General features: G+C 71.5%; 48 protein-coding genes (1 of these 48 cut by a window edge). 14 read left to right on the top strand and 34 right to left on the bottom strand.

Annotated elements, in window-relative coordinates; translation table 11 throughout:
• Positions 1 to 521 precede the first annotated feature (521 nt).
• On the top strand, positions 522 to 731 hold the full coding sequence (locus JNO44_RS43795) for a hypothetical protein (RefSeq protein ID WP_240167714.1): 210 nt from the start codon (positions 522 to 524) through the stop codon (positions 729 to 731).
• A 74-nt stretch (positions 732 to 805) separates the two neighbouring features.
• Positions 806 to 1822 (top strand): WXG100-like domain-containing protein, encoded by a 1017-nt coding sequence (locus JNO44_RS30330; RefSeq protein WP_205366890.1) that lies wholly within the window; start codon positions 806 to 808, stop codon positions 1820 to 1822.
• A 115-nt stretch (positions 1823 to 1937) separates the two neighbouring features.
• Here JNO44_RS30330 and JNO44_RS30325 read toward each other — a convergent pair whose 3' ends face one another.
• Positions 1938 to 2381: an ATP-binding protein gene (locus JNO44_RS30325; protein WP_338058580.1), complete on the bottom strand. Its 444-nt coding sequence runs from the start codon at positions 2379 to 2381 to the stop codon at positions 1938 to 1940.
• A 196-nt stretch (positions 2382 to 2577) separates the two neighbouring features.
• Here JNO44_RS30325 and JNO44_RS30320 point away from each other — a divergent pair, with 196 nt between their 5' ends.
• Together JNO44_RS30320 and JNO44_RS30315 are read left to right on the top strand one after the other, a co-directional pair.
• On the top strand, positions 2578 to 3429 hold the full coding sequence (locus JNO44_RS30320; RefSeq protein ID WP_205366888.1) for a helix-turn-helix domain-containing protein: 852 nt from the start codon (positions 2578 to 2580) through the stop codon (positions 3427 to 3429).
• A complete protein-coding gene (locus JNO44_RS30315) occupies positions 3426 to 3638 on the top strand; it encodes a DUF397 domain-containing protein (protein ID WP_205366887.1) in 213 nt (70 codons plus the stop codon). The genes JNO44_RS30320 and JNO44_RS30315 overlap by 4 nt, the downstream gene beginning before the upstream one ends.
• A 169-nt stretch (positions 3639 to 3807) precedes the next feature.
• On the opposite strand, the gene JNO44_RS30310 is transcribed toward JNO44_RS30315, so the two are convergent.
• The 7 genes from JNO44_RS30310 to JNO44_RS30280 form a co-directional block, all read right to left on the bottom strand.
• Positions 3808 to 5157, bottom strand: a complete 1350-nt coding sequence (locus JNO44_RS30310) for a S8 family peptidase (protein ID WP_205366886.1) — start codon at positions 5155 to 5157, stop codon at positions 3808 to 3810.
• A gap of 87 nt (positions 5158 to 5244) precedes the next feature.
• Positions 5245 to 6735 carry a hypothetical protein gene (locus JNO44_RS44555; protein WP_205366885.1) on the bottom strand — a complete coding sequence of 497 codons (1491 nt, stop codon included), beginning with the start codon at positions 6733 to 6735 and terminating at the stop codon, positions 5245 to 5247.
• Positions 6736 to 6824: 89 nt separating this feature from the next.
• Entirely contained in the window at positions 6825 to 7136 is a 312-nt protein-coding gene (locus tag JNO44_RS30300; RefSeq protein WP_205366884.1) for a hypothetical protein, read from the bottom strand.
• Positions 7129 to 8406 carry a type VII secretion-associated serine protease mycosin gene (gene mycP, locus JNO44_RS30295; protein WP_205366883.1) on the bottom strand — a complete coding sequence of 426 codons (1278 nt, stop codon included), beginning with the start codon at positions 8404 to 8406 and terminating at the stop codon, positions 7129 to 7131. The genes JNO44_RS30300 and mycP overlap by 8 nt, the downstream gene beginning before the upstream one ends.
• Before the next feature lie 291 nt (positions 8407 to 8697).
• Entirely contained in the window at positions 8698 to 8991 is a 294-nt protein-coding gene (locus tag JNO44_RS30290) for a WXG100 family type VII secretion target (RefSeq protein WP_039632272.1), read from the bottom strand.
• A gap of 125 nt (positions 8992 to 9116) precedes the next feature.
• Positions 9117 to 9437, bottom strand: coding sequence for a WXG100 family type VII secretion target (locus tag JNO44_RS30285; RefSeq protein ID WP_039632274.1), 321 nt, complete (start codon positions 9435 to 9437; stop codon positions 9117 to 9119).
• Between the two features lie 473 nt (positions 9438 to 9910).
• On the bottom strand, positions 9911 to 11578 hold the full coding sequence (locus JNO44_RS30280; RefSeq protein ID WP_205366882.1) for a type VII secretion protein EccB: 1668 nt from the start codon (positions 11576 to 11578) through the stop codon (positions 9911 to 9913).
• A gap of 333 nt (positions 11579 to 11911) precedes the next feature.
• On the opposite strand from JNO44_RS30280, the gene eccE reads away from it, so the two are divergent.
• The 3 genes from eccE to JNO44_RS30265 all read left to right on the top strand — a co-directional run bounded on the left by eccE (position 11912) and on the right by JNO44_RS30265 (position 16996).
• Complete coding sequence (gene eccE / locus JNO44_RS30275) at positions 11912 to 13138, top strand: type VII secretion protein EccE (protein ID WP_205366881.1); 1227 nt, start codon at positions 11912 to 11914, stop codon at positions 13136 to 13138.
• Positions 13138 to 13986, top strand: a complete 849-nt coding sequence (locus JNO44_RS30270) for a hypothetical protein (RefSeq protein WP_205366880.1) — start codon at positions 13138 to 13140, stop codon at positions 13984 to 13986. Before eccE ends, JNO44_RS30270 begins: the two co-directional genes overlap by 1 nt.
• Before the next feature lie 346 nt (positions 13987 to 14332).
• The gene (locus tag JNO44_RS30265; RefSeq protein ID WP_205366879.1) at positions 14333 to 16996 is read left to right on the top strand and encodes an SCO5717 family growth-regulating ATPase; all 2664 of its coding nucleotides are present in this window, start codon (positions 14333 to 14335) and stop codon (positions 16994 to 16996) included.
• Between the two features lie 83 nt (positions 16997 to 17079).
• On the opposite strand, the gene JNO44_RS30260 is transcribed toward JNO44_RS30265, so the two are convergent.
• The 9 genes from JNO44_RS30260 to rimP all read right to left on the bottom strand — a co-directional run bounded on the left by JNO44_RS30260 (position 17080) and on the right by rimP (position 26658).
• A complete protein-coding gene (locus JNO44_RS30260) occupies positions 17080 to 18033 on the bottom strand; it encodes a bifunctional riboflavin kinase/FAD synthetase (RefSeq protein WP_205366878.1) in 954 nt (317 codons plus the stop codon).
• A 61-nt stretch (positions 18034 to 18094) separates the two neighbouring features.
• A complete protein-coding gene (locus tag JNO44_RS45210) occupies positions 18095 to 19207 on the bottom strand; it encodes a hypothetical protein (RefSeq protein ID WP_205366877.1) in 1113 nt (370 codons plus the stop codon).
• Between the two features lie 299 nt (positions 19208 to 19506).
• Positions 19507 to 20433, bottom strand: a complete 927-nt coding sequence (truB, locus tag JNO44_RS30250; protein WP_205366876.1) for a tRNA pseudouridine(55) synthase TruB — start codon at positions 20431 to 20433, stop codon at positions 19507 to 19509.
• On the bottom strand, positions 20430 to 20885 hold the full coding sequence (rbfA, locus tag JNO44_RS30245; protein ID WP_205366875.1) for a 30S ribosome-binding factor RbfA: 456 nt from the start codon (positions 20883 to 20885) through the stop codon (positions 20430 to 20432). Before rbfA ends, truB begins: the two co-directional genes overlap by 4 nt.
• A gap of 67 nt (positions 20886 to 20952) precedes the next feature.
• Positions 20953 to 21246, bottom strand: a complete 294-nt coding sequence (locus JNO44_RS30240) for a DUF503 domain-containing protein (RefSeq protein WP_205366874.1) — start codon at positions 21244 to 21246, stop codon at positions 20953 to 20955.
• A gap of 192 nt (positions 21247 to 21438) precedes the next feature.
• Positions 21439 to 24531 (bottom strand): translation initiation factor IF-2, encoded by a 3093-nt coding sequence (infB, locus tag JNO44_RS30235; RefSeq protein WP_205366873.1) that lies wholly within the window; start codon positions 24529 to 24531, stop codon positions 21439 to 21441.
• Between the two features lie 178 nt (positions 24532 to 24709).
• Entirely contained in the window at positions 24710 to 24988 is a 279-nt protein-coding gene (locus tag JNO44_RS30230; RefSeq protein ID WP_205366872.1) for a YlxR family protein, read from the bottom strand.
• A 129-nt stretch (positions 24989 to 25117) separates the two neighbouring features.
• On the bottom strand, positions 25118 to 26110 hold the full coding sequence (nusA, locus tag JNO44_RS30225; protein WP_205366871.1) for a transcription termination factor NusA: 993 nt from the start codon (positions 26108 to 26110) through the stop codon (positions 25118 to 25120).
• 2 nt (positions 26111 to 26112) lie between these two features.
• Positions 26113 to 26658: a ribosome maturation factor RimP gene (rimP, locus tag JNO44_RS30220; RefSeq protein ID WP_205366870.1), complete on the bottom strand. Its 546-nt coding sequence runs from the start codon at positions 26656 to 26658 to the stop codon at positions 26113 to 26115.
• 160 nt (positions 26659 to 26818) lie between these two features.
• Here rimP and JNO44_RS30215 point away from each other — a divergent pair, with 160 nt between their 5' ends.
• From JNO44_RS30215 to JNO44_RS30205, 3 genes are all read left to right on the top strand, one after another.
• Positions 26819 to 27328, top strand: coding sequence for a hypothetical protein (locus JNO44_RS30215; protein WP_205366869.1), 510 nt, complete (start codon positions 26819 to 26821; stop codon positions 27326 to 27328).
• A 152-nt stretch (positions 27329 to 27480) separates the two neighbouring features.
• The gene (locus JNO44_RS30210; protein WP_205366868.1) at positions 27481 to 27984 is read left to right on the top strand and encodes a ferritin-like domain-containing protein; all 504 of its coding nucleotides are present in this window, start codon (positions 27481 to 27483) and stop codon (positions 27982 to 27984) included.
• A 50-nt stretch (positions 27985 to 28034) separates the two neighbouring features.
• Positions 28035 to 28943: an aminoglycoside phosphotransferase family protein gene (locus JNO44_RS30205; protein ID WP_205366867.1), complete on the top strand. Its 909-nt coding sequence runs from the start codon at positions 28035 to 28037 to the stop codon at positions 28941 to 28943.
• Positions 28944 to 29019: 76 nt separating this feature from the next.
• Here JNO44_RS30205 and JNO44_RS30200 read toward each other — a convergent pair whose 3' ends face one another.
• The 10 genes from JNO44_RS30200 to JNO44_RS30155 all read right to left on the bottom strand — a co-directional run bounded on the left by JNO44_RS30200 (position 29020) and on the right by JNO44_RS30155 (position 44868).
• Positions 29020 to 30723: a proline--tRNA ligase gene (locus JNO44_RS30200; protein ID WP_205366866.1), complete on the bottom strand. Its 1704-nt coding sequence runs from the start codon at positions 30721 to 30723 to the stop codon at positions 29020 to 29022.
• A 126-nt stretch (positions 30724 to 30849) separates the two neighbouring features.
• Entirely contained in the window at positions 30850 to 31386 is a 537-nt protein-coding gene (locus JNO44_RS30195) for a GNAT family N-acetyltransferase (protein WP_205366865.1), read from the bottom strand.
• Positions 31387 to 31410: 24 nt separating this feature from the next.
• Complete coding sequence (locus tag JNO44_RS30190; protein ID WP_205366864.1) at positions 31411 to 32256, bottom strand: GNAT family N-acetyltransferase; 846 nt, start codon at positions 32254 to 32256, stop codon at positions 31411 to 31413.
• 168 nt (positions 32257 to 32424) lie between these two features.
• Positions 32425 to 33582, bottom strand: a complete 1158-nt coding sequence (ispG, locus tag JNO44_RS30185; protein WP_039632309.1) for a flavodoxin-dependent (E)-4-hydroxy-3-methylbut-2-enyl-diphosphate synthase — start codon at positions 33580 to 33582, stop codon at positions 32425 to 32427.
• A gap of 177 nt (positions 33583 to 33759) precedes the next feature.
• On the bottom strand, positions 33760 to 35061 hold the full coding sequence (locus tag JNO44_RS30180; RefSeq protein ID WP_205366863.1) for a M50 family metallopeptidase: 1302 nt from the start codon (positions 35059 to 35061) through the stop codon (positions 33760 to 33762).
• The gene (dxr, locus tag JNO44_RS30175) at positions 35058 to 36398 is read right to left on the bottom strand and encodes a 1-deoxy-D-xylulose-5-phosphate reductoisomerase (RefSeq protein ID WP_205366862.1); all 1341 of its coding nucleotides are present in this window, start codon (positions 36396 to 36398) and stop codon (positions 35058 to 35060) included. Before dxr ends, JNO44_RS30180 begins: the two co-directional genes overlap by 4 nt.
• Positions 36399 to 36497: 99 nt before the next feature.
• A complete protein-coding gene (locus JNO44_RS30170) occupies positions 36498 to 38417 on the bottom strand; it encodes an acyl-CoA dehydrogenase family protein (RefSeq protein ID WP_205366861.1) in 1920 nt (639 codons plus the stop codon).
• Positions 38418 to 38968: 551 nt separating this feature from the next.
• Positions 38969 to 40426, bottom strand: a complete 1458-nt coding sequence (locus JNO44_RS30165; RefSeq protein ID WP_102925954.1) for an aldehyde dehydrogenase family protein — start codon at positions 40424 to 40426, stop codon at positions 38969 to 38971.
• Positions 40427 to 40679: 253 nt separating this feature from the next.
• On the bottom strand, positions 40680 to 42368 hold the full coding sequence (locus JNO44_RS30160; RefSeq protein ID WP_205366860.1) for a PucR family transcriptional regulator: 1689 nt from the start codon (positions 42366 to 42368) through the stop codon (positions 40680 to 40682).
• Positions 42369 to 42690: 322 nt separating this feature from the next.
• Positions 42691 to 44868: a type IV secretory system conjugative DNA transfer family protein gene (locus tag JNO44_RS30155; protein WP_205366859.1), complete on the bottom strand. Its 2178-nt coding sequence runs from the start codon at positions 44866 to 44868 to the stop codon at positions 42691 to 42693.
• Between the two features lie 255 nt (positions 44869 to 45123).
• On the opposite strand from JNO44_RS30155, the gene gabT reads away from it, so the two are divergent.
• Both gabT and JNO44_RS30145 read left to right on the top strand, forming a co-directional pair.
• Positions 45124 to 46473 (top strand): 4-aminobutyrate--2-oxoglutarate transaminase, encoded by a 1350-nt coding sequence (gene gabT / locus JNO44_RS30150; RefSeq protein WP_205366858.1) that lies wholly within the window; start codon positions 45124 to 45126, stop codon positions 46471 to 46473.
• A gap of 514 nt (positions 46474 to 46987) precedes the next feature.
• Entirely contained in the window at positions 46988 to 47833 is an 846-nt protein-coding gene (locus JNO44_RS30145) for a phosphatase PAP2 family protein (RefSeq protein ID WP_205366857.1), read from the top strand.
• Positions 47834 to 47980: 147 nt separating this feature from the next.
• Here the strand turns inward: JNO44_RS30145 and JNO44_RS30140 are convergent, their stop codons facing one another.
• From JNO44_RS30140 to JNO44_RS30110, 7 genes are all read right to left on the bottom strand, one after another.
• Complete coding sequence (locus JNO44_RS30140) at positions 47981 to 48706, bottom strand: DUF4232 domain-containing protein (RefSeq protein WP_205366856.1); 726 nt, start codon at positions 48704 to 48706, stop codon at positions 47981 to 47983.
• A gap of 181 nt (positions 48707 to 48887) precedes the next feature.
• Entirely contained in the window at positions 48888 to 50315 is a 1428-nt protein-coding gene (locus tag JNO44_RS30135) for an NAD(P)/FAD-dependent oxidoreductase (RefSeq protein WP_240167713.1), read from the bottom strand.
• Positions 50316 to 50329: 14 nt separating this feature from the next.
• The gene (locus JNO44_RS30130) at positions 50330 to 51208 is read right to left on the bottom strand and encodes an ABC transporter permease (RefSeq protein WP_240167712.1); all 879 of its coding nucleotides are present in this window, start codon (positions 51206 to 51208) and stop codon (positions 50330 to 50332) included.
• Positions 51208 to 52146, bottom strand: coding sequence for an ABC transporter permease (locus JNO44_RS30125; protein WP_205366855.1), 939 nt, complete (start codon positions 52144 to 52146; stop codon positions 51208 to 51210). Before JNO44_RS30125 ends, JNO44_RS30130 begins: the two co-directional genes overlap by 1 nt.
• On the bottom strand, positions 52143 to 53324 hold the full coding sequence (locus tag JNO44_RS30120; RefSeq protein ID WP_039632332.1) for an ABC transporter ATP-binding protein: 1182 nt from the start codon (positions 53322 to 53324) through the stop codon (positions 52143 to 52145). The genes JNO44_RS30125 and JNO44_RS30120 overlap by 4 nt, the downstream gene beginning before the upstream one ends.
• A 79-nt stretch (positions 53325 to 53403) precedes the next feature.
• Positions 53404 to 54678 carry an ABC transporter substrate-binding protein gene (locus JNO44_RS30115; protein WP_205366854.1) on the bottom strand — a complete coding sequence of 425 codons (1275 nt, stop codon included), beginning with the start codon at positions 54676 to 54678 and terminating at the stop codon, positions 53404 to 53406.
• A 111-nt stretch (positions 54679 to 54789) separates the two neighbouring features.
• On the bottom strand, positions 54790 to 56307 hold the full coding sequence (locus JNO44_RS30110; protein WP_205366853.1) for a gamma-aminobutyraldehyde dehydrogenase: 1518 nt from the start codon (positions 56305 to 56307) through the stop codon (positions 54790 to 54792).
• Between the two features lie 201 nt (positions 56308 to 56508).
• Between JNO44_RS30110 and JNO44_RS30105 the strand changes: the two genes are divergently transcribed.
• Together JNO44_RS30105 and JNO44_RS30100 are read left to right on the top strand one after the other, a co-directional pair.
• Positions 56509 to 57129: an NADAR family protein gene (locus tag JNO44_RS30105; RefSeq protein WP_205366852.1), complete on the top strand. Its 621-nt coding sequence runs from the start codon at positions 56509 to 56511 to the stop codon at positions 57127 to 57129.
• 148 nt (positions 57130 to 57277) lie between these two features.
• A protein-coding gene (locus tag JNO44_RS30100; RefSeq protein ID WP_205366851.1) for an adenosine deaminase crosses the window boundary here: on the top strand, positions 57278 to 57552 show its 5' end (the start). It continues 748 nt past the right edge of the window; 275 of the gene's 1023 nt are visible here — the first part of the coding sequence; the start codon lies at positions 57278 to 57280; its stop codon lies beyond the right edge, outside the window.

Here is a 57552-nt window from a genome sequence, read left to right as displayed (position 1 = left end):
GCCGATCCGGCTGATCGCTCCCGGTCACGTCGGGTATGTCCATGGGCGGAATGCCGGGACGGCACACAGCCCTTGTCGCGACTCTGACGCCGAACTCTGTTGACGCCACCACCGCCCATCCCGGACCGTATAACCGGACGCTGGCACACACCCCGTCCACCCCGCCTTCACGCATCAACCACGCCGCGCCACCTCCATCACCCCAAAACGCGCCAATTCCACGAGCTTTCACCAAAGCCCTAGACAGGCCAATTCGCCAAAATCCCAGCGCCAGCGCCCCTCGCCCCACGCGGCGGCGGCCAGTTCGCTCGCCTTGACATGCCCGCACACGGATCGCCTAATGTGAGACCGTTAGGCGTGACGAACAAGGTGCGGAGCGCACCTGAAAGACGGGGGCGATGATGGCCGGCCAGGAATTTGACGTAGACCCGGACGTCCTTCGGACGCAGGGAAACACCTTTGTCCACATCGGCAACGATTTCTCCAAGGCGTCGAAGAAGCTTCAGGACGACCTCAAGTCCATGGACAGCCCTTGGAAGGACTGCGACTTCGGCGATCTCTTCGACACGATCTACGTCCCCGTCCGGGACGGCATGTTCAAGTCGATGGACTCCCTCGGTGAGCGCCTCGAAGGCATCGGTCACAAGCTTGAGACCATGGCCCGTTCGTACAGCGAGTCCGACCAGCAGGGCATCCACACCATCAGCGCGGTCGGCCGCCCGCAGATCTGACACACCCCCGCTTCCTTCTCTTCCGCTCTCTCCATCACCAGCAATCGACTACCACCGCGCGGGGGACGATCACCGTGTCATTGACACTGCCAAGCGAGGTCAGCTGGGTGCTGAACCTCCTCGGCTACAACTGGCCGGGCGCCGACGAGGACAAACTCCACGAATGCGCCCAGATCTGGCGCAATTTCGCCGAATCGGTGAACCAGGCCCAAGAGCAGGGTTCTCTGGCGGCCAATCAGGTCGTCTCCGCCAACAACGGTGACGCCATCGAAGGCTTCACCAAGGAGTGGGGCGCTTACGGTGGCGGCGGCGCCGGCGGCAGCACCGGGGACCACTATCTCCGCGACGCCGCGATGGCCGCCGAGATCATCGCCGACGCTTTTGACGCGGCAGCCATCGCCGTACTCGCCGGCAAGATCGCGGTCATCGTCCAGCTCGTCATGCTGGCCGCCGAAATCATCGCGGCGCAGGCTGCGGCCCCCTTCACCTTCGGCACGTCCGAACTCGCCGCGGCCGGCGCCACTCAGGCGACCCGTCTGATCGTCCGTCAGATCCTTGACAAGATCAAGCACGAGGTCATGCAGGCGGCGACCAAGGCCATGGAACACGCCACCATGGACGCCATCAAGAAGTTGGCGAAGAAGGCGGTCTCCCAGGAGGCCCGCAAGGTCGTCACGGACTACGCCAAGAAGCAGATCAAGGAAACGGTCAAGGAGACCGTCAAGGAAAAGGTCGTCGACGCGGCCAAGGAGAAGGCCAAAGAAGCCGGCAAGGAGATGGCTCAGAACGTCGCCGAGCAAGGCATCGAGACCCACTTCGGCGAACGCGACGGCATCAAGCTGGACGAAACCGCCAACATCGGCAAGGAGAAGGCCGGTGAATACGTCAAGGGCATCAAGGAAGGCGCGGAGTCACTCACCGATCCCAAGACGTACATCGATCACGCCCGGAAGGACCTCACCGACCGCGGCCTGAACCAAGCCCAGAAGCAGGCCGACGCCCACACCGGCGGCGCCGCCACCCGCCACCAGGGAGCCACCGACGCCGTCAAGGAAAAGGTCAAGGGCAGCATCGAGGACGTCTTCGGCTGAGCCTCTGCCTCTCCCCCAGAGCCGCTGCATTACGACCGCCCAGGCCGATAGCGCAGCGGCTCTGTCGCCTTTCCGCCCAACTCCAGCCGGAGGCTGCCGACTTCCGCCGTCCTCCTCAGTCCCTCGCCGCGTCTCTCCCGACGACATACTCCGCCCACACGGTCTTCCCCGGGCCACCCGGCCGCGGAACCACGCCCCATCCGGCCGCGAGACAGCCGACGATCAGTAGCCCGCGACCGCTCTCCACGAGCCCACCGCCCTGCTCCACCCCCGCCCCGGTTGCTGCGCCCGAGGCGACCGTGGGCCGGCTCTCGCCACGGGTGTCGGACACCTCGACGCGGAAGCGCAGAGTGCCGCCCGTCCTGGACACCGTCAGACGCAGTGCGAAATCCCGTCCCGGGACGTGGCCGTGCCGTACGGCGTTGGCGGCGAGTTCGCCGACGATGGCGGTAACGGACTCGTTGATCTCGGTGTCGTAGGGATACCCCCACTCGTCGAGACGGTTCGACGTCAGCCGGCGGGCCAGCCGGGCACCGCGCCGCGTGGAAGTGAAACGCATGGCGAACTCACCGATTCCGGCGTGGGTTTCGCGGATTCGGGAAGATACCCCGGAAGAGCGGACTGTGCTGTTCATGGGCCCAACCCTCCCGTCACCGACATACCTTTGACGAGGAGTGATGCGCTGACCACGGTGCGTTGTACGTACCGGGAAGCGCCGGTACGCGACGGGTATCAGCCCCGGGAAGGCAACGGACATGGACGACGAAGGCCAGACGGCGGACGACAACGAGCACGGGGAGCACGAGCCCGAGTCGGGCATCCTGAAGGTGTTCGGACGCCAGCTCAAGCGCCTGCGGGAATGGGCCGGCATGGAACGCACCGAATTCGGCGCGAGGACGGGCTACTCCCCCTCCACCATCGCCTCGTACGAGCAGGGGCGGCGCATCCCGCCACCCGAGTTCATCGACCAGGCGGACGAGGTCCTGGGAGCGCACGGCGTCCTCATCGAGATGAAGGAGGAGGTGGCGCGGGCTCGCTACCCGGCATTCTTCCGGGATGCGGCGCGGCTGGAGGCCAAGGCGGTTGGGCTCCATGTTTACGGGACGAAGGCAGTGCCGGGGTTGTTGCAGACCGAGGAGTACGCGAGGGCGGTATTCAACATGTGGCGGCCTCTGCTGGATGAAGAGACCGTCGAACAGCGAATCAGGGGACGACTCGACCGCCAGAACATCTTCGCGTGTAGCCCACCACTGCCCACGATCAGCTTCGTCATCGAGGAGACGGTGCTCCGTCGCCCTCTAGGCGGCAAGGCAGTCATGCGTGGGCAGTTGGAACAGGTCCTGTTGCACAGCCAGCGCCGCAATGTCGAGATCCAGGTGATGCCGATCGAGCGCGAGGAGCACGCTGGACTGGAAGGCCCCTTCACCTTGATCGAAACGCGCGAAGGGCGGAGGATCGCCTACGTCGAGGGGTACAAGGACAGCCGCCTGCACACGGACCGGAAGATGGTCCGGGAACTTGAGGAACAGTACGGGATCCTCAGGGCGCAGGCGCTCACGCCCCGCGATTCGCTGGCTTTTGTCGAGAAGTTGCTGGGAGAAGCATGAACATCGAAGAGACTACGCGGGCCGTGCCCGAGTCGGCCTGGTTCAAGAGCAGCTACAGCACCGGTTCCGGCGGCGAATGCATCGAGGTAGCGTCTCGTGCCACCGCCGTGCACATCCGCGACTCGAAAGACCTCACACGGTGCGCGCTGAGTGCGTCCCCTGCCGCCTGGACTGCATTCGTCAGCTCCGCCATAGTTCAGGCAACCTGAGGGAGACGGCGGGTACTTTGCCCCCTCCGACACGAGGGCAGAGCACCGCCCCACCCAAGTCACAGCGTTCCGAACGCGCCTTTCTCTCAAATGGATTGGGGTCCGCAGCCCGTAGGCCGCGGACCCCAATCCATATCCGCTGTTTCTCCGCTTGCTCTACGCCAGAGCCTTACCGGCCGGGCGGCTGCGTGGGCGGCCCCTGCGGGTAGGAGCCGGGTGCACCGGGCTGCTGCTGATACGGCGGCTGCTGGTTCGGCATAAAGCCGCCAGGACCGCCGGGCCCACCCGGCCCGCCGAAACCACCCGGACCACCGGGGGGCGGACCATTACGCCCCTTCTTCTTGGCCACCATCACCACAATCAGGACGATGACCAGGAGGACGAGCACGACGACGGCAATGAGAATGATGAAGGGAGTGCTCAGGCCCTTGTGGCTCTGGATCTTCAGGTTGCCGTTATCGTCACCGGCAGCGTTGCTGGGGTCGGAAGACGGGCCGGACGAACCACCCCCCACCGCGGGGAACGGGCCGTCCTTGGAGCCAGCAGGAATGTCCTTGGTCAGGGCGCTGAGAGGGTTGAGCGAGCCGTAGCCGTAGTGCTGGTCCGGCAGCGTCGTGCCCTGCTGGTCCGCCGGGAGGCTGGCCGTCTTGATCAGACGGTTCGCGATCTGACCGGCAGAAAGGTCCGGGAACTTGGCCCGGAGAAGGGCGGCGGCAGCGGAGACGTAGGCGGTGGAGTCGGACGTTCCGTCGGCCAGGCGGTACTTGCCGTGGATATCCACAACGGGGGTTGCCGACCTGATGTTCACGCCTGGGGCAATTAGCTTGAGGTGAGGTCCGAAGTTCGACTTCTTCCACACATCTCCGTGGTTGTCCACTGCTCCCACTGCAAGAACGCCTGGAGCCGACGCTGGAATTTGGGGAGTAGCGACGCCCTCGTTGCCTGCACCAGCGACTAGAAGCACATCATGCTTACGGGCGTACTCAATTGCTTGTTGTTCTTCCGGAGAAGCGCTCGTTTCGCCAGTGACAAACGACATGTTCACCACCTTGGCGCCTTGATCGACGGCATACCTCAGCTGCAGGGCGAACCCAGCCGGGCCCTGACCTCCGTCAGGAACAGCAACGGGCAAGATTTTTGCATCTGGGGCAAGCCCCTTAACGCCGTCAGCTCCACCTGCACCGTGCCCGTGAGCAGCGATTAGCGCTGCCATCGCCGTGCCATGGTCTGCATCTGCACCAGTCCCCTGGTTCGCAGGACCGCTACCGGTGATGAAGTTCTTGCCTGGGAGGACGTTGCCTGCAAGGTCCGGGTGGCTCCCATCCACCGGGCTGTCAAGAACAGCGACAGTGACGCCCTTACCCGTTGAAATCTTCCAGATCGACTCAGCGTCGAACTTTTGCAACGGCCACTGTTCGTTTCTGATCTGGTCTGCCGAAGCAACCGGCGCGGTGCCCAAGAGCAGCGCTCCCGCCACTACCGCGCCGCCCACCGCACGCAGCGTCCGCGTGAAGCTCATGCCATTACACCTTCCTCACAGAGTGGGGCCCGCAGCCCGAGAGCTGCGGGCCCCAAGCGTGTCTGCCGATTGCTTGTCCGGCCGGTCCTACTCGATGACCCGGGGAGCCACATTACGCTCCGGCGTCCAGGTCTCCTCGTCCTCCACAAGGTAGTCGGGACGGCTTCCGTCCTGCCCCTTGCCCTCGCCCTTGCCGCCGTGGGCGCCATGGGCGCCGCCCATCATGCCTGCCGGGCGACGTCCGCCGGAGTTGGCGCCGGCCGCGGTTCCCCCGCGGCTGCGGTGCAGACCGGAGCCACCCTGAGCTCCGCCGCTGGCTTTACCACCGGTCTTCCCGATGATTCCGCCCTTCTGCCGGGCTTGGGGGCCACCGGCGCCGCCGGCGCCCTTGGCGCCCGCACCCTTGCCCGCGCCACCGGCATGGGCACCGCCCATACCCGGCATACCGGGACGGCCGGTGCGAGATCCGGCACCAGCAGCACCCGCGCCACCGGCTCCGCCCTTGATGCCTCCCGCTCCGCCCTTCAGGCCGCCGGCTCCACGGCCGGCACCTGCTCCACCGACCATGCCGCCGCCAGGCAGACCGCCACCGATACCGCCTACACCACCGCCGCTAGGCGCGTGGAGGCCACCGCCACCACCGCCACCGGGAAGGCCGCCTGCGCCGCCGCCAGGCATCTTGACCCCGGGACCGCCGGAGCCACCACCGTGGAGACCGTCCAGGTTGGTCGTCACGTCAGGCATCTTGGGCTTCACCGAGCCCACCGAGCCCATTCCGCCACTGATGCCCGGCGTGTTCGGCGTTTTGGGCATCTCGGGCATCTTGGGAGGCGCGGACTTCATGCCACGCGTGGGGATCTTGAGGCCACCTCCGCCCCCGCCGCCGCCTCCCAGTCCGCCGCCGGTGGGCATGGGCATGGGGATGCCGCCCAGATCCTTCTGGTCGGGGTGCTCGGATCGCCTGTCATCGACATGCGAATTCCCCGGCCCCGTCCCCGGCTTCGCCAACCCCGACGCCCGCGTCCGGTAAGCCGTGCCGAGGGTCTCCATGGCCACCGCAGCCTCAAGCCGCTTCGTCTGATGGCTCGACAGGTTGTCCTTGTTCGCCTCAAGGACTCCGCTGGTGCTGACACCCTTCTTCAGCATGTCGTTCAGATCGTCATCGTCGATCTGGTCCGACCAGGGCATCTCGCCCCAGACATCATCGCTCCAGTTCCAGTCGTCGTGGACCGGAGTGACCTTGTCCATGGCCTTCTGGAGATCGTCGGCCGTCGCGGCCATCATCTTCGCCGTGTGAACGGCGAAAGGCGCTCCGTTCTGGAAGTTCTGGACGATTTCCTGAGCCTTCTTCTGGAAGCGGTTGGCCGCTTCACCGTGCCAGGATTCCATCACCTTGTTCACGGAGTCGGTGAACCGCTTCTGAAGACCGCCTTGGCCGTCCTCGCCGACCAACTCGTCATGCAGGAGCTGCCAGTGACGTGCAACCTCCCGGACTGTCTCATGGCTGGCGCCGTCCAGCATCTTCTTCAGTCCGTCGAGATCGTTCAGATTGAACTTGGTGTAGAACCTGGTGTCCACGTACCGATCCGTGGGCCCACCGCCCGCGTTTTCGCTCACCCTCGTCCCCCTTCTCCTTCACCTAACCGTCAACGTCGTCAGAGCCGCTGTCAATGATGCGTCGTGTTGCGCTGCTCGGCGTCGTCGTAGGCTTCCTTCGTCTTCTTGGACTTCTGACCGAACTCGTCGATCAGATCCGTGATCTTCTTGACGATGTTGTTCTGGATGTAGTGCTGCATCTCGGTATGAGCGTTGTGCATGTCCTTCTGCTCACCGAATGAGTTCCCCAGGGCCTTGTCCGGCAGATACGTCTGATTCTTGGCCCTGTCGTTCGGACCGCCCATGTCCTTCAGGATCTGGTTGAGCTCCTTGACCAGTTGGTCGAGAGCGTCCAGATTTACGCCGTATTCCTCATTAGCCATGCTTGGCCTCCCCGTGTGATGTCAATCCAGTCTTGCGGCGCCAGTCGCGCAGGGCGATCGAGGAGCCCACGACCGCGCCGACGGCCAGCAGGCCGCCGCCGACGATGAAGATGGAGATGCGGGCGCGTCGTTCCTCGGTGGTTTCGCCGAGGGTGGCGACGGCCGGCAGGATCTGGGAGCCGTTGGCCACATCGGACGGTTTGTCCGGCGTGGGTGCGGCGGTCGGTCGGGTGTCGTCCTTGAGGGCGGCGACCGGGTCGATGACGCCCCAACCGATGTAGTCGTCGTGGCCCCGGCGGACGCGCTCGGCGGTCTGCTCAAGGTGCCAGATGATCTCGCGCGGCCCCCACTTGTCCTTGTCGTCCTTGTGCTTGGCGATCAGGAGGGCGGCCGCTCCGGCGGCGTACGGGGCGGCGAAGCTGGTGCCCTGGTCGACGCAGTTGCCGCCGAGCGGGACGGTGGAGACCATGTCGACGCCGGGTGCGGCGATGCTGACGAAGGAACCGGGCTGGGAGAACACGGCGCGCTCGTTGTTGCGGTCCGAGGCGGCGACGGCGAGCACGTTGTCGTAGTACTTGCTGTACGCGGCCGGGTAGATGTTCTTCTCCTCGCCGCTGGCGCCGCTGTTGCCGGCCGCGGCGACGATCAGGATGCCGGCCTGCTGGGCCCTCTTCACCGCCTGCTCCAGCAACCCCAGTTGGCCCCTGCTGGCGTCGGCGCCCTGCGAGATGTTGATGACGTCGACCTTGGCAGCGATCGCGTCGTCAATGGCCTTGGCGAGGGTGTCGGCGGTGCCGGCCTTCTCGTCGCTGGTCTGCTGGAGCGGGATGATCGTGGCCTTGGGGGCGAGGCCGAAGAAACCGGAGGTCGCGCTGGGGCGGGCCGCGATGATGCCGGCGACCTTGGTGCCGTGGCCGACCTTGTCCTGCGTGGGCTTGCCGCCGACGTACGTCTTACCGGGGCCCTCGATGGCGGGCTGGACCTGCTTGTTGCCCGCGTCCACGCCGGTATCGATGACGGCGACCTTGATGCCCTCGCCCTTGCCGCTCGCCCACATCTGGTTGGTGAGCAGACGCTGGAGGGACCAGGGGGTCTCCTTGATGTCGTCGGTGCCGAACTTGCACTCACCGCTCTGCAGCGGCGTGTTCGTATCCGCTACCGCCGGTGCGGCGGCGGCACTCGACAGGCCGACGATGCACGCCGCCGTGACCAGGGCGCCCGTCGCGCGGCGGCGATGCCCGGTTCGTAGACCAATGGCGCGAGATCCCACGGGTTTTCTGCTCTCCATAGCGGTTGGATGGGCCGAGACGAGGGGTTGCAGGAAGACAGGAGATGAGGAGGTGGTCGGATCGAGGAACGGCGGGTGAGGAATCGGTGACGGCGGGAGGAAAGGTCGTGAAGGCGTCATCCGAGACATCCCGGGACATCCCCGAGGCATCATCGGACGGCAGAAGGGCGAGCGCACTGGTGCAGCGCGCTCGCCCTCATAGACACTGTGCGAGCCGTCGGGGGCTGCTCAGCCGTGTGCCGTCTGTGCCATGCGGCCTCGCGGGATGCGAGGTCAGCCGTTCCAGATGCTGGCGTTCTTGCTTTCGGTGCTCTGGTAGTTCTGAGCGGCCGTGTCCAGCGCCTTGGCGATGGCTTCGAGCGTCTGCTGCAGGTGCTGGGCACGCTGGTCCCACTCACGCTGGCGAGCCTGGTAGCCCTCCTGCGCGGCACCTTCCCAGCTGGAGGCGATCCGCTTGACGCCGGCCTCGAGGTCATCGAGCTGCTGGCGAACATTGTTGGCGGTCTGACGAACGTCGGAACTCGCCTGGCTGATCGTCTGGAAATTGACCAGAATCTGGCCGGACATGGGGTCTCCTCAGGAGTTGAAGCTGTCTAGTCGATTCACATGCCGTGGCGGCGGACCGGAATCGGAACCGATCTGCCGGGCCCCGGCGGGGTGGGCACGTGCGCCAGGTCAGTGGCGCGGCCCCATCATCCGAACGGGGAAGCCTGGGCGGTAACGTGCGAGATCGACTGAGCCTGCTCCTCTTCGGAGGAGGTGTAGTTGCCCGTGGTCTGGTCGATCGCTTCCTTGATCTCAGCCAGCAGCTGGTTGATCCGGTTGGCGTCCTCGTTCACCTGCGACTGCAGGTTGTGGTACGAGGAGGCCGCCTGGCCCTTCCAGCCGGAAGTGATGGAGTCGACGACCGTCTGCAGGCGCTGGATCTCCCCCCGGATCGACTGGTTGACCGAGTCGATCTTGCCGCTGAACGCGACCATCTCCTCGTGCGTGGTTGTGAACTGACCAGCCATGGTCAACGTCCCCCATGAGACTTGTACGTCGGCCGCGCGGCGCCGCGAGGCAGTGCGCGGTTGGCATCTCCTGCTGACGCCTCCTGCCACATTACCTACTCCACACGCCTGTTCCCAACAGGGGGACGGCTGTTGTGACGGGATCACAACAATGTCAACTGGGCGGCAGGAAACCGCCGTTCGGCGGAAACGGTCAGATGGGGTGGTTTCGGTCAGGCGGTAGTGAAGGTTCCGGGGAGATGCCGGCGGCTCCGGGTGGGTGTGACGGCGCCCGGGAGCGGTCGCGCGGTGGCGTCGGCGGCCACCGGGGGCGCGTCGCGGGGCCTGCGTGCCGGCACAGTGAACAGGCCGCCCCGGGGGGCGCAGGGCGGCACACGGGGTCGACGGCGAAGAGGCCGCGCCCGGCGCCCCCGTGAAGGGTGCCCGGCGCGGCCTCGTGCGGTCCGAGAGTGGCCGACAGCGGCTCCCCGGCCCTAGGACGCCTGCGGCTTGCTCGCGCTCGCGACGTCCAGCTGCGGCCCCGCGGAGAGCAGCTTGGACCACGCCTCCAGCATGAGCGGCGGGTGTGCGTCGCCGTAGCCGAGGTGGATCTGCGCCTGGTCCTGCTCCTGCTTGTCGTTGCCGGCCTTGGAGGCGGAGTCGTTGTTCCGCGGGATCGAGTAGCGCAGGCCGGTGTCGGTGACCAGGAAGAGGCTGCCGGAGTTCGCCTTGGGGTTGGCGACCTGCTCGTACAGCAGGCCGCTGCCGGGGGTGACGTAGGTCGAGGCACCCGGGGCGATCTTGGCCGGGTAGTCCTTGCCGACCCAGGTGCCCATGCTCGGGAGCCCGTTGGGGTAGCCGAGCTGTTCGACGCCCGGGTACTTGTTGTTCGTGCCCTTGTAGACGCTGCAGGAGACACCGTTCGACGTGGGCGCGCCCAGGCCACCGGTCTGGGAGCCGTGCGTGAAGTCGTTGGCCGCGGTGACGGTCTCCTTGGGCCACGGGTTGTCCAGGTCCGTGCCCGGAATCTTGCCGGCGAAGACGAACGGGCGGTTGTCGGTGCCCAGCCTGGGGTGGGTGATGCTTCCGGTGGCGACGTTGATCGGTTGCAGCGCCTTGCCGCTGTTGCCGTTCACGGCCGCCGCGTTGGGGCCCTGCTCCAGGAGGTTGGCCACGAAGTTGCTGACCTGTGAGACGCCGGTGACCTGGACCACGTACTTCTGACCGTTGCCGTCCTGGAGGATCGAGCCGACCTTGCGCGCCGCGACCGGGACGTCGTCGAAGGGGTACGGCTTACCCGCGTTGTCCATGGTCGGCATGCCGATCGGGAACGGGCTCTTGATCAGCGTGTTCATGAACTCGGCGGAGACCTTCTGTGGTTCCGCCTGGGAGCCGAAGACGATCCGCCGCAGGGTCCGGTCCGCCTCGACGTCGGCGTGCTTCAGGCCGACCTTCGCCTCCCTCAGCCCCTGGGCCACGTCGGCGATCATCTGGAAGGCGAAGCCGTTGCTGTCCACCAGCCACGGCACCCCGTCGGGGTCCTCGACGTACAGGGCCTGGTGGAAGTCGAGCTTGCCCTTCTTGGTGTTGTCGATGTCCAGCTTGTCCTTGCCGTCGAGGACGAAGACGGCCTGCTGGCTCTTGCTGTTCTCGCCGCTGCCGGGGCGGTCGCACACGGCCCAGGTCTTCGGCTGGTCGACCGACTTCGCGGTGGGCAGGCGGTCCGGGGCGTACGGGATGCCGACGGCCGGGCCGTGCGCCAGCTTTCCGTCCAGCTCCGATTCCTTGACCTTGACGACCTGGAACTTCTTCGGGTCGAGAAGAAGTTTGGCCGAGGCGAGATTCAGGACGGGGTGCAGCAGATTCTGCTTTTGGCCGTTTGCATCCTTGCTCGGCAGAACGACATAGCGTGTGGTGGATTCATCACCGACGAGGACATTTGCCCCCACCTTGTCCCACCCGGGCGGGGCAACCGGCTTGAGGATGCCGCAGGCCCCGAATCCCACGAGCATCACGACCCCCATCACCACGCTGGGCAACACCGCCTTCAGCGGCTTGGGTGCGCTTTCGATCGAGCCGTTCGGCAGCGGCTTCAGAAATGCCGCATTCGTGCGCTTTCGAGCGAACGAATACGCATTCAGCTCGTCCCGACGTGATGCCATTGTTGCTTTCTCTCCCCGCCTGTTGGATCCACATCGACCGCCCCCGGCACTCACGCCGTAGCGCCCTCTACTATGCCGTGTATCGATCGAGCCGTACGGTACGGGTGCCACCTTCCAACGCACCAGTCCGAGAAGCGGCAGCCGATTCGCCTAAGGCACACCACCAGTAGAGGAGCAGGCCGGGGGATGTCCAGCGCCACCAGGGCTCGACGCCGCAATGGGCGGCAACAGCAGCAACAGCCTTCCGCTGCACCGCAAAACGCGGGAAATGGGGGCCAAAACGGTACAGCTCCGGGCAATGGAGGAAGTGGCGGTCGGGCCGCGGCCGGGCCGGTGTCGCCCCGGCTTCGTCAGCAGGCCGGGACCATCGGCGGTGTCCGGGTCCAGCAGCTGGCCATCATCGAACTCGCCGCGGCGCTGGTGCTGGTGGGCCTGTCGATGCACAACGCGGTGGCGCTGACCGTTGCCGGTGTGCTGGCGGCCGTCCTCGTCGTCTTCGCACTGGGCCGACGCAGGAAGATCCCGCTGCCCGAGTGGATCACCACCGTGCGCGCGATGAATCGCCGCAGCAAGGACGCCACCGACAACCTCGCCGCCACCCAGGGCGTCGACCCCGCCTTCGCCCCGCTGGTGGAGTGCGAACCGGCGCTGCGCACCCACGAGTACACCGACAACGAGCAGCGGAACATCGGCTTCGTCGGCGACGGCACGTTCCTCACCGCGATCGTCCAGGTGGACGCCCGCGACGAACCGCTGCGCCCGCAGCGCGGCAGCCACATGGTCCCGCTGGAGGTGCTGCACACCGCACTGGACGTCGAGGACATCCACCTGGAGTCGGTGCAGTTCGTCCAGTACACCCAGCCCGCCCCGGCGCCGCACCTGCCCGAGCAGGCGGTCGCGGCCCGCTCCTACGCGCCGCTGCAGGCCCAGTCGCAGACCCCGGCGGTCCAGCTGACCTGGATCGCGCTGAAGCTGGACCCGGAGCTGTGCGCAGAGGCGATCGAGGCCCGCGGCGGCGGCATGGACGGCGCCCAGCGCTCCCTGCTGCGCGCCGCCGACCAGCTCGTCAGCCGCCTCACCTCGCTCGGCGTGCGCGCCAAGGTGCTCGACGAGCGCGAGGTGGTGGCCGCGGTCGGCACCGCGGTGTGCGTCAGCCCGCGGGCCGCGAACGGCGCGATGGGCCGGGACGGCCGGGCCGCCCGCCGCACCCAGGAGACCACCCGCGCGATGCGCTGCGACGACCGCTGGCACACCACGTACTGGATCGGCCGGTGGCCCCAACTCGGCCGGGGCGGCGCGCCGTTGGCCGCCATCACCCAGCTGCTGACCAGCACCCGGGCGATGGCCAGCACCTTCGCGCTGACCGCGACGCACGGCGGCGGCCGACTGCCGGCCATCACCGGCTACATCCGGCTGTCGACCCGCAGTGACAACGAACTCTCCGCCGCGCAGGACGAGTTGGAGCGCCGTTCCGGCTCGGTCAAGGTCGGGCTGGTCCGCCTCGACCGCGAGCAGCTCCCCGGCCTGCTGGCCACGCTTCCCCTCGGAGGTACCCGCTGATGGGCACTCCCACGTATCAGCCCCGTGTCAACGTCAGCGGCAGCGGCTGGCGCAACCCTCCGACCGGCGCTCCCGCCGACGGCGCGCGGCGGCCCTCGCACCAGCCGCGCCCGGACGAGGACCAGTCCGGGCCGACCGGGCCGAAGCCGCGGCCGGGCTACGGTCTGCGCGGCCCGCGGCGCAACCCGCACGTGCTGACCGCCGAGTCGCTCGCGGCACTGACCCTGCCGGTCGGCGACGACGGCGTCATCATCGGCATCGACCCGCAGAACCAGCCCGCCGTGCTGAGCCTGCTGCGTCCCGCGCCGATGGAGATCGTGCTGGTCGGCAGCATGTGGATGGCGCAGGTGCTGGCACTGCGCACGGTCGCCACCGGCGCCCGGGTCGCGGTGGAGACCGCCCGGCCGCCGGCCTGGGGCCAGATGGCGCAGGCCGCCGGCGGCGGTCAGCAGTGCGTCTCGGTCTTCGACGTGCGCCAGATCGCACCGCAGGGACCGTCGGTTTCCAGCCCCGTTCTGGTCGTCCGCGACATGGGCGCGCGCCCGCCGCGCAACCAGCTCGCGCCGAGCCCCTGGCAGACCGTGCTGACGGTGCTGCCGTTCCTCGGCCCCCGCTCGCCGCAGATGCTCGGCCGGGCGGACCTGGTCGGTCTGCAGCGGCTGTCGCCCGAAGAGGCGGAGGTTGTGACGCGGATCATGCGGCTGCCGGAGAACGTCGGCGCGGTGCTGCCGACGCTGAGCGACAATGCCATGCTGTGGTGCCGTCGGGACGGCGACCACCAGTTCGTCATGACCCAGCCGACCGAGGCGGAGACCAACCTGCTGGGCGGCCCACGCCGCATGGACTGACCGCCCTCACCGGCCGGTTGTCCGCGGGCGCCGCGTGCGCCCGTTGCACCACCGGCCGCCGGGCACGAGCTACGGGCGCACCCACGGGTGCGCCCGTAGGCGTGCCGACCGGGCTTGAAGACGACATGGCATCGACTGCCGTTATGGGCCGACTGTTGATTAGGCTGTGGGGAGAGCCGCAGAAGCACATCACATCGGCAGTGCACGACGGCAGTCGATACGGGGATGGAGACTTAGCAGTGGTGGCGCAACCCCGGGTGGCGTGCTCCGACTTCCGATACAACCGATCGATCCGCCTGTATCCGGTCCTGCCGTTCAGGTGCGTTGCAGTAGACCAGGAGGCACAGTGAGAGACCAGGAGGCTTTCCGCCCGGACGGGAACGATCCTGACGACGACCAGTCCGAGTTCGACTTGACCGGCGAGTTCAAGATCGATTTCGCGGCTCCGGCCTGGTACGGCAGCAACGACACCAGTGGTGGTGCGGGCATCGCGGTCTCCCCCGCGACTCCGCCCGCGGGGGCTCAGAGCACGACCCCGCCGCCGACCGGCCAGCCGCTGTCCGGGCCGCCCGCCCAGGGCGCCCCGGTCCCCGGCGTGCCGCAGCAGTCCGCACCCGATCCGACCGCGCCTCCCGGCTTCCCGACGCTGCGTCCGCAGGACGCGGGCGCCGACGCCCCGGCGGCCGCGTCCGACGGTCCGTCGGCTCCCGTGGCCGCCGGTGCCGCCGGCCCCGCCGTGGCCGACGACGACGCCAACGTCCGTTCCGGCACCGGGCCGGACCCCTCGGCCTCCCTCTGGGACGACGACGAGGACGACGCGCCGGCGGCGCCCGAGACACAGGCCGCCGCGGCACCGCAGCCGCAGCCGGAGGCCGCGCCGGCCGCCCCCGTGGACGCCGCCCCGGCGCCCGAGGGACAGCCCGCACCGGCTCCCGGGCCGGATGCCTCCGCCGCGACCGCGGCAGCCGCCGCATCGGCCGCCCAGCCGGTTGCACAGCCCATCCAGGGACAGCCGCCGGCCCAGCCGCAGCCTCCGCAGCAGCAGGCCCCCGTCGCGGGTGTGCCGCAGCAGGGCGTCGCCCCGCAGGCCGCACAGGCGCCGCAGGCCCCGCAGGCCATGCCGCCGCAGCAGGGGGCGCCACACGGCGTTCCCGCGCAGGGCGCGCCGTGGGCCGGTGCGGACGGGCAGCAGCCGGGCCTGCCCGGTCAGGGCGCCCCGGCGCAGGGCGGACTGCCGCCGCTGCCGCCGGAGTTCCAGCCCGCCGACCCGCGCATGGCGCAGGCGCAGGCCGGTCAGCAGCCGCCGGCCGCGCCCCAGCAGGCGCATCCCCAGCCGCCGCAGCAGCCACAGCCGCAGGTCCAGCCTCAGCAGGCCCAGCCGCAGCCGCCGCAGCAGCAGGGCTACCCGCAGCAGCCGCAGCAGGCCGGCTATCCGCAGCAGCAGAGCGGCTATGGCTACCCGCAGCCCGCGTACGGCTACCCCCAGCAGGCCCAGCAGCAGCCCCAGCCGCAGCAGCAGGCCCAGCCGCAGCCCAACGCCCAGCCGCAGCAGCCCGCTTACGGCTATCCGCAGCAGGGCTACCCGCAGCAGCCCCAGCAGGCCCAGCAGCAGCCGCCACAGCAGCAGGCCCAGCCCGGCTACCCCCAGCAGGGTCAGCCGGTGCAACAGGGTCACCAGGGGCAGCCGGGCCAGCAACAGCAGCCCCCCGGCCAGCAGTTCGGCGACCCCAACGCGGCGGCCAACTACGCCCAGTACTCCCAGCCGGGCCAGCAGCAGCCGCAGCGGGCCACCCCGGGTGCGCCGCTGGGCTACAGCGCCGCGGTCGAGCTGACCTCCGACCGCCTGCTGCGCAACCAGCCCAAGAAGCGCAAGCCGGGTGCCAACGCCCAGCCGTCCAAGTTCAAGTTGGGCGCGAAGAAGGAGTTGGAGGAGCGCCAGCGCAAGCTGGAGCTGATCCGTACGCCGGTGCTCTCCTGCTACCGGATCGCGGTGATCAGCCTCAAGGGCGGCGTCGGCAAGACCACGACGACCACCGCGCTGGGCGCCACCCTGGCCTCCGAGCGGCAGGACAAGATCCTGGCGATCGACGCCAACCCGGACGCCGGCACGCTCGGCCGACGGGTCCGCCGCGAGACCGGGGCGACCATCCGCGACCTGGTGCAGGCCATCCCGCACCTGCACAGCTACATGGACATCCGCCGGTTCACCTCGCAGGCCCCCTCGGGCCTGGAGATCCTCGCCAACGACGTCGACCCGGCCGTCTCCACGACGTTCAACGACGAGGACTACCGGCGCGCGATCGACATCCTGGGCAAGCAGTACCCGGTCATCCTCACCGACTCGGGCACCGGTCTGCTCTACAGCGCGATGCGCGGCGTCCTCGACCTCGCCGACCAGTTGATCATCATCTCGACCCCGTCCGTGGACGGTGCGAGCAGCGCCAGCACCACCCTGGACTGGCTCTCCGCGCACGGCTACGCCGACCTGGTCCAGCGCGGCATCACGGTCATCTCCGGGGTCCGCGAGACCGGCAAGATGATCAAGATCGAGGACATCGTGTCGCACTTCGAGACCCGCTGCCGCGGCGTCGTCGTGGTGCCCTTCGACGAGCACCTCGCCGCCGGCGCCGAGGTGGACCTCGACATGATGCGGCCGAAGACCCGCGAGGCGTACTTCAACCTCTCCGCCCTGGTCGCCGAGGACTTCGCGCGCCAGCAACAGGCGCAGGGGATGTACGCCCAGGCGCAGATGGGCCAGCAGCAGATGGGCGGCGACCCGTACGCCCAACAGGCCCAGCAGCAGGACCCGTACGCCCAGCAGCAGTACGCCCAGCAGGCGCAGCAGCAGGTCCCGCAGCAGGGCCAGCCGCCGGCCGGCTACCCGCCGCAGCAGGGCGGCTGGCAGCAGCAGCCCCCCGCGCAGCCGCCGGCTGGCTGGCAGCAACAGCCCGCCCCGGACGCGCCGTTGCCGGAGCAGGGCGGCTGGACACAGCAGCCGCCGCCGCAGTGAGCGCGGCATGAACGAAGGGGCGGGGCCCGGCAGTCAGCTGCCGGGCCCCGCCCCTTTGTGCGCCGCGTGCGGGCGCCGGTGCGTCAGACCAGTCCGGAATCGGCGATCAGCCCGCGGGCCTGCTTCACGTCGATCGCCATCCGCTGCAGCAGCGCATCGAGGGTGTCGAACTTCTCCTGGCCCCGGATGTAGGAGAGGAAGTCCACGGCGACGTGCAGCCCGTACAGGTCGAGCCCGACCCGGTCGATGGCGTACGCCTCCACCGTGCGCACCTTGCCGTCGAACTGCGGGTTGGTGCCGACCGAGACGGCCGCCGGCATCGCCTCGCCCTCGACGTGCAGCAGTCCCGCGTAGACCCCGTCGGCCGGGATGGCGGTGTGCGGCAGGGTCTCCACATTGGCGGTGGGGAAGCCCAGTTCGCGGCCGCGCTGCGCCCCGCGGACGACCACGCCCTCGACCCGGTGCGGCCGGCCCAGGACCTCGCGTGCGCCCGCCACGTCGCCCTCGGCGACCAGCCGGCGGACCAGGGTCGACGAGAACGGCTCGCCGTCGCCCGCGGTGCCGCGCTCGAAGAGGTCGATGACCTCCACCGTGTAGTCGTAGGTCCGGCCCAGCTCGGCGAGGGTCTCGACGGTGCCCTTGGCCTTGTGGCCGAAGCGGAAGTTCGGGCCCTCGACGACGACCTGCGCGTGCAACTTGTCGACCAGCACCTTCACCACGAAGTCGGCGGGCGCCAGCTGGGAGAACTCCTTGGTGAACGGGAGCACCAGCACCGCGTCCACGCCCAGGTCGGCCATCAGCTCGGCCCGCCGGTGGTGCGGCGCCAGCAGCGGCGGATGGGTGCCGGGGCGGACCACCTCGCTCGGGTGCGGGTCGAAGGTGACGACCACGGCGGGGATCCCCAGCTCACGGGCACGGGCCACCGCCCGCCCGATGATCAATTGGTGGCCGCGGTGCACTCCGTCGTACGAGCCGATGGTGACGACGCTGCGTCCCCAACCCTCGGGGATGTCCTCCAAGCCACGCCAGCGCTGCACTGTGCCCGCTCCTCGCCCGAACTCTTGTCCGTCCACTGCGCCATTTCGGCATGGCGCAGGTCTAAGACTGCCATGCCGGCAGCGCGGGTTCGCGCGAAGGGTGGCCTGGCCGCTGTTGCATCGGCCACGCCGCGGGGCCGTCCGGCCATCGGCCGGTTTCCGCCGCGGTGCCCTGCGGGCCCGGCATCGCCCCCCGAGCACCGCTCCCCCGGCCCGCCGCGGCCCGCCGCAGCGCCGCCGGCTCGTCCTCGGCGAGCGCGTCCAGCAGCTCCGCGGCCCGGGGGTGGGCGACCCGGGCGAGGGTCTCGACGAGGGCGTCCAGCGCCCGGGCGCGATGGGTGTGCAGCAGGGCCTGCGCGGCGTCCGCGACGGTGATCACATGAGGCGCGGCGGGTGCCGTCCGGAGCGGGCGGGTGTCGTCGAACCAGCCGCACAGCAGCGGCTGGATCCGCTCGGGGTCGGCCTTGAGCAGCTCCGCCACCAGGTCCAGGAACCGCCCGGGACGGAGCTCCGCGGCGCCCGGGCGGAACGCTTCTGCGCCCCCTTCGGGCGGCCCCGCGGGATCGCCGTCGGCCCCCGGCCGGGCGTCCACCCATCTGTCGTCCGCGCGCCCGTCCGCCCCCGCGTCGGCGGCGTGCACCCTGACCCGCGGCGGCCGGGCGAAGGACCGCGACGGCCGCCCGCCGCGCGCGGCCGGACGCGGCCCGTCGGCCGGCAGCAGTCGGCGCAGCAGTTCCAGCCGGTCCGCCGCGGCCAGCGCCAGGCACCGCCAGAACACCGGCCCGAAGACCTCCAGCCCGGTGCCCGCGAAGCCGCCCGCCGCTGCCGCCCGCTCGGTGATCCGGTCGGCGAGCAGCCGCAGCACGCCCAGATACGGCGTGGCGTCCGGCACCCCCAGCAGGACCCCGCTCAGCCGGCCGGCCGCCGAGCCACCGGCCGCCGCCCCGGTCGCGGTCGCGGCCGCGACCAACTCCCGCCACTCGACGGGCAGTTGCCCCTCCGCGCGGTCACCGCCGGCCGCACCGGCCACACCGTGCGCACCTGCGCGGGGCCACCCGCCCGCGCTTCCGTACGCGCCCTCGTCGAGCCCTCCGTACACGTCCCCGTACGCCTCTGTGTCGGCGTCCAGCACCACCATCCGCGAACCTCCCCACCCGTTACCGTGCGTGCTCATGGGCGACGACGGTAGACAGACAGTGATCTTCGCGACAGGGCGCACGGCGAACGCGCCCCCTTCCGCGCCGTGATTCACTCCGAGCGCCTGCTCTGTGGGGTGAATCATGAGAACGCGCTGGACAGAGTCTCAGCGAGGGGGATGGTGGAGCGCGGGTCGAACGCTCCGCGCCCATCCGCACGGCCCGCGTTCCACCACTCCCCCGAAGCACGCGGAGGCCGGGCCGGGCCGGCGCGGTCCGCCCGGGTCCGGCGCCCGTCCCGCCCGCCGAACGGCAGACGGGACTGTGCGAACACGCCCTAGGCGAAGACCGCCAGGCTCTTGGCCCGCCCGCCCTGGTTCTCCACCAGCGCCAGGAATGTCCCGTCCGGCCCGAAGGCCGCCACCGGGCCGTCGCCCTCGAAGAGCGGCATCGGGACCCGCGCACCGTTCAACAGCAGCCGGGACTGCGCCTCGGAGACGTCCCAGCGGGTGAACGCGGCGGCCGCGGCGTCCCCGAGGGGCATGACCGGCAGACCGTCGCCCTCGGGATCGTCCACCGCCGCCTGGAGCTGCTCCAGCGTCCGCGCCCGGTCGAGCTTGTACGGGCCGACCCGGGTGCGGCGAAGCGCCGTCAGATGGCCACCCACGCCGAGCCCGGCGCCCAGGTCACGGGCGAGGGCGCGGATGTAGGTGCCGGAGGAGCAGACGACGGAGATCAGCACGTCGGTCACCGGGGTGCCGTCGGCGGCCTCGGACTCGTGCACGGAGTGCACCACGAACGAGGAGATGGTGACCGGACGGGCCGGGATCTCCACGTCCTCGCCGTCCCGGACCCGCTTGTAGGAGCGCTTGCCGTCGATCTTGATGGCGCTGACCTTGGACGGCACCTGCATGATCGCGCCGGTGAGCTCGGCGACCCCGGCGTCGATGTCCTCGCGGGCCAGGCCGTGCGCCGCCTTGGACGCGGTGATCTCGCCCTCGGCGTCGTCGGTGATCGCGGTCTGACCCAGCCGGATCGTCCCGACGTATTCCTTCTCCGTCAGTGCGAGGTGCCCCAGCAGCTTGGTGGCCCGCTCCAGGCCGAGGACCAGGACACCGGTCGCCATCGGGTCGAGGGTGCCGGCGTGCCCGACCCGTCGGGTACGGGCCATCCCGCGCATCTTCGCCACGACGTCGTGCGAAGTGAAGCCGGACGGCTTGTCGACGATGACAAGACCGCCCGGCTTGGTGCTCTGCCGCTTCATTCTGCCGCTGCGTCCTCGTCGTCCTCGTCGCTGCCCGGCTTGCGGTACGGGTCCGCCTCGCCGGCGTACGCGGCGCCCGAGGAGGCCGCGCGCACCTTGGCGTCCGAGGCCCGGGCCCGGTCGAGCAGGTCCTCGATCGTCTGGGCGTTCTCCGGCAGGGCGTCCGCGACGAACGTCAGCGTCGGCGTGAACTTGGTGCCGGCCGCCGCACCGACCGCGGAGCGGAGCACGCCCTTGGCGCTCTCCAGCCCGGCGGCGGCACTGGCCCGGTCCTCGTCGTCTCCGTAGACCGTGTAGAAGACCGTCGCCTCCCGCAGGTCACCGGTGACCCGGGTGTCGGTGATGGTCACGTGCGTGCCGAGCCGCGGGTCCTTGACGCCGCGCTGCAACTTCTGGGCGACCACCTCCCGGATGAGGTCCGCCAGCTTCTTCGCCCGCGCATTGTCGGCCACTGGTCCGTCTCCTTCTTGTTTTCCACAATTGTGCTTCCACCGGCGACGACCCGCCCGGTCGCCCGGTTCAGTCGTCGTCGCCGTGCAGCCGCCGGCGTACGGACAGCAGCTCCACTTCGGGCCGTGCGGCGACCAGGCGCTCGCAGCGGTCCATGACGTCCGTCAGGTGTCCGGCGTCCCCGGACACCACCGCCAGGCCGATACGGGCCCTGCGGTACAGGTCCTGGTCTCCCACCTCCGCGGCGCTCACCGCGTACTTGCGGTGCAGCTCGGCGACGATCGGGCGGACGACGGAGCGCTTCTCCTTCAGCGACCGTACGTCGCCGAGAAGCAGGTCGAAGGACAACGTCCCTACGTACATGCAAGACGGGTCAAGCCACCCGTGGGGCCTTCGGGGTGCCTCCCGGCGTCGGCCGGAGGCGTGCGTGTCATTTCGAACCGTACACGGAACGACCGGGGCCGATCGACGGAAATTCCCGCCGACCGGCCCCGGCCCGCCCGCCGCCCGGCCACCGTTCCTGGTGGACCGCACACCGGGCGGACTACTGCAAGATCAGCCGCGCGGCTTCTCCCGCATCTCGTACGTCGCGATGACGTCGTCGACCTTGATGTCGTTGAAGTTGCCGAGGTTGATACCGCCCTCGAAGCCTTCGCGGATCTCGGTGACGTCGTCCTTGAAGCGGCGCAGACCGTCGATGTTGAGGTTCTCCGCGACCACCTTGCCGTCGCGGATGAGGCGCGCCTTGGTGTTCCGCTTGACCTCGCCGGAGCGGATGAGCACACCCGCGATGTTGCCCAGCTTGGACGACTTGAAGACCTCGCGGATCTCCGCCGTACCGAGCTCGACCTCTTCGTACTCCGGCTTGAGCATGCCCTTGAGGGCCGCCTCGATCTCCTCGATCGCCTGGTAGATGACCGAGTAGTACCGGACGTCGACGCCCTCGCGCTCGGCCATCTGCGTGGCGCGGCCCTCGGCCCGCACGTTGAAGCCGATGACGATCGCGTCGGAGCCGGACGCCAGGTTGATGTCGGACTCCGTGACCGCACCGACGCCGCGGTGCAGCACCCGGATGTCGACCTCTTCGCCGACGTCGAGCTGGAGCAGCGAGGACTCCAGGGCCTCGACCGAACCGGACGCGTCGCCCTTGATGATGAGGTTGAGCTGCTGGACCTCGCCCGCCTTGAGCACCTTGTCGAGGTCCTCAAGGGACACCCGGCGGGTGCGCTTGGCGAACGCCGCGTTGCGCTCGCGCGCCGCACGCTTCTCGGCGATCTGGCGCGCCGTACGGTCCTCGTCGACGACCAGGAAGTTGTCGCCGGCGCCCGGGACGTTGGTCAGACCCAGGACCAGGACGGGGGTCGACGGACCCGCTTCCTCGACGTGGTTGCCCTTGTCGTCGAGCATCGCGCGTACCCGGCCGTAGGCGTCGCCCACGACCATCGTCTCGCCGACGCGGAGGGTACCGCGCTGGACCAGGACGGTCGCCACGGCGCCGCGGCCGCGGTCGAGGTGGGCCTCGATCGCGATGCCCTGGGCGTCCTGGTCGGGGTTGGCCCGCAGGTCGAGAGCGGCGTCCGCGGTGAGGACGACGGCCTCGAGCAGCTGCTCGATGTTGGTGCCCTGACGGGCGGAGATGTCGACGAACATGGTGTCGCCGCCGTACTCCTCGGCCACCAGGCCGAACTCGGTCAGCTGACCGCGCACCTTGGTCGGGTCGGCGCCCTCGACGTCGATCTTGTTGACCGCGACCACGATCGGCACGTCGGCCGCCTTGGCGTGGTTCAGGGCCTCGATCGTCTGCGGCATGACACCGTCGTTGGCCGCCACCACGAGGATCGCGATGTCGGTCGACTTCGCACCGCGGGCACGCATGGCGGTGAACGCCTCGTGACCCGGGGTGTCGATGAAGGTGATGCGACGCTCTTCGTCGTTGACCTCGGTCGTGACCTGGTAGGCACCGATGTGCTGGGTGATGCCACCGGCCTCGCCCGCGACCACGTTGGTCTTGCGGATCGCGTCCAGCAGGCGCGTCTTACCGTGGTCGACGTGACCCATGACGGTCACCACCGGCGGACGCGAGGCCAGCATCTCCTCGCCGCCCTCGTTCTCGCCGAACTCGATGTCGAAGGACTCGAGCAGCTCGCGGTCCTCCTCCTCCGGGCTGACGATCTCGACGTTGTAGTTCATCTCGCCGGCGAGGAGCTGCAGCGTCTCGTCGGAGACGGACTGGGTCGCGGTGACCATCTCGCCCAGGTTCAGCATGACCTGGACCAGCGACGCCGGGTTGGCGTTGATCTTCTCCGCGAAGTCCGTCAGCGAGGCACCGCGCGAGAGGCGAACCGTCGCGCCGTTGCCGCGCGGCAGCATGATGCCGCCGACCGACGGGGCCTGCATGGCCTCGTACTCCTGGCGGCGCTGCCGCTTCGACTTGCGACCGCGACGCGCCGGACCGCCGGGACGGCCGAACGCACCCTGCGTGCCACCACGGCCACCGGGACCACCCGGACGACCGCCGAAGCCGGGACGACCGCCGAAGCCGCCGCCACCACCGGCACCACCGGGACCGCCGCCACCGGGACGACCGGCGAAGCCGCCGCCACCACCCGGACGACCGCCACCGCCGCCACCGGGACGGCCCGCGAAGCCGCCGCCGCCACCGGGACGACCGCCGCCGCCACCGGGACGACCGGCACCGCCGGGACCGCGACCGCCGCCACCGCCGCCGGGGCCCGGACGCGGGCCGGCAGCCGGACGCTGCGGCATCATGCCCGGGTTCGGGCGGTTACCGCCGCCGGGACGCGGGGCACCACCGGGCGCCGCACCCTGCGGACGCGGCATGGCACCGGGGGTCGGACGCGCGCCGCCCTGGCCGCCACCCTGCGGACGCGGACCACCCTGGCCGCCGCCCTGCGGACGGGGACCGGGCTGGCCGGGACGCGGGGCGCCACCGGGCCGCGGGGCCTGCGGACGGGCCATGCCCGTGGAGCCACCGGAGGTGAAGGGGTTGTTGCCCGGGCGCGGACCGGCCGGACGGGGCCCACCGGGACGCGCCGACTGGCCACCGGAACGCGGGGCATTGCCGCGCGACTGGCCCTGGCCGGGCGCGGGACGGCCGCCGGGACGCGAGCCCGGAGCAGCACCCGGGCGGGGGCCCTGGGCTGCGGGGGCCGGCGACGGCGGGGCCTGGAACTCCGGCTGCGCGGGCGCGGCCGGGCCGGGCTTGGGCGCCGCCGGACGGGCCGGGGCAGGCCGCGGACCCGGGGTGGGGCCGGCGGCAGGCTTGGGAGCCACAGGGGTCACCGGGGCCTCAGGGGCTGCCGGAGCAGCCGGGGCCTCCGGGGCAGCCGGGGCCGCGGGGCCCGGCTTGGGGGCGCCCGGCTTCGGGGCAGCCGGACGCGCCGCCTGCGCCGGAGTGGGCGCGGACGGCTTCGCGGGGGCCGACTTGCGCGGCGCCGCGGGCTTGCCGGCGGAACGGCCGCCGCCGCTGCCCGCCTGGAAAGCGTCGGTCAACTTGCGAACAACCGGCGCCTCGATCGTCGAGGACGCCGAACGGACGAATTCACCAAGTTCTTGGAGCTTGGCCATGACGACCTTGCTCTCAACACCGAACTCCTTGGCGAGTTCGTAAACCCGGACCTTAGCCACTTCGCTCCTTCTAGGTCCGGGTGTCCACCGGACCGTCGCTACTTCATGGGCGTACTCATCGCGTACTCATCGAGTGCTCATCGCAATCTCGACCTACTTCCGACTCGCGAGGTACCTGACCGCACGGTTTTCCGTGCGCTGTGCGTTTCTTGCTGTGCGCTATTGCCATGGCGGCTGCTCAACCCGCGCCCCCTTCGATGAACCGGCGCAACTCCGCCGTCTCGAACGGGCCGCGGCCCCGGTAGGCCCGGGGGAACGCCCGGCGGCGAACCGCCAGGTCGAGGCAGACCAGTGTCCGGTGCACATAAGCACCCCGGCCGGGCAGCGTACCGCGAGGATCGGGGACACACTCACCCTCGATCTCCACGATGCGCAGCAAATCGCCCTTGGCCGCTCGCTCCCGGCACCCCAGACACGTGCGCTCAGGGCATGCGCGGGCATGCGTCCGGCCAGACACTGCTTAAGTCTACCTCCCCGCGGCCGCTCCACCCCGATGGGGTAAAGCCCGATCCGCTGCTCAAGAATTCCGCGCGGGCCGCCGCGGCACCACTTCTTTTCGTCCGCCGCGACCCGTCGTGCCGGTGGCTCAGCCCTGCACCGGCGCGTGCTCGGTGTCCGGACGGATGTCGATCCGCCAGCCCGTGAGCCGCGCCGCGAGCCGGGCGTTCTGCCCTTCCTTGCCGATGGCCAGCGACAACTGGTAGTCGGGGACCGTCACCCGCGCGGAACGGGCCGCCATGTCCACGACCTCGACCTTGCTGACCCGGGCCGGCGACAGCGCGTTGGCCACCAGCTCGGCCGGGTCGTCCGACCAGTCGACGATGTCGATCTTCTCGCCGTTGAGCTCGGCCATCACGGCCCGCACCCGGCCGCCCATCGGGCCGATGCACGCGCCCTTGGCGTTCAGCCCGGAGCGCGTCGAACGCACCGCGATCTTCGTCCGGTGGCCGGCCTCCCGCGCGATGGCGGAGATCTCCACCGACCCGTCGGCGATCTCCGGCACCTCCATGGCGAACAGCTTCTTCACCAGATTGGGGTGGGTGCGCGACAGGGTGACCGAGGGGCCGCGGACGCCCTTGACGACGCGCACGACGTACGACCGCAGCCGCGTGCCGTGCGTGTACTCCTCGCCCGGGACCTGCTCCTGCACCGGCAGGATGGCCTCCAGCTTGCCGATGTCGACCAGGACGTTCTTGGGATCCTTGCCCTGCTGGACGACGCCGGTGACGACATCGCCCTCCCGCCCGGCGTACTCGCCGAACGTGATCTCCTCCTCGGCGTCCCGCAGCCGCTGCAGGATGACCTGCTTGGCGGTGGTCGCCGCGATCCGCCCGAAGCCGGACGGGGTGTCGTCGAACTCGCGCGGCTCGGCACCCTCCTCCAGGTCCTCCGGGTCCTCCTTCGCCCACACCGTCACGTGGCCGGTGTTGCGGTTCAGCTCCACCCGCGCCCGGCGGCGGCTGCCCTCGGTGCGGTGGTACGCGATGAGGAGGGCCGACTCGATCGCCTCGACCAGCAGGTCGAACGAGATCTCCTTCTCCCGCACCAGACCCCGCAGGGCACTCATGTCGATGTCCACGGCTACGCCTCCTCCTTGTTCTTGTCGTTCTTGTCGTTCTTGTCGATCTGCTCGTGCTGGGCAGGCCGCTCGGGCCTGGGGTTGAACTCCAGCTCGACGCGCGCCTTGGCGATCTCCGCGAACTCGACCCGGCGGGCGGTCGGCTTGCGGCCCTTGACGCCCGGCACCTCGAGGTCCAGTCCGCTGTCGTCCATGGCGATGATCCGTGCGACCAGGTCGCCGCCCTCGTGGAGGCGGGCCTTGATCAGGCGGCCGACGGCGCGGCGGTAGTGCCGCGGCGAGGTCAGCGGCCGGTCGGCGCCCGGCGAGGTCACCTCAAGGGTGTACGGGGAGCCGCCCATCGCGTCGGTGTCGTCCAGGACCTTGGACGCCTCGCGGCTCAGCTCGGCGCATTCGTCCAGCTGGACGCCCTCGTCGGAATCGACCACGATCCTCAGCACTCGGCTCTTGCCGGCCGGTGTCACCTCGATCTCTTCCAGATCCAGGTCTCGCGCGGCGACGAGCGGTTCAAGCAGTCCGCGCAGCCTCTCGCTCTGGGTGGTGCTCATCCGGGTGACTCCTCGGCCGCGTGTGCTGTTGTGGTTAGGTCGCGTGTCGGGTCAAAGCCTATCGGTTCCGGCGGGGTACTGACGATTCGGTGGGTGGTCACGGATACCCTCGCCTGCGGTGATCACTACGGAAGACCCCGGGAAGTGCAACGTGCCGAAAGTGGCGCTCACACGCAGAACGACCCTGCTGGCCGGCGCCGCCCTGGGAGGTGCGGCGCTGCTCTCCGGGTGCGCCGACGAGGCCCGGCCCGCCCCGGGGGCGGCCGAGCGTTCGGCCGCCGCGGAGCGGGTGCGGACGCACGCGGCCCGGGACAGCAGGGCACTGCTCGCACGGTACGACGCGACGCTCGCGGCGCATCCCGGACTGGGGGCGCGGCTGCGGGTCCTCCGGGACGAAGTCGCCCACCACATCGAGGCGTTCACCTCCGGTGCGCCGTCCACGGCCCCCTCGGCGTCCGCCACGTCCACCGCGGCCGCCACCTCCGACAGCGCGCCCGGCGTGCCGGCCGACGAGCGGAGCGCCCGCACGGCGCTGGCCGACGCGGAACGCACGCTCGCGGATTCCCGCGCCGCGGCGCTGGTGTCCGCGCCGCCCGAACTCGCCCGGCTGCTCGCCTCGGTCGCGGCCGCCGGGGCGGCCCATGCGTACCTCCTGACCGAGGCGGAGTGAGGCGGGAGCCGCCGGGACCGGCGCCGGGCCGGAGGCACACCCTCCTGGGCCGTTCGGGCCACCCGACCACCGCCGCGCGGCCGCAGCAGCCCGCAACGTAGGGCGCGGAGCCGACCGCGACGCACCCCCGCACCAGAGAGAAAGAACGGGCCATGACGAGGACACGCACGCAGCGCGACGGGGATCGCGACCGGGACGAACTGGCCGCGACGCAGGCCGCGCTGGCGGCCGAGCACGCCGCGGTGTACGGGTACGGCGTGGTCGGTGGGCGGATCGGGGCCGGGCGCCGTACGGAGGCCCAGGGCGCGTACGACGCGCATCGGGCCCGGCGGGACGCGCTGCGCCGCACCGTACGGGACCTCGGCGGCGCGCCGCAGGCCGCGGCCGCCGCCTACGAGCTGCCGTTCCCGGTGCCGGACGCACCCGCCGCGGCGCGGCTGGCCGCGGAGCTGGAGGACCGGGTGGCGGCCGTCTACGCGGACCTGGTCCGGGCCGCCGGCGGGGCGCACCGCAAGGAGGCGGCGGCGGCGCTGCGCGAGGCGGCGGTGCGCGCGGTGCGCTGGCGGGGCAGCGGCGTAGCCTTCCCTGGGCTCGTGGAGCGGGCCGCGGCGCCCACCCCGTCGGGCGCCGCGGGCCCCGACGCGAGCGAGCTCTGAACGACCGGCCGCGACCGCGGCAACTCCCCCACGATAAGGACAGCTCAGGCATGGCAACGGCACCCATCGAACCGCCGCAACGCTTGGTGAGCGCGCTCGGCGGCGATCCGGAGGGCCCCGTCCGGGCCTGGCTGGCGGCGCTGCCGGAACTGGTCCAACAGCGGTTGGATTCCTGGGAGTTGATGCTGGATCGGGTGCACGCACCGGGTGGCAGCAGCAGCCTGGTGGCGTTCGTGCGGCAGCAGGACGGCACGCCGGCGGCCCTGAAGTTCCCGGTGCCGGGGCGGGCCGCCGCGCAGGAGGCGGCGGCGCTGCGGGTGTGGGACGGCTGGGGCGCGGTGCGACTGCTGCGGTCCGACGAGACCAGTGGCGCGCTGCTGTTGGAGCGGTTGCAGGGGTCGGTGTCGCTGCGGTCGCTGCCGGAGGCCAAGGCGCTGCTGGAGGCGGCCGGCACGGTGCGCCGGCTGTGGGTGGCGCCGCCGGCGGGGCATCCGTTCGCGACGGTGGCGGAGCGGGTCGCGGCGGACGCCGAGCGGCTCCGGGCCGCCGGGGACTCGGCGGGTGCCGGGCCGCTGGTGGACGAGGCCCTGGAGCTGGGGCGGTCGCTGCCGGCCGGGGCGGCGGAGGAGTTCGTGCTGCACGGCGCGTTCCGGCAGGGGAAGGTGCTGGCCGGGGAGCGGGCGCCGTGGCTGGCGGTCGGGCCGGCGCCGCTGGTGGGCGAGCGGGCGTACGACCTGGCGCGGTTGGTGCTGGACCGGTTCGAGGATCTGCTGGCCGGGTCGGGGGCGGCCGCGGTGGCCCGTCGGCGGGTGGCCAAACTGGCCGACTCGCTGGACGTGGACCGGGAGCGGCTGCGCGACTGGACGCTGTACCGGGCGGTGCGCGCCGGGGTGCGGGAGTCGGTGTCGGGTGACCGGCGGCGCGGCGAGTCGCTGCTGGAGTTCGCGGCCTACGTGTAGCCGCCGACCGGGCACGCCGGACAGCGGAACGGGCCGGCGGGGCGGGTGCCCCGGCCGGCCCGTTGCCGTTGCGCGGTCAGGCGCTGAGGCGGGCGACGGCCTCGGCGACCGTCAGCTCCTCGCGCTCGCCGGTGCGGCGGTCCTTGACCTCCACGACGCCCTCGCCGGCGCGGCGGCCGGCGACCACGATGGTCGGCACGCCGATCAGCTCCGCGTCGGTGAACTTGACGCCGGGCGAGACGCCGGGCCGGTCGTCGACCAGGACGCGCAGGCCGGCGGCGCCGAGCTGGTCGGCGACGTCCAGGGCGAGTTCGGTCTGCTTGGCCTTGCCCGCGGCGACGACGTGGACGTCGGCGGGGGCCACCTCGCGGGGCCAGCACAGGCCCTTGTCGTCGGCGTGCTGCTCGGCCAGCGCGGCGACGGCGCGCGAGACGCCGATGCCGTACGAGCCCATGGTCACCCGGACCGGCTTGCCGTTCTGGCCGAGCACGTCGAGCTGGAAGGCGTCGGCGTACTTGCGGCCCAGCTGGAAGATGTGGCCGATCTCGATGGCGCGGTCCAGCTTGAGGCCGGTGCCGCAGTTCGGGCAGGGGTCGCCCTCCTGCACCACGACGACGTCGACGTACGCGTCGACCTCGAAGTCGCGCCCGGCGACGACGTTCTTGGCGTGCAGGCCCTCCTTGTTGGCGCCCGTGATCCAGGCGGTGCCGGGCGCGACGCGCGGGTCGGCCAGGTACGTCACCTTCTCCAGGCCCTGCGGGCCGACGTAGCCGCGCACGAGGTCGTCGCGACCCACGAAGTCCTCGGCGGAGACCAGCTCCACGACGGCCGGGGCGAAGTGCGCCTCGACCTTGCCCATGTCGACCTCGCGGTCGCCGGGCACGCCCACGGCGACGATCTCTCCGTCGACCTTCACGAGGAGGTTCTTCAGGGTGGCGGAGGCCGGCACGTCGAGGTGCGCGGCGAGCGTCTCGATGGTGGGGGTGTCCGGGGTGGGGATCTCTTCGAGCACGGGGGCGCCGGCGGCGTCCACCGGCTTGAGCTCGTAGGTGATCGCCTCGGTGTTGGCCGCGAAGTCGCAGCTCGGGCAGTCGGCGAAGACGTCCTCGCCGGCCGCGGCCGGGGCCAGGAACTCCTCGGACTTGGAGCCGCCCATGGCACCGGCGATGGCGGCGCAGATGCGGTAGTCCAGGCCGAGCCGCTCGAAGATCCTCTGGTACGCGGCGCGGTGCAGCGCGTAGGACTCGGCCAGGCCCTCGTCGGCCGTGTCGAAGGAGTACGAGTCCTTCATCTGGAACTCGCGGCCGCGCAGGATGCCGGCGCGCGGGCGGGCCTCGTCGCGGTACTTGGTCTGGATCTGGTAGAGGATCACCGGCAGGTCCTTGTAGGACGTGCACTGGTCCTTCACCAGCTGGGTGAAGATCTCCTCGTGGGTCGGGCCGAGGAGGTAGTCGCCGCCCCTGCGGTCCTTGAGGCGGAACAGCTCGGCGCCGTACTCCTCCCAGCGGCCGGTCGCCTCGTAGGGCTCCCTCGGCAGCAGGGCGGGCAGCAGGACCTCCTGGCCGCCGATGGCGTCCATCTCCTCGCGCACGATCCGCTCGATGTTGGCGAGGACCTTCTTGCCGAGCGGCAGCCAGGACCAGACACCGGCGGCGGTGCGGCGCACGAAGCCGGCGCGCACCAGGAGCTTGTGGCTGAGCACCTCGGCGTCGGCCGGGTCGTCGCGCAATGTCTTGAACATCAAGCGGGACATGCGCTGGACCTGTGCGGCGTGGGCCATGGGAGTTTCTCCTGCGTAAGAAAGGTGACTCCCTGGAGGTTAGCCGGAGGGGTGTGGCCCAAGGAAATACGTATCCGCTGCGCTGGGCCTGCTTGCCGCGTTGCCGGCTCTCCCGCCGTGGTCCGATCAGGGGCGTTGCAGGGGGAGGGGGGCGCCCATCACGGCGTAGGGGGTGGGGGCGCTGGGGAAGAGGACCCGGCGGGCGATGTCCTGGTAGCCGAGTGAGCGGTAGAGGCCGCGGGCGGGGCTCTCGGTGTCGATGGCGGAGAGGATGCTGCGGGGTTCGGCGGCGTCGTCGGTGATGGCGGTGATCAGGGTGCGGCCGATGCCGTGGTTCTGGTAGGCGGGGTGGACGTGCAGCTCGGTGATGACGAAGGAGTCGTCGAGCCAGTGGTCCAGGCCCTGGCTGCGCAGGTAGGGCTCGACGACGGTGGACCACCAGTAGGCGCGGTCGTTGGGCATGCCGTAGACGAAGCCGATGAGCCGGCCGGTGGGGGTGGTGGCGCCGAGGGCGCGGGCGCCGCGGCAGCCGAGGTGGCGCAGCACGATGTGGCGGCGGACGGCGATCTCGTCGTCGCTGAGCCCGAATGCGAGGGCCTGCACGGCCAACGCGTCGTCCACGCGAGCGGCGAGATCGAGGGGGCCGACCGCGACGTCATCCATGCTCGGAGCGTACAAGGCCGGGCCTCAGAAAAGTACGCTCATGAACGCGCCGACTTCCTCGAAGCCCACTCGGCGGTAGGCGGCGCGGGCCGCGGTGTTGTAGTCGTTGACGTAGAGGCTGACGAGCGGGGCGACGTCGTGGAGGGCGTAGCGGAGCACGGCGGCCATCCCTGGTTCGGACAGGCGCCGGCCGCGGTAGGCGGGATCGACCCAGACGCCCTGGATCTGGCAGGCGAGCGGCGTGGCGGCGCCGACCTCGGCCTTGAAGATCACCTTGCCGTCCTCGATGCGGGCGAACGAGCGGCCGGCGCCGACGAGTTCGGCGACCCGGGCCTGGTAGAGCAGCCCGCCGTCGCCGGCGAGCGGGGAGATGCCGACCTCCTCGGTGAACATCGCCACGCACGCGGGCATGATCACGTCGAGTTCGTCCTTGCGGATCCGCCGGACGTAGGGGTCGGGCGCGACCTCGGTGGACGGGGCGCGGGTGACCATCAGCGGCTGGTGGGCGCGGATCTCGCGGGCCGGGCCCCAGTGGGGCTCCAGCAGTGACCAGAGTGCGGCGGTGGGGCCGGCGGGGCCGACGATGGAGGAGCAGCGGCGGCCCTGGCGGCGGGCGCGATCGGCGAAGCCGCGGATGGCTTCGGGGGTGGCGCAGACGGGGACGAGGTTGGCGCCGGCGTAGCAGAGGGACTCCAGCCGGCCGCCGACGTACCAGCCCCACATCTCGCCGCCGAGCCGCCAGGGGTCGAGGCCCGCGACCTGGACGCGGGCGGCGACGAAGGCGTTGGCCACCGGCTCGCGGTCCAGGACCGCGAGGGCCGCTTCGAGCTCTCCCGGTTCGAGGACCTTGAGGGCGGTGGTCGTCAGCACGTGTCGGAAAGCCTCACCGTTGCGGGGCCTGGGAGGCCAGGCGGGAGCAGGTCCTGGCACTGTACCTCCACCGACGCGGGGGCACCCGGGCTCCCCTGGGGCGGACGGGCGCGAGCCCCGCGGCCCGGGGTGGGCGGCGGGGCTCGTGTGCGGCGCGTGCGGCGGCGGTCAGCCGGCGGCGGTGACGACCGGCTCGCCGGAGGCGACGCCGTCGGCCTCCATCTGCGCGGCGATCTTCATGGCCTCTTCGATCAGGGTCTCGACGATCTTGGACTCGGGGACGGTCTTGATGACCTCGCCCTTGACGAAGATCTGGCCCTTGCCGTTGCCGGAGGCGACGCCGAGGTCGGCCTCGCGGGCCTCGCCGGGGCCGTTGACGACGCAGCCCATGACGGCGACCCGGAGCGGGACCTCCATGCCCTCCAGGCCCGCGGTGACCTCGTCGGCGAGCTTGTAGACGTCGACCTGGGCGCGACCGCAGGACGGGCAGGAGACGATCTCCAGGCGGCGGGGGCGGAGGTTGAGGGACTCCAGGATCTGGATGCCGACCTTGACCTCTTCGACGGGCGGCGCGGAGAGCGAGACCCGGATGGTGTCGCCGATGCCCTCGCTGAGCAGGGCGCCGAAGGCGACCGCCGACTTGATGGTGCCCTGGAAGGCCGGGCCGGCCTCGGTGACGCCGAGGTGGAGGGGGTAGTCGCACTGGGCGGCGAGCTGGCGGTAGGCGTTGACCATCACGACCGGGTCGTTGTGCTTGACCGAGATCTTGATGTCGCGGAAGCCGTGCTCCTCGAAGAGGGACGCCTCCCACAGGGCGGACTCGACCAGGGCCTCGGGGGTGGCCTTGCCGTACTTCTTGAGCAGCCGCTGGTCGAGGGAGCCGGCGTTGACACCGATCCGGATCGGGGTGCCGGCGTCGGAGGCCGCCTTGGCGATCTCCTTGACCTTGTCGTCGAACTGCTTGATGTTGCCGGGGTTGACCCGGACCGCGGCGCAGCCGGCGTCGATCGCGGCGAAGACGTACTTGGGCTGGAAGTGGATGTCCGCGATCACCGGGATCTGCGACTTCTTCGCGATCACCGAGAGTGCGTCGGCGTCGTCCTGGGTGGGGCAGGCGACCCGGACGATCTGGCAGCCGGAGGCCGTCAGCTCGGCGATCTGCTGGAGCGTGGCGCCGATGTCGGAGGTCCGGGTGGTCGTCATCGACTGCACCGAGACCGGTGCGTCTCCGCCCACGGCGACCGTACCGACCTGGATCTTGCGGCTGACCCGGCGGTCGGCAAGCTTGGTCGGTACGTCCGGCATTCCCAGTGCGATGGCAGTCATCTGGCGAGCAACCCCAAGGTATGGATCAAGGCCCGGATTCGGCGGGCTCCGGTCATCGAGCCTACGGCACCCGGGTTGCCGGAGGCACATCGAACCCTGACGCCCCTCGAAAGGGGGCGGCCGGGCACGCCCATACGGTGGCGGCGTGCCCGGCCGGACGATTCCCGGACGACGGGGCTATGTCAGCTTCACCGGGTTCACCACGTCGGCGACCAGCACCAGCAGGGTGAAGCAGATGAAGATCCCGGCGACGACGTAGGCGATCGGCATCAGCTTGGCGACGTCGAAGGGGCCGGGGTCGGGGCGCCGGACGACCTTGGCGAAGGCCCGCCGCAGCGACTCCCACAGGGCGCCGGCGATGTGGCCGCCGTCCAGCGGCAGCAGCGGCAGCATGTTGAACAGGAACAGCGAGAGGTTGAAGCCGGCGACCAGGAAGAGCATGGTCGCCACCCGCTGCTCCGGCGGGATGTGCAGGGAGAAGACCTCGCCGCCGACCCGGGCCGCGCCGACCACGCCCATCGGGGAGTCCTGCTTGCGCTCGGCGCCGTTGAAGGCCGCGTTCCACAGGTCGGGGATCTTGCCGGGGACCTGCGCCAGCGACTGCACGCCCTGCGTGACCATGTTGCCCATCCGGTCCACGGACTGGCCGAAGGTCTGCTGGACGATGCCGCTGGCCGGGGTGAAGCCGAGGAAGCCGGCGGTGACGTACTCGCCGGGGACGTAGCCGCCGTGGCCGTCGGTCCTGGCGACCTTGTTCTCGATGAGGTCGGCCTGCAGGGTCACCTTGGCGCCGTGCCGCTCGACGACGAGGGTCGCCGGTCCGGTGGTCCTGCGGATCTGCTCCTGGAGGGTGCCCCAGTCCGGGACAGCCCGGCCGTTGAAGGTGACGATCTTGTCGCCGGCGCGCAGCCCGGCCGCCTTGGCCGGGGAGTCCTTGGCGCCGGCCGGGCACTTGTCGGTCTTGGCGGAGGCCGAGATGACGCAGTCGGAGACCGAGCCGACCTGGGTGGTCTGGGTGTTGATGCCGAAGCCCATCAGCACGCTCATGAAGATCACCACGGCCAGGACCAGGTTCATGAACGGCCCGGCGAACATCACGATGACGCGCTTCCACGGCTTGCGCGTGTAGAACAGCCGGTGCTCGTCGCCGGGCTGGAGCTCCTCGAAGGCCGCCGAGCGGGCGTCCTCGATCATGCCGCGGAACGGGGAGGTGGAGCGGGCCTGCAGCTTCCCGTCGTCGCCGGGCGGGAACATGCCGATCATCCGGATGTAGCCGCCCAGCGGGACCGCCTTGATGCCGTACTCGGTGTCGCCCTTTTTCCGGGAGAAGAGCGTCGGCCCGAAGCCCACCATGTACTGCGGCACGCGGATGCCGAACATCTTGGCCGTGGTGAGGTGGCCGAGCTCGTGCCAGGCGATGGAGAACAGCAGGCCGACGACGAAGACGACTATGCCGAGAATGGTCATCCAGGTCGTCATGCGCGAGCCTCCGATGGGGTGCGTGCCGCCGCGGCGGCCAGTTCGCGGGCGCGGGCGCGCGCCCAGGTCTCGGCCTGCAGGACGTCCGCGACGGTGAGGGAGGTTCCACCGCCGGACGTGCCGGAGGGCCGGGCTCCGTCGTGCTGCTGCTTCATCACCACTCCGGATGCCAGTCCCTCGTCGACCACTGCGGCGACCGTATCCACAATCCCTGTGAACGGCAGCCCGCCGGTGAGGAACGCCTCGACGCACTCCTCGTTGGCGGCGTTGAAGACGGCCGGGGCGGTACCGCCCAGTTCGCCGACCCGGCAGGCCAGTGGCACGGACGGGAAGGCTTCCTCGTCGAGCGGGAAGAACTCCCAGGTCTGGGCCTTCGTCCAGTCGATGCCAGGGGCCGCGTCGGGGACCCGGTCGGGCCAGCCGATGCCCAGCGCGATCGGCATCCGCATGTCGGGCGGGCTGGCCTGGGCGAGGGTGGAGCCGTCGGTGAATTCCACCATCGAGTGGACGTAGGACTGCGGATGGACGACGACCTCGATGCGGTCGAAGGGGACGTCGAAGAGCAGGTGCGCCTCGATGACCTCCAGGCCCTTGTTGACCAGGGTGGCGGAGTTGATGGTGACGACCGGGCCCATCGACCAGGTGGGGTGGGCCAGCGCCTGCTCGGGCGTGACGCCGGCCAGTTCGCGCCGGGTGCGGCCGCGGAACGGGCCGCCGGAGGCGGTGACCACCAGCTTGCGGACCTCGGCGCGGGTGCCGCCGGTCAGCGCCTGGAAGAGCGCGGAGTGCTCGGAGTCGACGGGGATGATCTGGCCCGGCTTGGCGACGGCCTTGACCAGCGGGCCGCCGACGATCAGCGATTCCTTGTTGGCGAGGGCCAGCACCCGGCCGGCCTTCAGGGCGGCGAGGGTGGGGGCGAGGCCGATGGAGCCGGTGATGCCGTTGAGGACGGTGTGGCACTCCGAGGGGCCGGCGGCGGCGAGCTCGGTGGCCGCGTCGGGACCGGCGAGGATCTCCGGCAGCACCTCGCCGGCGCCGTAGCGCGCGGCCAGCGCCTCGCGGAGCGCGGGCACGGCCTCCTCGCGCGCCACCGCGACGGCGGCGACCCGCAGCCGGTGCGCCTGCTCGGCCAGCAGCTCGACCCGGCCGCCGGACGCGGCGAGCGCGGTGACCCGGAACCGGTCGGGGTTGCGCAGCACGATGTCGATGGCCTGGGTGCCGATCGAGCCGGTCGAGCCGAGGATCACGATCTCCCGGGGGCCGGCCGGGTGGCCGGCGGCCGAGCCGTCGGCGGCCGGCTCGAAGCGCAGGTGCGGGTGGGCGAGGCTGTCCGTCATGTGGTCCATTGTGGCCGGTCGGCACGGTGCCCCGGCCACCGAGGGCGCCCGCACCCCGTACGGGCGACGCGCGGGCCGCCCGTACGAAGCGGTGCGGGTTTACCGGAAGGGCCGGCGGGCGTTGTCCTTGGTGCTCCGGCCGGGGGCGGCGTCGGCGATCCAGGGGCCGTCGCCGCTGGGGTCGACGACGCCCTCCTCCAGCCAGGTGTAGCGACCGCCGAGGACGTCGGAGACGACCTTGCGGTCCAGTTCGTCGGTGTTGGTCCACAGCCGGTGGAACAGTTCCTCGACGCGGATCCGGGCCTGCCGGCAGAAGGCGTCCGCCAGCTGGTACGCCTCCTGGCCGTGGGCGCCGGTGAGTCGCAGGTGCTCGGCCCGGACGCAGGCCGCGCTCATCGCGAACAGCTCCGCGCCGATGTCGACGATCCGGCCGAGGAAGCCCTGCTTGGTCTCCATCTTCCCCTGCCAGCGGGACATCGCGTAGAAGGTGGACCGGGCGAGCTTGCGGGAGGTCCGCTCGACGTACCGCAGATGGCCCGCCAGTTCGCCGAACTCCTGGTAGGTGCGCGGGAGTTGGCCGGGGCCGGCGACGAGCTTGGGCAGCCAGCGGGCGTAGAAGCCGCCGGCCTTGGCGGCCGCCCGTCCCTTGTCGGCCAGCGACTTGTCGGGGTCGATGAGGTCGCCGGCGACGGACAGGTGGGCGTCCACCGCCTCGCGGGCGATCAGCAGGTGCATGATCTCCGTGGAGCCCTCGAAGATCCGGTTGATCCGCATGTCCCGCAGCGTCTGCTCGGCCGGGACGGCGCGTTCGCCGCGGGCGGCGAGCGAGTCGGCGGTCTCGAAGCCCCGGCCGCCGCGGACCTGGACCAGTTCGTCGGCGATCCGCCAGCCCATCTCGGAACCGTAGAGCTTGGCGAGGGCGGCCTCGATGCGGATGTCGTTGCGGTTCTCGTCGGCCATCTGGGAGGCGAGGTCCACGACGGCTTCCAGGGCGAAGGTGGTCGCCGCGATGAAGGAGATCTTGGCGCCGACCGCCTCGTGCTTGGCGATCGGGCGGCCCCACTGCTCGCGGGCGCCGGACCACTCGCGGGCGATCTTCAGGCACCACTTGCCGGTGCCGGCGCACATCGCGGGCAGCGAGAGCCGACCGGTGTTGAGCGTGGTCAGGGCGATCTTCAGGCCGGCGCCCTCGGGGCCGATGCGGTTGGCGGCCGGCACCCGCACCCGGTGGAAGCGGGTGACGCCGTTCTCCAGGCCGCGCAGGCCCATGAAGGCGTTGCGGTTCTCGACGGTGATACCGGGCGAGTCGGCCTCGACGACGAAGGCGGTGATGCCGCCCTTGTGCCCCTCGGAGGCGGGCACCCGGGCCATCACCACCAGCAGGTCGGCGACCACGCCGTTGGTGGTCCACAGCTTCACGCCGTCGAGGACGTACTCTTCGCCGTCGGGGACCGCGGCAGTCGCCAGCCGGGCCGGGTCGGAGCCCACGTCGGGCTCGGTGAGCAGGAACGCCGAGATGTCCGTGCGGGCCAGCCGCGGCAGGAACGTCTCCTTCTGCTCCTGGGTGCCGAAGAGCTTCAGCGGCTGCGGTACGCCGATCGACTGATGCGCGGAGAGCAGCGCACCGATCGCCGGGCTGGCCGAGCCGACCAGGGCGAGGGCGCGGTTGTAGTAGACCTGGGTGAGCCCGAGACCGCCGTACTTGGGGTCGATCTTCATGCCGAGGGCGCCCAGTTCCTTCAGGCCGCGGACGGTCTCGTCCGGAATGCGGCCCTCCCGTTCGATGCGGGCGCCGTCGATCTCCGTCTCGCAGAACTCCCGCAGCGTGGCCAGGAACTTCTCGCCGCGCCGGACGTCGTCCACCGCGGGGGTGGGGTGCGGATGGATGAGGTCGAGCCGGAAGCGCCCCAGGAACAGCTCCTTGGCGAAGCTGGGCTTGTGCCAGTCCTGCTCACGGGCCGCCTCGGCGACCTGGCGGGCTTCGCGCTCGGAAACGTTGCGGATGGACGGAGCGGTCATCAGGAGCTCACCTCGCCGCGGATCGGGAGTTCTGCCGGCGGACCGGTCGGCCGCCGGGCAGTGCTACTTGTGACAAGTACCCGATCCGCGCGGGTTGCACCAGCGGAGCGGAGGCCAGGATGGGGGCACCTCCCCTGTCCTTAAGACATGGGGGAGGGGCCCCGCCAGGGACGCGACGCGCGGCGCCGGGCGGCCTTCCGGCGGGGGTGCGGCATACCGCGCTGGTGGTACGCGCGGGGCGGCTCCTCCCCCTGCCGGTACGGCCCCGCATCCGCCTCGGTCAGGAGGATCCGGGGCGGAACGGGGCCCTAGCGTCGGAAGTCCGGGCTGGCGGGGGGCAGTGCCGGAAACGGGGAACGCGGCGCGCTCCGGAAACAGGGTGCCGGAGCGCGCCGCGCGAGGAGGGCCGGCGCCGGGGGGTGCGCCGGCCGGGACCTGGCGGGCGGTACGGCCTCAGGGATGGCCGTCGCTGTCCACCGGACCAGGCCGGATCAAAGGGGTGCGGGCGGGCCGGGGCGACCGGCCCGCCCGGTTCCGGGATTTCCCGGGGCCTACAGGTCCAGTCCGGTGAGGACCAGGACCCGCTCGTAGGTGTAGTCGTCCATGGCGTAGCGGACGCCCTCGCGGCCTACGCCGGACTGCTTGACGCCGCCGTAGGGCATCTGGTCGGCGCGGTAGGACGGCACGTCGCCGATGACCACGCCGCCGACCTCCAGTGCGCGGTGGGCGCGGAAGGCGGTCCTGGCGTCGTGCGTGAACACGCCGGCCTGGAGGCCGAACTTGGAGTCGTTGACGGCCGCGAACGCCGCGTCCACCCCGTCGACCTTCTGGAGGGTGAGCACCGGGCCGAAGACCTCCTCGGTGGCGAGGGTGGCGCCGGCCGGCACGTTCTCCAGCACGGTCGGCGCGTAGGAGGCGCCGTCGCGCTTGCCGCCGGTGAGGAGCCTGGCGCCGCGCTCGACGGCGTCGTCCACCCAGGACTCCACGCGCTGGGCTGCGGCCTCGCTGACCAGCGGGCCGACCTCGGTGGCCGGGTCGGTCGGGTCGCCGGTGACCTGGGCCTCGACCCGTTCCACGACCTTGGCCACCAGTCGGTCGTAGACCGAGGCGTCGGCGATGACCCGCTGCACCGAGATGCAGGACTGGCCGCCCTGGTAGTTGGAGAAGGTGGCGATGCGCTGCGCCGCCCAGTCCAGGTCCTGCTCGGAGGACCAGTCGGGCAGGACGACGGCCGCGCCGTTGCCGCCCAGCTCCAGGGTGCAGTGCTTGCGCGGCACCGAGTCGAGGATGGCGTAGCCGACCGTGTCGGAGCCGGTGAAGGAGATGACCGGCAGCCGCTCGTCCTGGACCAGCGCCTCCATGCGGTCGTTGGGGACCGGGAGGATCGACCAGGAGCCGGCGGGCAGGTCGGTACCGGCCAGCAGCTCACCGATGATCAGGCCGGAGAGCGGGGTGGCCGGGGCCGGCTTGAGGAGGATCGGGACACCGGCGGCGATGGCCGGGGCGATCTTGTGGGCGCAGAGGTTCAGCGGGAAGTTGAACGGCGCGATGCCCAGGACGGTGCCGCGCGGGAAGCGGCGGGTCAGCGCGAGCCGGCCGGCGCCGCCCGCGTCGGTGTCCAGGCGCTGCGCCTCGCCGCCGTTGAAGCGGCGGGCCTCCTCGGCCGCGAAGCGGAACACGGAGATGGCCCGGCCGACCTCGCCGCGCGCCCACTTGATGGGCTTGCCGTTCTCCGCGGAGATCAGCTGGGCGATCTCCTCGGTGCGCTCCACCAGCCCGCGCACCACGTGGTCCAGGGCGGCGGCCCGCACGTGGGCGGGGGTCGCGGCCAGCTCGTCCTGGACCGCGACGGAGGCGGCGACGGCCTCCTCGACCTGGGCCTCGGTGGGCACGCTCACCGTGCCGACGAGGCGGCCGTCCCAGGGGGAGGTGACATCGAAGGTGGTCTCGCCGGTGGCCTCACGGCCGGCGAGCCAGAAGGCGGTGGGGGCTGCAGCAGTGTTCGGCACAGTGGATCCCGGCCCTTCAGTGATGGTGGGTGGTGCGCGCGCAGCTCTGGGAGCGGCTTGGCGTGGACTCTGCAGCCCACCGTAGGGGTGCGACGCCCTCCTGACGCTTGTCCGAAGCGGCGTAATCCGCGGGGGCGTCCCTCCGTGGTGGAGTCCAGGACCCCGCAGCGGCACGACATCGCAGGCCGGACGGCCCCTGGCGGCGCGACCGGGCCGCCAGCGCACGGCCCGTCACCGGCGCGTCCCGCGCGCCCTACTCCCCCGCCTGCGCCGACGTCGCCTTCAGCGCCAGCCACAGCTCCATCCGGACGTCCGGGTCGTCCAGCGAGCGGCCCAGGATCTCCTCCACGCGCCGCATCCGGTACCGCAGGGTGTGACGGTGGACGCCCAGGTCGGCGGCGGCCGCGTCCCACTGGCCGTGCCGGGCGAGCCAGGCCCGCAGGGACGCCACCAGGTCGCCGCGCCCGGTCGCGTCGTGCTCGCGCAGCGCGCGCAGCAGGCCGTCGGCGAAGGCCCGTACCGCGTCGTCGGCGAGCAGCGGCAGCACCGAGCCGGCGGCCACGTCCTCGTGCTCCACCAGGGTGCGGCCGCGCCGGCGGGCGACGGAGAGCGCCTGCTCGGCCTGGCGGTAGGCATGGGCGGCGGCCATCGGACCGGTGGGGGCGGAGAGGCCGATGGCCACGCCGTCGCCCTCCCGGCCGGTGCCGGGCCGGGAGTTCCGGCCGCGCGGGCGCGGCTGTGCGCCGAGGCGGGCCTCGGCTTCGGCGGCGAACGCGGCGCAGGCGTCCGCGGCCGCGCCGCCGTCCGTGACCAGCACGATCAGCCGGCCGCCGTCCGGTACGGCGAGCACCGCCTCGCCGGTGCGGGCGGCGGCGGACTCCATGGCGTCGGCGAGCGCGTCCAGGACGGGCGCGGCGCCGGCGCCCGACGGCGCGGGGGGTCCCGCTGGCTCGAACGACGCCGGGAGCTTGGGGGAGGCCGGCTGGTCGTCGGCGGGCACCGGCTCGGCGACCACCATCCGGAACGGGGCGTCCAGCAGCCCGCCGTAGAGCCGCCCGGCCACCGCCCGGGCGTGGTCGGGTTCGCCCGCGAGCAGCATTTTCAGCACCGCGTCGCCCAGCCGCTGTTCGGCGTCCTGGAGCGCCCGGGACCGCTCGGTGGTCAACGTCAGCAGCGCGACCGCCGAGTTCACCGCGTACCGCTCGGCGGTGCCCAGCGACGCGCCGGTCCCCACGGCGAGCACCCCGCGGGCCCGGCGCCCGGTGCCCAGCGACTGGAGCTCCACCCGGTCGTCGCCGTCGGTGTCGCTGACGACGGAGCTGGCCGGTGCGGGACGCTCGCGCAGCCGCGCCACGTCCTCGGCGAGCCGGGCCGCCCGCCGCGCCGCCCACTCGGGGGCGGCCGCCACCACCGCCCCGGACGCGTCGTAGAGCGCCGCCCAGCCGTTCAGGTGCGCCGCGAGCCGGGCCAGCAGCTCGGTCGGCCCCTCGGCGCTGAGGGCCGCCCGGGTCAGCTCCCGCTGCGCCTCGAAACCGGCGGTCACCGCGCGGTACTGGTCGGCCGCCACGGACGCCGACACCGCCTTGCTGATCGCGATGAACGGCGTCCGGCGCGGCACCCCGAGCAGCGGCAGGTGGTGCCGGCGCGCCGCCTCGACCAGCGCCTCGGGCACCCCCTCGTAGTTCACCCCGACCGCGAAGCCCAGCCCGACCACGCCGGCCTCGGCGACCCGCCGCACATACCGGTCCGCGGCCTCCGGATCCTCCGCGTCCAGCTTGAGCGCGGTGATCAGCAGCAGTTCCCCGCCCTCCATGTACGGCACCGGGTCGATCAGCTCGCTGGCGTGCGCCCAGCGCACCGGGACGTTCAGCTGGTCCTGGCCCGCGAGCACGGTCAGCTTGAGCGCGGTGTGGTTGACCAGTGAGGCGAGGGTGTGCGGCATGGGACCTTCGATGGCTCCGGCGGACGGCACGACCGCGACCGGCTGCCGAGTACCCCTGCCGGCCTCCTGCCGACTCCCGCCGATCGTCCGCGCCGCCCGTATGAACGGCTGGCGTGTACGCCGTCCCGTATGAACGGCTGCTGCCGATTCTGCCTCAACGGACGGTTTCGCGAACACTCCTCGACGGCCGACAGATCACGACGGATGACGGGGCGCCCTGCGGCCCCTCCACCCTCCCCTTTCCTCCCCTTTCCTCCCCTTCACCCCCCTTCCCCTCCGGGCCGAGGGCCGCGCCTCGACCCGGGGAAGGGGGACGGGGCGGTCAGGAGCGGAGGTCGACGAGGACGGGCGGGGCGTGCTCCCCGTCGACGGTGGTCACCGACAGCACCGCGTGCCCGGCCGGCAGCGCGTTCGCGAGGTCGGACGCGGACCAGCGCTCGCGCTCGACGGTGCGCACGGTGATGGCCTTGGAGGTCGCCGCCTTGCCGGTGACCAGCTGGCGGACGATGTGGAACGCCTTCATCCCGGCGCCGTGCGCAATGATCTGACGGTCCGTCACATCACGCGTCTCCACCCATTCCTTGCCCCACACCTCGGCGAACGGCGCCCCGTCCCAGGGCGTGACGCCCGCGAACGCCATCCGACAGCCGACCGAGCCGAGCAGCGCACTGCGCAGCGCCTCGGGCACGTCGTCCAGCGATCGCAGGGTCAGCACGGCCCCGGCGTTGGCCGAGCGGAGGCGCTGGAGGCCGCGCAGCGCCTCCGCGGTGATGGTGTGCGCGGCCTCGTCGAGGACCAGGCAGGCGAACAGGGAGCGGTCGGCACGGGCCACCGCGCACTCGGTGAACTGGGCCAGGACCAGCCGGGCGAGGATCCGGGACGCCTCGGCATGGCCGCGCTCGGGCAGCTCGATGCGGACCCGGAGCGGGTGGTCCAGGGCGCGCAGCGAGACCTGCCGGGTGGCCCCCGTGGGGTCGAAGAAGGCGGCGAAGGCGGGTCGGTCCAGGAGCGCGATCCGGTCCGCGAGGAGGAGGGCGACATCGCCGGGGCGCTCCGACTGGCGGGCGCGGGCGTCCAGTTCGCGCAGCAGGGTCTGATCGCCGGACGCCTCCAGCGCGGTGCGCAGCGCGGTCACCGCCGGCGGCGCACCGTCCAGCAGTTCGCGCAGCTCGGGCACGGTCGGGAAGCGACTGTGGGCGGCGCGGAACGGGCCGAGCAGCTGGGCCAGGGCGGTCGCCGCGCGCCGGCTGTCGCCGCCGGGCAGCTGCTCGGCGAGGTCGCCGACCAGCGCCTCGGCCAGGATGCCGGACGCCTCGTCGGGGTCGGTGGTGCCGCCGTAGAGGTCGAGGTCGCAGTCCGGATCGGGGCGGCCGATCCGGACCACCACGTCGAACGCGTCGTCGGGACCGAGCGCGGACCCGGCCGGGCCGACCGCGACGACCGCGCACTGCCCGGCCAGTGCCTGCAGGCACATCGCCTCCACGACCGGACGCACCAGCCGGGTGGTCTTGCCGCTCCCGGCGGGCCCGACGGCCAGCAGCGAAGTGCCCAGCACCCGGGGCTCCAGCGCGCAGCCGCAGCCCCGGTGTTGGTACGGATTGCGCGGATGGTCGGCCGCGGTGCCGATCCGGACCTGGTGCGCGAGCAGGTCGTGCCGGGCGGTACGACGGGCCAGGTCGCGCTGCCCCGAGGGATGGGCGCAGGCCGCGGCGCCGTGCCGCAGGACGGTGTCGGTGAAGGAGGCCAGGGAGTTCCGGCCGGCCCGCACCGAACGCCACGCCCGGCCGATGCGCGCCACGTCCACGTCGTTCATCGCGCCGCCGCGGGCCTCGGCGGCGAGCCGGTCGGCGGCGTCCGGCGCGCCGTGCGCCCGGAGTTCGGGCCACTGCGCCGGATCACTGGCCGGTTCGGGCGCGGCCGCGGGGGCACGGTCGCGGAGGCGGCGGACGGGGCCCAGGACCCGGCGGACCAGTTCCGGCCAGCGGCCGAGACGGCCGAAGATGACGACGATGAGAAGCAGTACCAGCCCGTCGTAAACGTAGGAGGCCCAGACAAAGGCCATCTTGTCGCCGCCCGCCGCCCGCCAGGAGTCGGGTGTGAGCAGCAACAGCGGCCAACTCCAATAGGTGCCGAGGTATCCGTTCCACAGCAGGGACCACAGCAGCCAGCCGCACAGGAACGAGATCAGCGCGCCGCTGATCAGCTGCCGCAGGGGGATCCGTTCCGGCTCTTCCTTGGCGCGTGGCCGGTGGCCGTACGTCCAGATGCCGGGCGCGGAGGCCGGGCGCGGCATGCGCAGCCAGCCCAGCAGCGGCGGCTGCGCCCCGGCGGGGGGCTTGGCGGGAGCGGGCGGCGGTGTGGCCGGCCTGGCCGGCGGCGCGGTGGGCCGCGGCGGAGCGGGCGGCTCGGCCGGGCGCGGCACCGCGGGGTCGGGGTGCCGCCCCCCGGACGGCGGAGCTGCGGCGGTGTGCTGTGCGTCCTGCGTGCCCTCGGTGTCCATCCGGTGCCCCTTGTCCCCCTTGAGACGTGGCCTGCCGCGTCGGTTCGCCGGCCTGTCGTTGTCATGCCCGCGCGGGCGCGCCGTCGCCGGGCGTGCCGCCGCTCAATTTACTGGCCGCGCCCCGTGGCTATGTCCGGTGCGGACAACGCAACACGCGCACTTCTCCCGAACGGAACATGCCAGACCCGACCCACCGCCCCTAACCTGCGAGAACAAGACCTCTGTACGTCCGTGTTCCACCCCCAGGAGACTGCCATGACCGAACTGTCCGGAGGGCCCGCCCTCCCCCAGGAGCGTCGCGTCGTCACCGCGATCCCCGGCCCCAAGTCCCAGGAGCTGTGGGCCCGCAAGCAGAAGACGGTGGCCGCCGGTGTCGGCGCCGTGCTGCCCGTCTTCGTCAAGCGCGCGGGCGGCGGTGTCCTGGAGGACGTGGACGGCAACTCCCTGATCGACTTCGGCTCCGGTATCGCGGTGACCTCGGTCGGCAACAGCGCGGAGGCCGTGGTCCGCCGGGCCACCGCGCAGCTCGCGGACTTCACCCACACCTGTGCCATGGTCACGCCGTACGAGCCGTACGTCGAGGTCTGTGAGCAGCTGGCCGAGCTGACGCCGGGCGACCACGCCAAGAAGTCCGCGCTGTTCAACTCCGGTGCGGAGGCCGTCGAGAACGCCGTCAAGATCGCCCGTGCGTACACCAAGCGCCAGGCGGTCGTCGTGTTCGACCACGGCTACCACGGCCGCACGAACCTGACGATGGCGCTGACCGCGAAGAACATGCCGTACAAGCACGGCTTCGGCCCGTTCGCGCCCGAGGTCTACCGCGTGCCGCTGGCCTACCCCTACCGCTGGCTGACCGGCCCGGAGAACTGCGCGCAGGAGGCCGCCGACCAGGTGATCACGCAGATCACCAAGCAGGTCGGCGCGGAGAACGTCGCGGCGATCATCATCGAGCCGGTGCTCGGCGAGGGCGGCTTCATCGAGCCGGCCAAGGGCTTCCTCCCGGCCATCGCGGACTTCGCGAAGGAGAACGGCATCGTCTTCGTCGCGGACGAGATCCAGTCCGGCTTCTGCCGTACGGGCCAGTGGTTCGCGTGTGAGGACGAGGGCGTCGTGCCGGACCTCATCACGACCGCCAAGGGCATCGCGGGCGGCCTGCCGCTGGCGGCCGTCACCGGTCGCGCCGAGATCATGGACGCCGCGCACGCGGGCGGCCTGGGCGGCACCTACGGCGGCAACCCGGTGGCCTGCGCCGCCGCGCTTGGCTCGATCGAGACCATGCGCGAGCTGGACCTGAACGCCAAGGCCAAGCACATCGAGGAGGTCATGAAGGGCCGCCTCACCGCGATGCAGGAGAAGTACGACATCATCGGCGAGGTCCGCGGCCGCGGCGCGATGATCGCGATCGAGCTGGTCAAGTCCGGTTCCAAGGACCCGAACCCGGAGGCCACCGGGGCGCTCGCCAAGGCGTGCCACCAGGAGGGTCTGCTGGTCCTGACGACCGGCACGTTCGGCAACGTGCTGCGCTTCCTGCCGCCGCTGGTGATCGGCGACGACCTGCTGAACGAGGGCCTGGACATCCTTGAGGCGGCGTTCGGCACCCTCTGAGCGGGCTACCCCGCGCGGCGGTGAAGCCGAGCAGGAACCTTCCGGGCGCGGCCCGGGGCACGGCGGAGGCCGTGCCCCGGGCCGCGCCCCGTTCACATGTCCCGTTCGCGCGCGCCCCGTTCACCTGCCGCCTCCTCGGACGGGCGTGCGACGGGGCGGCGGGGGGCGCACGGAGGGCGTGAAGAAGATGTGCGGGGGCAATGGCGGGCACGTGATGCGGCTTACGGGGCGTGCTTCCGGTGCCGTACGGTTTCTGCAGATGAGAGAAACACCCCGCCCGCAGGGGACTGCGGGTGATGCCCGGTCGGCGCTTTCCCGGCTTCGACCTGGCCGTGCCCTCGCGCACACCACCGGGACCCCTGGCACAAGGGGCTCCGGGAAACCTCACCGATCGGATGTCCGCCCGCCCCAGACCCCCCGGGGCGCGCGGCACACCGGTCCCCGCAGCCGCTCCGGAACCACCCCCCCCTGTTCCGGAGCGGCTGCCTTTTTACGATGTGGGGTGTCTCTTGTGATGGGACGGCTCGTCGGTCGGGCACGCCGTTCCCGTGATCCCGACGGTCCCGACGATTCCCCTGATCCCGCTTCCCGTGGTGCGTGGTCGGCGCGCCGGTGCGGGCTCGTCGCGCTGTGCAGTGCGCTGCTCTTCGCGCTGGTCACCTGGCAGGTGGCGGCCCACGGGGCGGTGCGCGGGCTCGACGAGCGGTGGGGCCGCGAGGTGGCGGCGAGCGCCGTTCCCGGGCCGCTCGCGCAGTTCCTCGCCGACCTCGGCAATACGACGGTGGCGCTGCCGGTGCTGTCGGTGGCGGCGGGGTGGGTGCTGTGGCGGCTGCGCCGCGGGGCGGGCAACGGGTCGGGCGGTCCGGCGCGGCCGTGGCTGCCGCCGGTCGCCGCGTTGGGGGCCCTGGCCGCCGTGCCGGCGCTCGTCGTCCCGTTCAAGGTGTGTCTGGACCGGCCGGGACCGCCCCGGATGGCCGGGTCGCACGAGGGGTTCTATCCGTCCGGACACGGTGCGACGGCGGCGGTGGCGTACGGGCTGGTGGCCCTGCTGCTGATCCGGGCGTACGCGGGACGGCGGGGCGACCGGGCCGCGCGGCGGCGGAGCGGTCGGCGCGCTGTCGCGGCACTCGCCGCGCGGCTGGTCGCGGTGGCGACCGGGCTGCTCAACGCGGGTGTCGGGCTGGGGCTGGTGCGGCAGGGCTACCACTGGCCGCTGGATGTGCTCGGTGGCTGGTGCCTGGCGGGAGTGCTGCTGCCGCTGTGGTGCGTGGTGTGCGACCGGTGGGGCGGACGGACCGGCGGCCAGGCCGGCGGCCGGACCGGCCGCCGGGACACGGGTCCGGGGGCCGGCGCCGGCTGACACCACCGGGACCGGCGAGGGGCACGGCTCTCGACCACCCGCCCCGCGCCCCGCCGCACACGCCGCAGCCCCACCCCGGACGATCACCTGACGCATCGCCACCTCGCCTCGCCTCGCCTCACCGCGCGGGCGATCGGCGCGCGTCGGCTACGGCACGTTGACGGGGTTGACGAAGGTGCCCGGGTGGGTGGCGCCGGACTGGTCCAGGATGGCGCCGCCGAAGGGCCACTGGAGCTGGAAGTGCTTCTTCTCGTTCGGCGGGGTGATCAGCACCTGGCCGGGCTCGACCTTCTTGTCGTCGGCGCGGGTGCTGGGCAGCAGGGTGAGGGTGAACGTGGTGTGCGCGTTCGGCTGCAGCACCTTCGACTCCGGCTTCTTGGCCGAGCGTTGGAGGTCCCAGGTGGTGCCGTCGGTGCCCTTGATCTGGACGCCCGGGAAGCCGGAGATGCTGCACGGGGTGCCGCTGATGTTCTTCAGCCACACCGCGGCGGTCTGCTGCTGGTCGCTCTTCATGTCCGGCACGCCGCCGCCCTCCGAGCCCCAGCCGGCCTGCAGCCCGCCGGTGGTGCAGTGGCCGAGCCGGTCGCCGGACTGCCCCTTGTGGCCGCCGTGCCCGCCGCTGCCGCCCGTGCTGCCGCTGCTGTGCGCGGAGGCGGTGGCCGCACCGCCCGACCCGCCGGTGGTGGTGGTGCCGGAGCCCTGGGAGCCGGTGCTGCCGTCCTGGGAGCCGGGGGCCGCGGCGGAGACGGACGAGGCCGGGGCGGCGTCGGAGCCGCCGGTGCCGTTGCAGGCGGTGAGGCCGAGCGCGGCGGTGGCGATCAGGCCGGCGACGATGGCGGTGCGGCCCCGGCGGAGCGTGCTGCGGTGCGACATGGTGGGTGTCCCCTCGTGGTCGGGTGGGCGGTCTTCCGCCGCACCACCAATCTGCCCGGGGCGACTGTTGATCCACTAACAGTTGACTAACACCGTCCGTGCCCGGACCGATCCGACCCGGGCGAGGGCGGGCGACCACGCGGGCCGCCCGCCCCGGTCGGGCGCCGTCAGACTCGGCGGATCAGCTGTCGAAGCCCAGGCCGACCTTGTCCATGGCCTTGAGCCACAGGTTGCGCCGGCCGCCGTTCTCGTCGGCGCGGGTCATGGACCACTGGGTGATGCCGATGCCCAGCGAGCGCACCGGCTCGGGCGGGAACGGCAGCGGCTTGCTCCGCACCATCTCCAGCTCGGTCCGCTCGGTGCGCTCCCCCGACAGCAGGTCCAGCATCACCTCCGCGCCGAAGCGGGTGGCGCCGACGCCGAGCCCGGTGTAGCCGAGCGCGTACGCGGTCCGGCCGCCGTGGGCGGTGCCGAAGAAGGCCGAGAAGCGGGAGCAGGTGTCGATCGCGCCGCCCCAGGTGTGCGTGAAGCGGATGCCCTCCAACTGGGGGAAGCAGGTGAAGAAGTGCTCGGCCAGCTTGCGGTAGGTGTCCGGGTGGTGGTCGTACTCGGCCCGGACGTCGCCGCCGTAGTGGTAGATGATGTCGTAGCCGCCCCACAGGATGCGGTTGTCGGCGGTGATGCGGAAGTAGTGGAAGTGGTTGGCGCTGTCGCTCAGGCCGGGCCGGTTCTTCCAGCCGATGGCGGCGAGCTGCTGCTCGGTGAGCGGCTCGGTCATCAGGGCGTAGTCGTAGACCGGCGCGACGAACGGGCGGAGCCGCTTGACCAGCGACGGGAAGGCGTTGGTGGCCAGCGCCGCGTGCCGGGCGAAGACCCGGCCGTAGGGCGTGCGGACCGCGATGCCCGCGCCGCGCGAGGACAGTTGGGTACCGGGGGTGTGCTCGTAGATCCGCACGCCCAGGGAGCGGCAGGCCCGCTTCAGGCCCCAGGCGAGCTTGGCCGGGTGCACCATGGCGACGCCGGTGCGGTCCCACAGGCCGGCCAGGAAGGTGGGCGAGGCGACCTCGGCGCGGACCGCCTCGCGGTCGAGGAACTCATAGCCGGTGAGGCCCAGTTGCTCGGCTTCCTCGGCCATCTCGTGGAGTTCGGCGACCTGGTGCGGGGCGGTGGCGACGTCGATCTCGCCGGTGCGCTCGAAGTCGCAGTCGATGCCGTGGCGGGCGACCGCGTCCTCGATGGCGTCGAGGTTGCGGGCGCCCAACTCCTCCAGCTTGGTCAGTTCGCCGGGCCAACGGGCCAGTCCGTTGCCCAGCCCGTGGGTGAGGGAGGCGGCGCAGAAGCCGCCGTTGCGGCCGGAGGCGGCCCAGCCGACCTCCTGGCCCTCGATGAGGACGACGTCACGCTGCGGGTCGCGCTCCTTGGCGAGCAGCGCGGTCCACAGTCCTGAGTACCCGCCGCCGACGACCAGCAGGTCGCAGTGCTCGTCGCCGACGAGGGCGGGCTCGGTGTCCGGCCGGGCCGGGTCCTCAAGCCAGAACGGCGTGAGGGCGGCGTCGGCCAGCGCATGGACGGGGGAGACCCCCGAGGTCTTCATGGCAGCTCGTGCCATGGTTCTCAGCTCCTCTAGCTGCGTTTACTGCGCTTACGTCGGTTTCCGGCCGTCTGGCCGGCGAACACGCAGAGCACGGCGACCAGGAACATCGCCGTACCGATGACATTGATTTGAACGGGTGTGCCCCGCTGTGCCGATCCCCAGACGAACATGGGGAAGGTCACGGTGGAGCCGGCGTTGAAGTTCGTGATGATGAAGTCGTCGAAGGAGAGCGCGAAGGAGAGCAGGGCGCCGGCGGCGATGCCGGGCGCGGCGATCGGCAGCGTCACCCGCAGGAAGGTCTGCACCGGTGTGGCGTAGAGGTCCTGGGCGGCCTGTTCGAGCCGCGGGTCCATGCTCATCACGCGGGCCTTGACGGCGGTGACGACGAAGCTCAGGCAGAACATGATGTGCGCGATCAGGATCGTCCAGAAGCCGAACCGGATGCCCATGTTGAGGAAGAGGGTGGCCAGGGAGGCGGCCATGACGACCTCGGGCATCGCCATCGGCAGGAAGATCAGGGTGTTGACGGCCGCGCGGGCCCGGAAGCGGTAGCGGGCCAGCGCGAACGCGATCATGGTGCCGAGGGCGGTCGCGCCGACGGTGGCCCAGACGGCTATCTCCAGGCTCAGCCCGAGCGAGCCGCACATGTCGGCGACGCCGCACGGATCGGTCCAGGCGTCGGTGGAGAACCGCGTCCACTGGTAGTTGAAGCGCCCGTTGGGCTTGTTGAAGGAGAAGACCATCACCACGACGTTGGGCAGGACCAGATAGGCCAGCGTGGCCAGTCCCGCCAGGGTGACGAGGTTGCGGCGCAGCCAGCGCAGGCCCTTGCCGGAGGTGCGCCGGGGCGCCGGTGCGGTGGCCGTGGTTGCGGCCGGGTCCTTCGCGGGGGTGTCGGTTGCCGCCATCAGACCAGATCCTCCGTCCCGGACTTGCGGATGTAGATCGTGACCATGGCGAGGATGGCCGCCATGAGGATGAAGGAGAGCGCGGCGGCGGTCGGGTAGTCCAGGACCCGCAGGAACTGCGACTGGATGACGTTGCCGATCATCTTCTGGTCGGTGGAGCCCAGCAACTCGGCGTTGATGTAGTCGCCGGCGGCCGGGATGAAGGTCAGCAGGGTGCCGGCGACGACGCCGGGCATGGACAGCGGGAAGGTGACCCGGCGGAAGGTGGTGGCCGGGCGGGCGTAGAGGTCGCCGGCGGCCTCGTGCAACCGTGGGTCGATGCGCTCCAGCGAGGTGTACAGGGGCAGCACCATGAACGGCAGGAAGTTGTAGGTCAGACCGCAGACCACCGCCAGCGGGGTGGCCAGTACCCGGTGCCCTTCGGTGATGCCCAGGGCACTGGTGACGTCCAGGATGTGCAGCGCGTTGAGCGCGCCGACCACCGGGCCGCCGTCGGCCAGGATCGTCTTCCAGGCCAGAGTGCGGATCAGGAAGCTGGTGAAGAACGGGGCGATGACGAGGATCATCACGAGGTTGCGCCAGCGGCCGGCCTTGAAGGCGATCAGATACGCCAGGGGGTAGCCGAGCAGCAGGCAGAGCACGGTGGCGATCGCCGCGTAGCCGACCGAGCGGACGAACTGCGGCCAGTATTCGGCCAGCGCGTCCCAGTAGGTGGCGAAGTGCCAGGTGAGCTTGAAGCCCTCTTCGAGGGAGCCGGTCTGGAGGGAGGTCGATGCCTGGTAGACGAGTGGGGCGGCGAAGAAGACGACCAGCCAGAGGATGCCGGGGAGCAGCAGCCAGTAGGGGACCAGGCGCTTGCGGGTGGGGGTCTTGCGGATCGGCAGTGCCGCGTCCTCGGTGGGCGCCTCCGGTGGCGCGGGGGCTTCGGTGGTGCTCATGCGGCCTCCTCGTCGAGGTCCGCGCCGGCGTCGCCCACTGTCCCGGCGAGCAGGGACTGGTCGGCGTCGAGGCCGAAGGTGTGCTCCGGCTCCCAGTGCAGGACGATGTCGGCGCCGGGGACCAGGCGGCCGTCCCGCCCGATGTTCTGCTCGTAGACGGAGAGTTCACCGACGCCGGGGACGTCCACGACGTACTGGGTGGAGACGCCGATGAAGCTGGCGATCTTCACGCGGCCGGCCATCCGGTTGTGCCCCTCGGGTATCGCCGCGGCGTCGTCGGCGTGCGCCAGGACGACCTTCTCCGGGCGGAAGCCGGCCAGCACCTTCTCGCCCTTGCGGGCCGGGGTGCTACATCGCCGGGTGGGCAGCCGGAGCGTGGCGCCGCCGGCCGTCAGGACGAGTTCCGTGCCGCCGGCCTCGGTGACCTCGGCCTCGATGAGGTTGGAGGTGCCCAGGAAGTTCGCGACGAAGGTGGTGGCGGGGTTCTCGTACAACTCGGCGGGGGCGCCGAGCTGTTCGACCCGGCCGCCGTTCATCACGGCCACGGTGTCGGCCATCGTCATGGCCTCCTCCTGGTCGTGGGTGACGTGCACGAAGGTGATGCCGACCTCGGTCTGGATGCGCTTGAGCTCCAGCTGCATCTGGCGGCGCAGCTTGAGGTCGAGGGCGCCCAGCGGTTCGTCCAGCAGCAGCACCTCGGGGTGGTTGATCAGCGCGCGGGCGACCGCGACCCGCTGCTGCTGACCGCCGGAGAGCTGCTGCGGCTTGCGGCGCGCCATCGGGCCGAGCTGGACCAGGTCGAGCATCTCCTCGACCTGCTTCTTGACGGACTTGATGCCGCGGCGGCGCAGTCCGAAGGCGACGTTCTCGTAGATGTCCAGGTGCGGGAAGAGCGCGTAGTTCTGGAAGACGGTGTTGACCTGGCGCTTGTAGGGCGGCAGGGCGGTGACGTCCCGGCCGGCGAGTTCGACCGTCCCGGTGGTGGGCTCCTCCAGGCCGGCGATCATGCGCAGGGTGGTGGTCTTGCCGCAGCCGGAGGCGCCCAGCAGCGCGAAGAAGGACCCGGCGGGGATGGTGAGGTCGAGCGGGTGGACGGCGGTGAAGGAGCCGTAGGTTTTGCTGATCCGGTGCAGGCGGACGTCGCCGCCGCTGCTCTGGGGGGTCGAGGTAGTGGTCATATGGGTCGTCCCGTGGGTCGTAAGGGGGCAGAACGGCTCGGGCGGGCCCGGTGTGCGGCCGGGCGCCGTCGGGACCGGCTCAGGCACCGGTGAGGTCGGAGAACTTCTGGTTGAACACCCTGTTCTCCTGAGGGTTCAGGGCGCGGAAGGAGTGGGACCGGGCGGTCATCTCCTCGTCCGGCAGGATCAGCGGGTTCTCCGCCAACTCCCGGTCGATCCGGGCGAGTTCCGCGCGCACCCCGTCGACGGGGCAGGCGTAGTTGATGTACGCGGCGAGCCGGGCCGCGACCTTCGGCTCGTAGTAGTAGTCGATGAGCCGTTCGGCGTTCCCCTTGTGGCGGGCTTTGCTGGGCACCATCAGGTTGTCGGTGGAGGTCATGTAGCCGGCCTTGGGGACGGCGTAGCGGATGTCGGGGTTGTCGCTCTGCAGTTGGACGACGTCCCCGGCCCAGGCGACGCACGCGGCGAGGTCGCCCTTGTCCAGGTCGTTGGTGTAGTCGTTGCCGGTGAAGCGGCGGATCTGCTTGGTGTCGACGCCCTTCTGGAGGCGGGCGAGCGCGGCGTCGTAGTCGTCGGCGGTGACGTCCTCGGGCCGTTTGCCCATGTCGAGCAGGGTCAGCCCGACGGTGTCGCGCATCTCGGAGAGAAAGCCGACCCGCCCCTTGAGCTGCGGGTCCTCCAGCAGCTGGCTGATCGAGTCGACGCTCCGGCCGCCGGTGGCCTTGGCGTTGTAGGCGATGATCGCGGGAATGCTCTGCCAGACGTAGGAGTGCTTGCGGCCCGGGTCCCAGGTGGGGTTGCGGAACTGCGCCGCGAGGTTGGCCCGGGCGTGCGGCAGGCGGTCCGCGTCGAGCGGCTGGATCCAGCCGAGCGAGATCATCCGGGCGCACATCCAGTCGGTGAGGACGATCAGGTCGCGCCCGGTGTCCTGGCCGTTGGCGAGCTGTGCCTGGATCTTGCCGAAGAACTCGTCGTTGTCGTTGATGTCCTCGGTGTACGTCACGGCGATGCCGGTGCGCCGCTGGAAGGCGTCCAGCGTGGGGTGGCGCCTGCCGTCGTCGCTGACGTCCATGTACTCGGTCCAGTTGGAGAAGTTCAGCCGCTTCTCCGCCGTGGAGTGGTCCACGGTCAGCGCCGCGTCGGTGCGGCCGGCGGGGGCGATGCCGCAGGCCGACAGGGCCGCGGAGCCGCCGACCACGGCAGCCAGGGCCCCGCCGGCCCGGAGCAGCGAGCGGCGGGTCATGGCGAGCCGGCCGGTGGTCAGGCTGCGGCGCAGGGCGGTGAGCTCGGCCGTCGAGAAGGGGGCGTGCGGCGACGATGGTGCCGCGGCGGCGGGCTGCTCGAGGTGCTCCATGCGCGTGGCCTTTCAGGGGTGTGCCCGGCGTGCGGCCGGTGGTGACGGTGGTGCGCGGCCCCGGCCGCGGGCGGGTGGGACGCCCGTGGGAGGGGCGCCCCTAGGGCGGGGTCAGCCGCGGTCCCCGAAGATCGTCCGGTGCCAGTCCTTCCTGGCGACCCCGGTGATGTCATACATCACGTGCTTGACCTGCGTGTATTCCTCGAAGGAGTACGCCGACATGTCCTTGCCGAAGCCGGACGCCTTGGCGCCGCCGTGCGGCATCTCGCTGATGATCGGGATGTGGTCGTTGATCCAGACGCAGCCGGCGTTGAGCTCGCGGGTGGCCCGGCCGGTGCGGTAGACGTCCCGGCTCCAGGCGGACGCGGCCAGCCCGTAGGGGGTGTCGTTGGCCAGCGCGAGGCCCTCGTCGTCGCTGTCGAAGGGCAGCACGACCAGCACCGGGCCGAAGATCTCGGACTGCACGATCTCGCTGTCCTGGGCGGCGCCGGCGATCAGCGTCGGCCGGTAGTAGGCGCCCTTGGCCAGTTCCCCCTGGGGCGCCTCGCCGCCGGTGACCACGGTGGCGTAGCCGCGGGCCCGCTCGACGAACCCGGCCACCCGGTCCCGCTGGGTGTGCGAGATCAGCGGCCCGAGGTCGGTGGACGGGTCGAACGGGTCGCCCAGCCGCACGGCCGCCATCAGGTCCGCCACGCCGCTGACGAACGCGTCGTAGAGCGGGCGCTGGACGTAGGCGCGGGTGGCCGCGGTGCAGTCCTGGCCCGTATTGATCAGGGCGCCGGCGACCGCCCCGTGGACCGCGGCCTCCAGGTCGGCGTCGTCGAAGACCACGAACGGGGCCTTGCCGCCGAGCTCCAGGTGGAGCCGCTTGACGGTGCCGGTGGCGATCTCGGCGACCCGCTTGCCCACGGCGGTGGAGCCGGTGAAGGAGGTCATGGCGACGTCGGGGTGGCCCACCAGGTGCTCACCGGCGTCCCGGCCGGCGCCGGAGACGATGTTGAGGACGCCGTCGGGGAGCCCGGCGCGCTGCGCGGCCTGCGCGAACAGCAGCGAGGTCAGCGGGGTGATCTCGGCGGGCTTGAGGACGATGGTGTTGCCCGCGGCGATGGCCGGCAGCACCTTCCAGGCGGCCATCTGGAGCGGATAGTTCCAGGGTGCGATGGAACCGACCACGCCGACCGGTTCCCGGCGGATCATCGAGGTGTGGTCGCCGCTGTATTCGGCGGCCGCCTTGCCCTCCAGATGGCGGGCGGCACCGGCGAAGAACGCGGCGTTGTCGATCGTGCCAGGAACGTCGAACTCTTTGCTGAGCTTGATGGGCTTTCCGCAGTTCAGGGATTCGGCGGCGGCGAGGTCCGCGGCGTCCTCGGCGAGCGCAGCGGCGAAGCCGTGCAGGGTGTCGGAACGCTCACCGGGCGTCGCCCCGGCCCAGGCCGGGAAGGCCCGCGCGGCAGCCGCCACCGCGGCGTCCACATCGCCGGTACCTGCGAGTTCGTACCGCAGGACGGTCTCCCCGGTGGCCGGGTCGACGACGTCCTGGGTGCGGCCGGAGGTGCCGCGCCGAAGACTCCCGGCGATGAATTGCGCGCCCTCGGCGAATCGTTCGGTCACTTCGGATCGCTGGTCCATGGTGCTCTCCTCCGCCGGGCGCCGGGGCCGCTCAGGGCACTACCAGGCGTAGCTATTACCGGAATCGATGGCCGATCCTGACAGAGCAGAAGGCGACCAACAAGTGATTCCGTTGTTGCCTTTTGGTTACGCAACGAATTCTGCGAATTCAGTGGCCCGGGCCCCCGACACGTTGTCAGTGCCCGCTGACAGAATCCCGGCATGATGCACGACAACACGGGGACCACCGCCGCTCACGCCGCCGACGGACCGCGCTCGGTGACGGAGCTGATCGCACTGACCGCCACCGGCCAGCGGGTCAAGTATGTCCACTTCTGGGGGCATCGCCCGCCCCGCGGCGGCGGCATCGGAGCGAGCTGTTTCAGCCAGTGGTGGCCCTCCCCCTTCACCGTCGACGGCGTCCGCTACGCCACCGCCGAGCACTGGATGATGGCCGGCAAGGCCCGGCTCTTCGACGACGCGGACGCCGAGCGCCGGGCCCTCGCCGCCACCCACCCCAAGCAGGCCAAGGACGCCGGGCGGACGGTCCGCGGCTTCGACGAGGAGGTCTGGCGGCAGCACCGCTTCGCCCTGATCGTCGAGGGCAGCCGGCACAAATTCGGCCAGGATCCGGAGCTGCGGGAGTTCCTGCTGGGCACCGGCTCCCGCGTCCTGGTGGAGGCCAGCCCCGTGGACCGGATATGGGGCATCGGCCTCGCGGCCGACGACGACCGCGCCGCGGATCCGGCACGCTGGCGCGGGCTGAACCTCCTGGGCTTCGCCCTGATGGAGGCCCGCCAGCGACTGTCGGAGGGGGACGCCGGCCGGGCCGGCCAGGAGTGAGGCACGGCGGCGGGCCGGCACCGATCGCCGCGGCCGGCCGAGCGCCCCGCACGGGGCTCCCCCACCGGCCCCACGACCGCCCAGCCCCCCGCCCTACGATGACCACACCGCATCGTCCGCCCCGCGCACCCTCACCCAGGAGGAACCGTTGTCCGACCTCGACACCTTCATCGCGGGCCTGCCCAAGGCGGAGCTGCACGTCCACCACGTCGGCTCGGCCTCGCCGCGGATCGTCTCCGCGCTGGCAGCCCGGCACCCCGACTCCGCGGTGCCCAGCGACCCCGAGGCGCTCGCCGACTACTTCACCTTCCGCGACTTCGCCCACTTCATCGAGGTCTACCTCTCCGTCGTGGACCTGATCCGCGACGCCGAGGACGTCCGCCTGCTGACGTACGAGGTCGCCCGCGACATGGCCCGCCAGCA

Origin of the sequence: Streptomyces noursei (genome assembly GCF_016917755.1) — a bacterium.
In the GTDB taxonomy this organism is placed as follows: Bacteria; Actinomycetota; Actinomycetes; order Streptomycetales; family Streptomycetaceae; genus Streptomyces; species Streptomyces yunnanensis.
This window is presented reverse-complemented; position numbering and strand designations above follow the sequence as displayed.

Bases quoted from the DNA above. Each gene is read 5' to 3' on its own strand.
- JNO44_RS43795 (WP_240167714.1), top strand. From the start codon at position 522: ATGGACAGCCCTTGGAAGGACTGCGACTTCGGCGATCTCTTCGACACG.
- JNO44_RS30325 (WP_338058580.1), bottom strand. From the start codon at position 2,381: ATGCGTTTCACTTCCACGCGGCGCGGTGCCCGGCTGGCCCGCCGGCTG.
- JNO44_RS30320 (WP_205366888.1), top strand. From the start codon at position 2,578: ATGGACGACGAAGGCCAGACGGCGGACGACAACGAGCACGGGGAGCAC.
- JNO44_RS30315 (WP_205366887.1), top strand. From the start codon at position 3,426: ATGAACATCGAAGAGACTACGCGGGCCGTGCCCGAGTCGGCCTGGTTC.
- JNO44_RS30310 (WP_205366886.1), bottom strand. From the start codon at position 5,157: ATGAGCTTCACGCGGACGCTGCGTGCGGTGGGCGGCGCGGTAGTGGCG.
- JNO44_RS30300 (WP_205366884.1), bottom strand. From the start codon at position 7,136: ATGGCTAATGAGGAATACGGCGTAAATCTGGACGCTCTCGACCAACTG.
- JNO44_RS30290 (WP_039632272.1), bottom strand. From the start codon at position 8,991: ATGTCCGGCCAGATTCTGGTCAATTTCCAGACGATCAGCCAGGCGAGT.
- JNO44_RS30285 (WP_039632274.1), bottom strand. From the start codon at position 9,437: ATGGCTGGTCAGTTCACAACCACGCACGAGGAGATGGTCGCGTTCAGC.
- JNO44_RS30280 (WP_205366882.1), bottom strand. From the start codon at position 11,578: ATGGCATCACGTCGGGACGAGCTGAATGCGTATTCGTTCGCTCGAAAG.
- JNO44_RS30270 (WP_205366880.1), top strand. From the start codon at position 13,138: ATGGGCACTCCCACGTATCAGCCCCGTGTCAACGTCAGCGGCAGCGGC.
- JNO44_RS45210 (WP_205366877.1), bottom strand. From the start codon at position 19,207: ATGAGCACGCACGGTAACGGGTGGGGAGGTTCGCGGATGGTGGTGCTG.
- truB (WP_205366876.1), bottom strand. From the start codon at position 20,433: ATGAAGCGGCAGAGCACCAAGCCGGGCGGTCTTGTCATCGTCGACAAG.
- JNO44_RS30240 (WP_205366874.1), bottom strand. From the start codon at position 21,246: ATGTACGTAGGGACGTTGTCCTTCGACCTGCTTCTCGGCGACGTACGG.
- rimP (WP_205366870.1), bottom strand. From the start codon at position 26,658: ATGAGCACCACCCAGAGCGAGAGGCTGCGCGGACTGCTTGAACCGCTC.
- JNO44_RS30210 (WP_205366868.1), top strand. From the start codon at position 27,481: ATGACGAGGACACGCACGCAGCGCGACGGGGATCGCGACCGGGACGAA.
- JNO44_RS30205 (WP_205366867.1), top strand. From the start codon at position 28,035: ATGGCAACGGCACCCATCGAACCGCCGCAACGCTTGGTGAGCGCGCTC.
- JNO44_RS30200 (WP_205366866.1), bottom strand. From the start codon at position 30,723: ATGGCCCACGCCGCACAGGTCCAGCGCATGTCCCGCTTGATGTTCAAG.
- JNO44_RS30195 (WP_205366865.1), bottom strand. From the start codon at position 31,386: ATGGATGACGTCGCGGTCGGCCCCCTCGATCTCGCCGCTCGCGTGGAC.
- ispG (WP_039632309.1), bottom strand. From the start codon at position 33,582: ATGACTGCCATCGCACTGGGAATGCCGGACGTACCGACCAAGCTTGCC.
- JNO44_RS30180 (WP_205366863.1), bottom strand. From the start codon at position 35,061: ATGACGACCTGGATGACCATTCTCGGCATAGTCGTCTTCGTCGTCGGC.
- dxr (WP_205366862.1), bottom strand. From the start codon at position 36,398: ATGACGGACAGCCTCGCCCACCCGCACCTGCGCTTCGAGCCGGCCGCC.
- JNO44_RS30170 (WP_205366861.1), bottom strand. From the start codon at position 38,417: ATGACCGCTCCGTCCATCCGCAACGTTTCCGAGCGCGAAGCCCGCCAG.
- JNO44_RS30160 (WP_205366860.1), bottom strand. From the start codon at position 42,368: ATGCCGCACACCCTCGCCTCACTGGTCAACCACACCGCGCTCAAGCTG.
- JNO44_RS30155 (WP_205366859.1), bottom strand. From the start codon at position 44,868: ATGGACACCGAGGGCACGCAGGACGCACAGCACACCGCCGCAGCTCCG.
- gabT (WP_205366858.1), top strand. From the start codon at position 45,124: ATGACCGAACTGTCCGGAGGGCCCGCCCTCCCCCAGGAGCGTCGCGTC.
- JNO44_RS30145 (WP_205366857.1), top strand. From the start codon at position 46,988: ATGGGACGGCTCGTCGGTCGGGCACGCCGTTCCCGTGATCCCGACGGT.
- JNO44_RS30140 (WP_205366856.1), bottom strand. From the start codon at position 48,706: ATGTCGCACCGCAGCACGCTCCGCCGGGGCCGCACCGCCATCGTCGCC.
- JNO44_RS30135 (WP_240167713.1), bottom strand. From the start codon at position 50,315: ATGGCACGAGCTGCCATGAAGACCTCGGGGGTCTCCCCCGTCCATGCG.
- JNO44_RS30130 (WP_240167712.1), bottom strand. From the start codon at position 51,208: ATGGCGGCAACCGACACCCCCGCGAAGGACCCGGCCGCAACCACGGCC.
- JNO44_RS30125 (WP_205366855.1), bottom strand. From the start codon at position 52,146: ATGAGCACCACCGAAGCCCCCGCGCCACCGGAGGCGCCCACCGAGGAC.
- JNO44_RS30120 (WP_039632332.1), bottom strand. From the start codon at position 53,324: ATGACCACTACCTCGACCCCCCAGAGCAGCGGCGGCGACGTCCGCCTG.
- JNO44_RS30115 (WP_205366854.1), bottom strand. From the start codon at position 54,678: ATGGAGCACCTCGAGCAGCCCGCCGCCGCGGCACCATCGTCGCCGCAC.
- JNO44_RS30110 (WP_205366853.1), bottom strand. From the start codon at position 56,307: ATGGACCAGCGATCCGAAGTGACCGAACGATTCGCCGAGGGCGCGCAA.
- JNO44_RS30105 (WP_205366852.1), top strand. From the start codon at position 56,509: ATGATGCACGACAACACGGGGACCACCGCCGCTCACGCCGCCGACGGA.